The organism is Herbaspirillum rhizosphaerae, from assembly GCF_001189965.1.
GTDB lineage: Bacteria > Pseudomonadota > Gammaproteobacteria > Burkholderiales > Burkholderiaceae_D > Herbaspirillum > Herbaspirillum rhizosphaerae.
Genome location: NZ_LFLU01000006.1, coordinates 115,116 through 172,786, shown reverse-complemented (window position 1 = coordinate 172,786; position 57,671 = coordinate 115,116). Strand labels below are relative to the sequence as shown.

General features: G+C 60.2%; 49 protein-coding genes (2 of these 49 cut by a window edge). 35 read left to right on the top strand and 14 right to left on the bottom strand.

Going from position 1 to position 57,671, the window contains the following annotated elements; all coding sequences use genetic code 11:
* Positions 1-1,218, bottom strand: the 5' portion of a protein-coding gene (locus AKL25_RS11115) for a HAMP domain-containing methyl-accepting chemotaxis protein (RefSeq protein ID WP_240475711.1). Its footprint begins 342 nt before the window's first position; the window shows 1,218 of its 1,560 coding nt (coding positions 1-1,218); its start codon is at positions 1,216-1,218; its stop codon lies beyond the left edge, outside the window.
* Between AKL25_RS11115 and AKL25_RS24430 the strand changes: the two genes are divergently transcribed.
* A complete protein-coding gene (locus tag AKL25_RS24430) occupies positions 1,217-1,468 on the top strand; it encodes a hypothetical protein (protein WP_167541872.1) in 252 nt (83 codons plus the stop codon). The genes AKL25_RS11115 and AKL25_RS24430 overlap by 2 nt on opposite strands.
* On the opposite strand, the gene AKL25_RS11110 is transcribed toward AKL25_RS24430, so the two are convergent.
* From AKL25_RS11110 to leuC, 3 genes are all read right to left on the bottom strand, one after another.
* Entirely contained in the window at positions 1,461-2,795 is a 1,335-nt protein-coding gene (locus AKL25_RS11110) for a 2-hydroxycarboxylate transporter family protein (RefSeq protein ID WP_050477726.1), read from the bottom strand. The genes AKL25_RS24430 and AKL25_RS11110 overlap by 8 nt on opposite strands.
* 71 nt (positions 2,796-2,866) lie before the next feature.
* Positions 2,867-3,574, bottom strand: coding sequence for a 3-isopropylmalate dehydratase small subunit (gene leuD, locus AKL25_RS11105; RefSeq protein WP_050477802.1), 708 nt, complete (start codon positions 3,572-3,574; stop codon positions 2,867-2,869).
* Position 3,575: 1 nt separating this feature from the next.
* Entirely contained in the window at positions 3,576-4,991 is a 1,416-nt protein-coding gene (gene leuC / locus AKL25_RS11100) for a 3-isopropylmalate dehydratase large subunit (RefSeq protein ID WP_050477725.1), read from the bottom strand.
* Between the two features lie 143 nt (positions 4,992-5,134).
* Between leuC and AKL25_RS11095 the strand changes: the two genes are divergently transcribed.
* The gene (locus AKL25_RS11095; RefSeq protein ID WP_050477724.1) at positions 5,135-6,049 is read left to right on the top strand and encodes a LysR substrate-binding domain-containing protein; all 915 of its coding nucleotides are present in this window, start codon (positions 5,135-5,137) and stop codon (positions 6,047-6,049) included.
* Positions 6,050-6,118: 69 nt separating this feature from the next.
* Here AKL25_RS11095 and AKL25_RS11090 read toward each other — a convergent pair whose 3' ends face one another.
* Positions 6,119-6,676, bottom strand: a complete 558-nt coding sequence (locus tag AKL25_RS11090; RefSeq protein WP_157050590.1) for a hypothetical protein — start codon at positions 6,674-6,676, stop codon at positions 6,119-6,121.
* Positions 6,677-6,756: 80 nt separating this feature from the next.
* Positions 6,757-6,945 (bottom strand): hypothetical protein, encoded by a 189-nt coding sequence (locus AKL25_RS11085; protein WP_050477722.1) that lies wholly within the window; start codon positions 6,943-6,945, stop codon positions 6,757-6,759.
* 526 nt (positions 6,946-7,471) lie between these two features.
* Between AKL25_RS11085 and AKL25_RS24185 the strand changes: the two genes are divergently transcribed.
* The 4 genes from AKL25_RS24185 to AKL25_RS24180 all read left to right on the top strand — a co-directional run bounded on the left by AKL25_RS24185 (position 7,472) and on the right by AKL25_RS24180 (position 10,215).
* A complete protein-coding gene (locus AKL25_RS24185) occupies positions 7,472-7,861 on the top strand; it encodes a hypothetical protein (RefSeq protein WP_157050588.1) in 390 nt (129 codons plus the stop codon).
* A gap of 251 nt (positions 7,862-8,112) precedes the next feature.
* Positions 8,113-8,583, top strand: a complete 471-nt coding sequence (locus tag AKL25_RS11080; protein WP_050477721.1) for a DUF4844 domain-containing protein — start codon at positions 8,113-8,115, stop codon at positions 8,581-8,583.
* Between the two features lie 514 nt (positions 8,584-9,097).
* Positions 9,098-9,583 carry a hypothetical protein gene (locus tag AKL25_RS11075; protein ID WP_050477720.1) on the top strand — a complete coding sequence of 162 codons (486 nt, stop codon included), beginning with the start codon at positions 9,098-9,100 and terminating at the stop codon, positions 9,581-9,583.
* A 281-nt stretch (positions 9,584-9,864) separates the two neighbouring features.
* Complete coding sequence (locus AKL25_RS24180; RefSeq protein WP_157050586.1) at positions 9,865-10,215, top strand: hypothetical protein; 351 nt, start codon at positions 9,865-9,867, stop codon at positions 10,213-10,215.
* A gap of 224 nt (positions 10,216-10,439) precedes the next feature.
* Here the strand turns inward: AKL25_RS24180 and AKL25_RS11070 are convergent, their stop codons facing one another.
* Positions 10,440-10,784 carry a hypothetical protein gene (locus tag AKL25_RS11070; RefSeq protein WP_050477719.1) on the bottom strand — a complete coding sequence of 115 codons (345 nt, stop codon included), beginning with the start codon at positions 10,782-10,784 and terminating at the stop codon, positions 10,440-10,442.
* A 262-nt stretch (positions 10,785-11,046) separates the two neighbouring features.
* On the opposite strand from AKL25_RS11070, the gene AKL25_RS23715 reads away from it, so the two are divergent.
* From AKL25_RS23715 to AKL25_RS10995, 15 genes are all read left to right on the top strand, one after another.
* Positions 11,047-11,604, top strand: a complete 558-nt coding sequence (locus tag AKL25_RS23715; protein ID WP_083444652.1) for a hypothetical protein — start codon at positions 11,047-11,049, stop codon at positions 11,602-11,604.
* 171 nt (positions 11,605-11,775) lie between these two features.
* Positions 11,776-12,012, top strand: coding sequence for a hypothetical protein (locus AKL25_RS11065; RefSeq protein ID WP_050477718.1), 237 nt, complete (start codon positions 11,776-11,778; stop codon positions 12,010-12,012).
* 762 nt (positions 12,013-12,774) lie between these two features.
* On the top strand, positions 12,775-13,101 hold the full coding sequence (locus tag AKL25_RS11055) for a hypothetical protein (protein WP_050477716.1): 327 nt from the start codon (positions 12,775-12,777) through the stop codon (positions 13,099-13,101).
* A gap of 573 nt (positions 13,102-13,674) precedes the next feature.
* Positions 13,675-22,431: a GH36-type glycosyl hydrolase domain-containing protein gene (locus tag AKL25_RS11050; RefSeq protein ID WP_338034481.1), complete on the top strand. Its 8,757-nt coding sequence runs from the start codon at positions 13,675-13,677 to the stop codon at positions 22,429-22,431.
* Positions 22,432-22,585: 154 nt separating this feature from the next.
* Positions 22,586-23,827, top strand: a complete 1,242-nt coding sequence (locus tag AKL25_RS11045; protein ID WP_050477714.1) for an SfnB family sulfur acquisition oxidoreductase — start codon at positions 22,586-22,588, stop codon at positions 23,825-23,827.
* 30 nt (positions 23,828-23,857) lie between these two features.
* Entirely contained in the window at positions 23,858-25,099 is a 1,242-nt protein-coding gene (locus AKL25_RS11040; RefSeq protein ID WP_050477713.1) for an SfnB family sulfur acquisition oxidoreductase, read from the top strand.
* Positions 25,100-25,163: 64 nt separating this feature from the next.
* Positions 25,164-26,798 carry an ABC transporter substrate-binding protein gene (locus AKL25_RS11035; RefSeq protein ID WP_050477712.1) on the top strand — a complete coding sequence of 545 codons (1,635 nt, stop codon included), beginning with the start codon at positions 25,164-25,166 and terminating at the stop codon, positions 26,796-26,798.
* Positions 26,799-26,820: 22 nt separating this feature from the next.
* Positions 26,821-28,455, top strand: a complete 1,635-nt coding sequence (locus AKL25_RS11030) for an ABC transporter substrate-binding protein (protein ID WP_050477711.1) — start codon at positions 26,821-26,823, stop codon at positions 28,453-28,455.
* An 8-nt stretch (positions 28,456-28,463) separates the two neighbouring features.
* Positions 28,464-29,438, top strand: coding sequence for an ABC transporter permease (locus AKL25_RS11025; RefSeq protein WP_050477801.1), 975 nt, complete (start codon positions 28,464-28,466; stop codon positions 29,436-29,438).
* 13 nt (positions 29,439-29,451) lie between these two features.
* Positions 29,452-30,354: an ABC transporter permease gene (locus tag AKL25_RS11020; RefSeq protein WP_050477710.1), complete on the top strand. Its 903-nt coding sequence runs from the start codon at positions 29,452-29,454 to the stop codon at positions 30,352-30,354.
* A 10-nt stretch (positions 30,355-30,364) separates the two neighbouring features.
* Complete coding sequence (locus AKL25_RS11015; RefSeq protein WP_050477709.1) at positions 30,365-30,910, top strand: carboxymuconolactone decarboxylase family protein; 546 nt, start codon at positions 30,365-30,367, stop codon at positions 30,908-30,910.
* Positions 30,907-32,289, top strand: coding sequence for an LLM class flavin-dependent oxidoreductase (locus tag AKL25_RS11010; RefSeq protein ID WP_050477708.1), 1,383 nt, complete (start codon positions 30,907-30,909; stop codon positions 32,287-32,289). Before AKL25_RS11015 ends, AKL25_RS11010 begins: the two co-directional genes overlap by 4 nt.
* 23 nt (positions 32,290-32,312) lie before the next feature.
* Positions 32,313-34,019 carry an ABC transporter ATP-binding protein gene (locus AKL25_RS11005; RefSeq protein ID WP_050477707.1) on the top strand — a complete coding sequence of 569 codons (1,707 nt, stop codon included), beginning with the start codon at positions 32,313-32,315 and terminating at the stop codon, positions 34,017-34,019.
* Between the two features lie 128 nt (positions 34,020-34,147).
* Entirely contained in the window at positions 34,148-34,969 is an 822-nt protein-coding gene (locus AKL25_RS11000) for a MetQ/NlpA family ABC transporter substrate-binding protein (protein ID WP_050477706.1), read from the top strand.
* A gap of 172 nt (positions 34,970-35,141) precedes the next feature.
* Entirely contained in the window at positions 35,142-35,798 is a 657-nt protein-coding gene (locus AKL25_RS10995) for a DsbA family oxidoreductase (RefSeq protein WP_050477705.1), read from the top strand.
* 56 nt (positions 35,799-35,854) lie between these two features.
* Here AKL25_RS10995 and AKL25_RS10990 read toward each other — a convergent pair whose 3' ends face one another.
* Entirely contained in the window at positions 35,855-36,748 is an 894-nt protein-coding gene (locus AKL25_RS10990) for an SDR family oxidoreductase (protein ID WP_050477704.1), read from the bottom strand.
* Positions 36,749-36,870: 122 nt separating this feature from the next.
* On the opposite strand from AKL25_RS10990, the gene AKL25_RS10985 reads away from it, so the two are divergent.
* The 5 genes from AKL25_RS10985 (at position 36,871) to AKL25_RS10965 (ending at position 41,811) form a co-directional block, all read left to right on the top strand.
* Positions 36,871-37,854, top strand: coding sequence for an AraC family transcriptional regulator (locus AKL25_RS10985; RefSeq protein WP_050477703.1), 984 nt, complete (start codon positions 36,871-36,873; stop codon positions 37,852-37,854).
* Positions 37,855-37,937: 83 nt separating this feature from the next.
* Positions 37,938-38,381 carry a hypothetical protein gene (locus AKL25_RS10980; protein ID WP_050477702.1) on the top strand — a complete coding sequence of 148 codons (444 nt, stop codon included), beginning with the start codon at positions 37,938-37,940 and terminating at the stop codon, positions 38,379-38,381.
* Between the two features lie 350 nt (positions 38,382-38,731).
* Positions 38,732-39,253: a YcnI family copper-binding membrane protein gene (locus tag AKL25_RS10975; protein ID WP_050477701.1), complete on the top strand. Its 522-nt coding sequence runs from the start codon at positions 38,732-38,734 to the stop codon at positions 39,251-39,253.
* Positions 39,254-39,306: 53 nt separating this feature from the next.
* Positions 39,307-40,929 carry a copper resistance CopC/CopD family protein gene (locus AKL25_RS10970; RefSeq protein ID WP_083444649.1) on the top strand — a complete coding sequence of 541 codons (1,623 nt, stop codon included), beginning with the start codon at positions 39,307-39,309 and terminating at the stop codon, positions 40,927-40,929.
* A 234-nt stretch (positions 40,930-41,163) separates the two neighbouring features.
* The gene (locus AKL25_RS10965) at positions 41,164-41,811 is read left to right on the top strand and encodes a LysE family translocator (RefSeq protein ID WP_050477699.1); all 648 of its coding nucleotides are present in this window, start codon (positions 41,164-41,166) and stop codon (positions 41,809-41,811) included.
* Between the two features lie 131 nt (positions 41,812-41,942).
* Here the strand turns inward: AKL25_RS10965 and AKL25_RS10960 are convergent, their stop codons facing one another.
* Both AKL25_RS10960 and AKL25_RS10955 read right to left on the bottom strand, forming a co-directional pair.
* The gene (locus tag AKL25_RS10960; protein ID WP_050477698.1) at positions 41,943-43,163 is read right to left on the bottom strand and encodes an ABC transporter substrate-binding protein; all 1,221 of its coding nucleotides are present in this window, start codon (positions 43,161-43,163) and stop codon (positions 41,943-41,945) included.
* Between the two features lie 61 nt (positions 43,164-43,224).
* Positions 43,225-44,535, bottom strand: a complete 1,311-nt coding sequence (locus tag AKL25_RS10955; protein WP_276203011.1) for a hydroxymethylglutaryl-CoA reductase, degradative — start codon at positions 44,533-44,535, stop codon at positions 43,225-43,227.
* A gap of 136 nt (positions 44,536-44,671) precedes the next feature.
* Between AKL25_RS10955 and AKL25_RS10950 the strand changes: the two genes are divergently transcribed.
* From AKL25_RS10950 to AKL25_RS10910, 9 genes are all read left to right on the top strand, one after another.
* The gene (locus AKL25_RS10950; RefSeq protein ID WP_050477696.1) at positions 44,672-46,105 is read left to right on the top strand and encodes an aminotransferase-like domain-containing protein; all 1,434 of its coding nucleotides are present in this window, start codon (positions 44,672-44,674) and stop codon (positions 46,103-46,105) included.
* A 63-nt stretch (positions 46,106-46,168) separates the two neighbouring features.
* Complete coding sequence (locus AKL25_RS10945; protein WP_050477695.1) at positions 46,169-47,413, top strand: molybdopterin molybdotransferase MoeA; 1,245 nt, start codon at positions 46,169-46,171, stop codon at positions 47,411-47,413.
* A gap of 8 nt (positions 47,414-47,421) precedes the next feature.
* Entirely contained in the window at positions 47,422-48,264 is an 843-nt protein-coding gene (locus AKL25_RS10940; protein ID WP_050477694.1) for a DUF817 domain-containing protein, read from the top strand.
* 42 nt (positions 48,265-48,306) lie between these two features.
* Positions 48,307-48,564, top strand: a complete 258-nt coding sequence (gene moaD, locus AKL25_RS10935; protein ID WP_050477693.1) for a molybdopterin converting factor subunit 1 — start codon at positions 48,307-48,309, stop codon at positions 48,562-48,564.
* 23 nt (positions 48,565-48,587) lie between these two features.
* A complete protein-coding gene (locus AKL25_RS10930) occupies positions 48,588-49,229 on the top strand; it encodes a class I SAM-dependent methyltransferase (RefSeq protein ID WP_050477692.1) in 642 nt (213 codons plus the stop codon).
* 63 nt (positions 49,230-49,292) lie between these two features.
* On the top strand, positions 49,293-49,925 hold the full coding sequence (locus AKL25_RS10925) for a LysE family translocator (RefSeq protein WP_050477691.1): 633 nt from the start codon (positions 49,293-49,295) through the stop codon (positions 49,923-49,925).
* A gap of 101 nt (positions 49,926-50,026) precedes the next feature.
* Positions 50,027-51,403, top strand: coding sequence for a GntT/GntP/DsdX family permease (locus AKL25_RS10920; protein WP_050477690.1), 1,377 nt, complete (start codon positions 50,027-50,029; stop codon positions 51,401-51,403).
* A gap of 130 nt (positions 51,404-51,533) precedes the next feature.
* Positions 51,534-52,007, top strand: coding sequence for a molybdopterin synthase catalytic subunit MoaE (gene moaE / locus AKL25_RS10915; protein WP_050477689.1), 474 nt, complete (start codon positions 51,534-51,536; stop codon positions 52,005-52,007).
* A gap of 32 nt (positions 52,008-52,039) precedes the next feature.
* Positions 52,040-53,356: an Nramp family divalent metal transporter gene (locus AKL25_RS10910; protein WP_050477688.1), complete on the top strand. Its 1,317-nt coding sequence runs from the start codon at positions 52,040-52,042 to the stop codon at positions 53,354-53,356.
* Between the two features lie 9 nt (positions 53,357-53,365).
* Here AKL25_RS10910 and AKL25_RS10905 read toward each other — a convergent pair whose 3' ends face one another.
* The 4 genes in view from AKL25_RS10905 to AKL25_RS10890 are tightly spaced (at most 58 nt apart) and all read right to left on the bottom strand, a layout consistent with a single transcriptional unit that may run on beyond the window.
* A complete protein-coding gene (locus AKL25_RS10905) occupies positions 53,366-54,253 on the bottom strand; it encodes an efflux RND transporter periplasmic adaptor subunit (RefSeq protein ID WP_050477687.1) in 888 nt (295 codons plus the stop codon).
* Between the two features lie 58 nt (positions 54,254-54,311).
* The gene (locus AKL25_RS10900; protein ID WP_050477686.1) at positions 54,312-54,512 is read right to left on the bottom strand and encodes a DUF1656 domain-containing protein; all 201 of its coding nucleotides are present in this window, start codon (positions 54,510-54,512) and stop codon (positions 54,312-54,314) included.
* Positions 54,502-56,748 (bottom strand): FUSC family protein, encoded by a 2,247-nt coding sequence (locus AKL25_RS10895; RefSeq protein WP_050477685.1) that lies wholly within the window; start codon positions 56,746-56,748, stop codon positions 54,502-54,504. The genes AKL25_RS10900 and AKL25_RS10895 overlap by 11 nt, the downstream gene beginning before the upstream one ends.
* On the bottom strand, positions 56,745-57,671 hold the 3' portion of the coding sequence (locus AKL25_RS10890) for an efflux transporter outer membrane subunit (RefSeq protein WP_050477684.1). Its footprint extends 600 nt past the window's final position; the window shows 927 of its 1,527 coding nt (coding positions 601-1,527); the start codon falls outside the window, past its right edge; it ends in the stop codon at positions 56,745-56,747. The genes AKL25_RS10895 and AKL25_RS10890 overlap by 4 nt, the downstream gene beginning before the upstream one ends.

Genomic DNA, 57,671 nt, shown 5'->3' with positions numbered 1-57,671 from the left:
CTGGCTGGCGTCTTCGGCCAGGGTGACGCTGTTGCCGACCAGTTCGGTGACTTCATGCGCGGCGACCTGGCTATGCTCGGCAAGCTTGCGGATTTCCGAGGCCACGACAGAGAATCCTCTGCCATGCTCGCCGGCGCGGGCGGCTTCGATGGCGGCGTTCAGCGCCAGCAAATTGGTTTGATAGGCGATGTCGTCGATGATGGCGATACGCTTGGCGATCGAGTGCATTGCGGTCAGTGTCGAACACACCTTGCGATTGCCTTCGGCTGCGCTTTCGGCGGCAGCCAGCGCGACGGTGTCGGTCGCCTTTGCATTTTTTGCATTAGAGGCGATGGCGGCGCTGATCTGATCGAGAGAGGAACTGGTTTCTTCGATGCCGACCGCTTGTTCGCTGGCGGCCTGGGAGAGCGACTGAGCGGCAGCGCTGACCTGGCCGGAGGCGCTGGCCAGGCTCTCTGCGTGGGAGATGATCTCGTTGATCACGTGCGACAGTTTTTCCGTCATCTTTTTCACGTCGGCCAGCAGGCTGATTTCACCGGCTTTTCTCTCCGGGATGTCGACCGCCAGATTGCCGTCTGCCACCTGGCGCACTATCTCTGCCGCGTATGCCGGCTCTCCGCCCAGCTGCGACACCAGCCCGCGGACGATCAGGGCGGAACACAGCAGGCCGGACAGCACGCTTGCCACGATGGAAATCAGATTGGTGTCCATGACGCGCGCGCTTGTCGCGATGGCCTTTTCGTATTCTTCCCCGGCGATCTTGGCCTGGATGCTGTGCAGCTGGGTGAGCACGTCGTGGGGCTGTCTCAGTTGTTCGTCGGCGATGACCATCGCTTTGCCGGCATCCCACAGATTGCCTGCCTTGACCAGGTCGGCAATGCGGGACCGGCTCTCGGAATAGCTCTGCCACAGTTTTGCAAAGCGGTCACCCAGGCGGCGTTCGTCGTCGGTCAGATTGGTCAGGCGATAGGCCCGCCATTGCTCTTCAAATTTCTTGTCGAAGTCCGCCATGTCCTTGAGATGCTTCGCTGCCTCGACGGGACCGTTGGCGTTCAGGGCGTCGTTCAGGCTATTGCGGATGCGATAGCTGAGATCCATGACGGTAGATAATTGCACCAGGCAAATCGTCCGGTCTTCATACACCGATTTGAGCCGTTCGTTGCTGTAGTGCATTCCAAACATGCCCTGGGCCCCGACGAATACGAGTGCCGCAGACATGAGCGCGATCAGAATACTCAGACGCACGCCTACCGTCATTTTGCGAAGCATTTTTTCTCTCATCGTTAAAGATGCGGATATCTTTAGCGGCAGTTATCGGCGTCGTTTCGCCAATGACTGCGGCCTGATGAGCAAATGTTACGCCGCGACTGTGACCGGCGTATTAAAGACCGGGGAACACGAAATCCGGGAACATGCGGCCATGTTCCCGGAGATTGCACGGGCCGATAATCGATCTGAACCTAGTTGAAGAATTTCAGCAGGAGCGTGGCGCATACGATCATGACGGCGCCGCCGATGCGGGTGGAAATCTGCGCGAAGGGCATCAGGCCCATCCGGTTGGAGGCGGACAGGATCGCGACGTCGCCGGTTCCGCCCAGGCCGCTGTGGCATGCGGTGACGATGCCGGACTCCACCGGATACATGTTGAGCCATTTGCCGGCGAAGAAGCCGGACGCCACCAGCGAGACGACGGTGGCGGCGCAGACCGCGAAGTAACCCGGCGTGAAGGCGTGCACCAGATCCTTCCACGATACGAACAGCGCACCCAGGCCGACCAGGATGGCAAACGTCAGGTTACCGGAAACGAACTTGTACATCTGGTAGGCGCCCAGTTCGATTTTTGGGGGGATCAGCTTGAACACCTTCAGCAAGGCCGTGCTGATGATCATCAGGATAGGGCCGGGAATGCCGGTGTATTCCGCCAGCACCGCGCCGAGGATGAAGAAGGCGCAGCTGACCAGCAGGCCGGCGCCCATCAGGCCCAGGTCGATGGGCACGTTGGTGTGGTCGGTCCTGAGCAGTTCGGCATCTTCACCTGACTTGACGAGAAAGCCGTTGCCGTTCAGATGCGGTTTCTTGTCGCCGATCCAGCGCAACACGCCGCTCGACAGGATCGCAACCACATTGCCCAGCAATGCGGCCGGGACCAGCATGGCGATCAGCTCGGCCTGCGGCTTGCCGAGGATTTCCGAATAGCCGATGGAGAGCGGCAGAATCCCTTCGCCGATACCGCCGCCGAAGATCGGAATGATGATGAAGAAGAAGGTATGTTTCGGCGTGTAGCCAAACAGGCAGCCGACGGAAATCCCCACCGCGATGGCGACGATCGAGCCGATCAGCAGCGGCGGGAACATGCGCATGAAGCCCTGCACCAGCACCTTGTGGCTCATGCCCAGGATGCTGCCTGCCACCAGGCAGGCGATGTACAGATACTGCAGGTTCGCCGTCTTCATGGTGGTGGTGATGGCCTTGAGCATTTCCGGATCCATCAGCTTGAAGCCGATCAGCGCCGAGGGGGCGAACAGGCACAGAATCGCCGCACCGCCGATGTGCTTGAAGACCGGCAGCCGGTTGCCGATTTCGCCGAGCAGGAACCCGGCAAGCATGAGCACGGCAAAGCCGCCGATCATGTCGTTGGGCAGTTTCTTGTTAAGCGCGGCAATGACGGTGATCGCCGCAATCGCGACATAGACCGGTAGCGGCAGCGGTCCGATCTTATAGTTGTTGACGGACTGCCATGCGGATTGCCATATGCTTTGCCGGGTGTCCGGCGAGTCGATTGAAGTTGCTTCCATGTTTGTCTCCCATGTGGAACGGCGGCCTCTTTTTTTATATGGTCGGCTGCCGCTTGATTCAAGAAATGCTGCTAGCTGTTACCCAAGGGTTTGGCGGGCGAAGTTGCGTTGATCGCTGTGTTCATCGCTGCGTTGACCGTTGCATTGATGCGCGTCCTGGTGACGTGCGCGATGTCGTGCAGCCAGGGACGTCGTTGCCAGTGCTGTTGCTGGAATGTGCTGATCTCGTCTTGCAGCGACAGAGTCGCACCGATGATGTCGAGGCCTTCCAGGAACATGCGGTGATGCCGGGCCGACAGGGTGAACGAGGCTTCCACGCTGCGGCTCCTGACCGTCATGCTGTCGACGTCGATCAGCACCTTGCTGGTCAGCGGATCGGAAACGTCTTCCATGATGCGCTGCACGTCGGCTTCCGGCAGCATCACCAGCAGCAGGCGGTTGTTCATGGCATTGCTGTAGAAGATCTCGCCGAAGCTGGGCGCGATGACGGCGCGGATGCCGAATTGCAGCAATCCCCATACCGCGTGTTCGCGGCTGGAGCCGCAGCCGAAATTGCTGCCGGCGACGATGATCGAGGCGCCCTGGTATGCCGGCTGGTTGAGAACGAAGCCGGGGCGCAATTGATGCTCGGCGTCATAGCGCAGGTCATACAGCAAGCCTTTGTCCAGGCCCTTTTTATCGATGCCGCGCAAGAACTGCTTGGGCATGATCTGGTCGGTATCCAGATTCGGCGTGGGCAGGGAGGCGGCGATGCCCGCAATGCGTGCGGTGTCGGACAGATCAGACATGGACTTCTCCTAATTTTCGAACGTCGGTGATGCAGCCGGTAATTGCTGCCGCGGCAGCCATCGCCGGGCTCATCAGATGCGTGATGCCGCCGCGTCCTTGGCGTCCTTCGAAGTTTCGATTGGTGGTGGAAGCGCAGCGCTCGCCGGGCAGCAGGAAGTCGTCATTCATGGCCAGGCACATGGAGCAGCCCGGTTGCCGCCATTCAAAGCCGCTGTCGATCAGGATCTGGGCGATGCCTTCGCGCTCGGCCTGTCTGCGTACCGCGCCGGAGCCCGGCACCACCATGGCGCGCACCGACGGCGCCACTTTGCGTCCTTTGACGATGCCGGCCACGATGCGCAGGTCTTCGATACGGGCATTGGTGCATGAGCCGATGAACACGCGTTGCACGGCAATGCCTTCCATCGCCGTGCCGCTTTGCAGGCCGGTGTAGCGCAGCGCCTGTTCCGACGCGGCGCGCACCGTGGGGTCTTGCGCGGATGCCGGCGAGGGGATTTTTCCGGTCACCGGCACGGCCTGGTCGGGACTGGTGCCCCAGGTGACGTAGGGCGCGACTTCGCCGGCATCGAATATGTGTTCGGCGTCGAACGCGGCGTCGCCGTCGCTATGCAGCGTCGCCCAGTCTGCCAGCGCGGCTTCCTTGTACTGCGCGGCGATCTCCGGTGCGCGTTCCAGGACATATTGCGTGGCGGCGTCATCGGGGGCGATCAAGGCGCCGCGCGCGCCGGCTTCCACGGCCATGTTGCACAGGGTCATGCGCGCTTCCATCGACAACGCTGCGATGGCGCTGCCCTGAAACTCCACCACATAGCCGCGCGCGCCTTGCGCGCCGATGCAGCTGATGACGTACATGATCAGGTCCTTGGCGCTGGAGCCCAAGGGCAGCACGCCATCCACGCGGATGCGCATGTCCTTGGCCAGCCGGTACACCAGCGTCTGGGTCGCCAGCACGTGCTCGACTTCCGAGGTGCCGATGCCAAAACCGAGCGCGCCGAACGCGCCGTAGGTCGTGGTGTGGCTGTCGCCGCACAGCACCACCATGCCGGGGCGGATCATGCCCAGTTCCGGCGCGATGACGTGTTCGATGCCCTGCAAGGCATCGTTGGTGTCGAACAGCACGATGCCGTGCTCGCTGCAGTTTTTGGCGAGATTGCTGGCTTGCAGCGCGGAGGAGGGATCCTGAATGATGCGGAAGCTCACCGGATGCGTCGGAATGATATGGTCCACCACCGACAAATGCTGGCCGGGCACCGCCACCTTGCGTCCGGCCTCATGCAGCCCCGCGAATGCCTGCGGGCTGGTGTATTCGTTCATGATGTGCAGGTCTGCATAGAGCAGCACGTTCTGCTCGTCGAGCCGCGCCACCGTGTGCGACTCCACCAGTTTTTGATACAGCGTCCTGCCCATGTTTCCTCCTCCTTGTGCGGTCGTGCGCTTGCGGGATTGAAGCTGCGCAAAACTTTTGCGCACTTCATGAGGAGGAAGTGTAATAATTCTTTGGCTATTTATAATTCATATTCACTATATCTATTGTTTAGTTGGATTTAATAATGGACCGCATATCCGATCTGGAGTTTTTCATTCAGCTGGTGAAGCAGGGATCGCTGGCTTCGCTTGCCAGGGAGCTGGGCGTCACGCCGCCGGCGGTGACCTCGCGGCTGGCGCAGATCGAAAAGCGGCTCGGCGTCAGGCTGCTCAATCGCACCACGCGGCGCATCAGCGTCACGCATGAAGGCGAGTTGTACCTGGCCACCGGCGCCAGGCTGCTGGCGGAACTGCAGGAGCTGGAACAGACGGTGTCCAGCAGCCGCGGCGTCCCCAAGGGCGTGCTGCGGGTCAACGCCACCTTCGGCTTCGGCCGGCGGCACATCACGCCGGCGATCGCGGCATTCGTGCGGCGCTATCCGGAAGTGGAGGTGCAGCTCGAACTCACCGACCGCTCCATCAACCTGGCCGACAAGGCGTTCGACATCGGCATCTGGTTCGGCACCGTGCCGGACTCCAGAATGGTCGCCAGAAAAATCGTCTCGAACAAAAGATTGCTGTGCGCCTCGCCGGCCTACCTGAAAAGAGCCGGCACGCCGTTGGTCCCCAGGGATCTGCAAACGCATCAGTGCATCGTCTTGCGCGAAAGCGACGCCGCCTACGGCACCTGGCATCTCGCGCGCGGCAGCAAGCAGGAGACCGTCAAAGTCCGGGGCAGCCTGAGCACCAACGACGGTGAAGCCGGAGTCGTGTGGGCGCTGGAAGGCCATGGCATCCTGATGCGCTCCGAATGGGATGTCCACCCCTACGTCAAGGCAGGCAAGCTGGTGCAGGTGCTGGGCGAATGGGCGCTGCCGGGGGCGGACATCTTTGCGGTTTACCCGGAGCGCGCGCATCTTTCCGCCAAGGTCAGTGCGTTTATCGATTTCTTGACGGCGTGGTTTGCGAAGGAAGCGGCCTGGACAGGCAAGGGGCGCTAGGCGTTTTGTTTTTGTGCAGCCATCCCCGGACTATGCGAATAGCCGGAAAGTTGGTTTGCCAACATCCGTTCAGTCTCGTGCAGAACACTTTTCAGCCGGCGACAGTTCAACCGGCTGCAACCTGACGACAGCCTCTGCCGTTTCAATCTGCGCTACATCGATCTGGCAGGTGTCGTCGTCATAGTTGAACGAAACCTCATAATCTTTTCCGTTCCCGGGGATGAAAGATACCCCGATCCTGTCGCAGCTATAAGTGTGGCGGCCGGTGGTCTGCGCCATGGCCGCCGTAATCGTCAGCGGCTTGTCTGCATTGACCGAATATTCACGATAAAAAGCCTTGGATAAAACACCGTCGCGGTCTTGCAGATTGCGTACGTCGGGCGTCTCCGGTATGCCGATGGAAACATTCTTCTTGTTTCCGAAAAGACCGCCGAAGCCCGAACGCGATGTTTGCACGCCCTTGCCGCCGTAGCAGGCTTTCTCCGGATAGAAGCTTATGGAGATCGCTGCCTGTCCAAAAAAACGGACGCGTGCATGACCATCCTGCGGCACGGATTTTTCTTCCGCCTGCGCCAAATGGCCGCTGGTTGACAAGCACATCGCAATCAATAGGGAGAGCCTTTTCAAAATGAGTATTCCATCAATAGGTTTTCGGATTTATCAAACTGGGGCGCCGATAGTCCGGCGTATGCAGGCAGGCATTGCCGCTAACGTTTTGGCTGCGGACACATCGGCGCCACTTCATAGGTGCTTGCCAGTTTCCCGGTTTCCACATCGATGATTTTCATCTGACAGGTTGCGGAGGTGTACATCGGTACGAGTCCCTTGTCTTGAAATACAACGATGGCAGGATCGATGCGATAGGACTTGTTTGCTTCCGGGATAAAAGTAGCCATGCTTACGCAACTCGCATAATTCGTTCCGACACCGGAAATCACATAGGCCTGCTTGATGTAGATGCGTTGATCCGCAAGGAGGTTTGCCGGCTTGGGAACAGGTTGCGGAATTGCGCATTGCTTGACCAGCTAATTGCATTCGACTTGACCAATCGATTGCATTTAACTTGCGCAATTGGGTTGATCTTGGCCAGTCAATTGTGTTTTAACCTCACTGCGAAATAGCATTCCAATCGCGCCAATGCGTCTCAAAGTGCTGCTTGAGTTGTCACGCGAAGACTACTCGACAGCCACCTGACCGGACTTGCTCAAACTGCGGCAATACTGCGCCTCAGTGATTGGGGCAGTAAATAGCCGATTTGGCGCGACGCATCCCAGGTTAACGTCGGCGATCGGCCAGTAGCGGTCGTTAGCTCCTAGTCAAATACTAACAATATGATTTGCTACTCCATCTGATTTAGAATCAATTAGACCTGTGATCAATCAGCTTTTAATAGTCTCATGACCGTAGTGCTAAGGAATGTCGATGGAATGGAGTAGGATTTTTAATTTGCACACATGGACACCTCTTTCGGAAATTGACGGTGATGTAGAGCAGATTGCGGATGGTATCTATAGAGTTGCCACTAATACTTACGTGCAGACTCAGCCATACAATAAAAATTTTGAAGAAGACGATCCTCGTTCTCCCTTTGTTACAAAAGCTTATTGGTCATCATCTGTAGATTCCTTGAAAAGAGTGGTTTTGGGCGATCCATCGTTGGTGAGTAAACCGTTCGAAGTGAGCATCCCGGAAGAACTCAGCTTTGAAACCAAAGGCGAATATTCTGCATTGTTGAAGCCAATTCCCAAAGGCGAGGAAAAAGTGCAGAGCGGGCTATCTATTCGAACAAAGGTGAATTCCTTTTTAAGCTAATGAAGATTGGGCGCTTAAATTACTGCTTTTTAAGCAATAAACAGGTGGAAGATGAGCGAACCTTCTTAATTGAAGTGTCGTTATTAAAGTAGTGTTGTGAGGAGCGTCAACGTTAGATCATCTTCCGGCTGTGGCAGATTGTCTCATCCCGAATACACAGCGCAAAAGTCCGCAATCGGCCAGAAGCGGGCATCCCCATATACTGATTCAGCTATTATTCGGATATAACTATATCAACAGGGTGGGAATCGATGTTTCTCAAAATACTTGCCGGTATTGTCATTTTGGTCGTCGCGATTGTCGCTACGGGACTATCTGGTCTAGCCTTTTACATTTGGCCAACCAGCGTCAATGACCACAAATTGTCTTTAACGCCCGACGTCATTCAGCGTCTGCGCAGTCTGCAGTCAGAACATAAGTTTGATCCGGATGTCGCTTCGGCTTACCCCGGTGCGATGAATGAAGTCCAGAGGCTAGAAGCACAAGCGGCGGTGGATACGACCGTCCAAACGCTAATCAATGCATTGCCTGCACGACCGCAGCGTTCGACCGTCCTCAGAGTAATGAAACTTACACTCGCCAACTTTGATAGTTCGGAATCTGAAGAACGTGACCAACTTTTGGTTTATTTCGACAAAATAATGTCGATCTGTGGCGTGGAGAGTTCCGGCGAACTATTGAACATATGGCGCTACGGTTTTCCGTACGGCTGGTTCCGTTAGGAGCATGTGCTTCCTTGGATGAGAGGATGTGAAAATGGGTAGTTATGTAGGCTCACCAAGGACAGCAACCGGCCAATAACGGACTAACAACAAACAAAAAGAAGGGGTTTCTGAAGATGGAACATTTTGCTTATTCTTTATGGCGAATTGCGGGTTGGATTATTCCAGTGTTGTGGCTAGGAGCAGCTTGGCTGTCGTGGTCAAATAGTTTGAAGAGTGTTGCTGTTCTGTTTTTCTGCGCGTTCCTTTTTTCAACAATTTGGAATTTTCTATTCCTCCCAAATGGCGCATTGCCCGGCCAACCGTTAACTATCAATCCAGTTACCGTTTTTTATGACGATGCACCATTAGGATTTCTTCTCTCTTGCTACTTACCTGTGCTCGCGAATGTATCCCTTGTTAGTGCGATTGCTCTACTCATAATTCGCAAATCTAACTGACGTCCGCAACCGGCCAGAAGTGGACATCCAATATGCGGAGATAATCGGCAACATACGAGCAACGGGGACAATTTATGACAACTTATAGCTATCAAGTCTTTGCGGACTATTTTCAGGTTGTTGTGATGGATGAAGTATCTGAAGAAGATTTTGCTTCACTCTGGACAGGGGAAAACTCGGAAGAATGGATGATCGCTATCGGAAACTCAACCTTAGGCCTAGGTACCTTGCGCAATGCGGATGTGTTGCTCAATGTTCATGTTGAGCCACACGAGCCTGCATATTCAATTGATGAATTTGATCACGTGATAGAGGCAAGTATTCATCTACCCTCCGGCGATTTGGCAATTATGGGCGGCTCCGAATCGCTATCGGTGGCGCGACGCATCAAAGTTCCGCCTGGTTCCTACCGTTTGTTATATGCCGTAAGTGGTATTGAGACCATCCAATCGGAATATGAACCAGCGGAGGACGTATATTCACTCTTCATCTGGCCTGCCAAGCAAAAAAAGACAACGTTAGTCAAGCATTGGAAGGCATCTCGAATTCAGAAAAGCTGACGGCTGCTCTCGGCCAAAAACGGACAACATCGGGTAGACATCTCTGATCGTACGACGATGTTAATTTGCGGTGAGATTTAACCGCGGGCGCCATTTCCCATCCCTTCCTAGTCATGGGAAGTCCTAAGTGACGACGGATCAGATGAACTTGAAGATCAACAATCCGTGGATTTAGTAAGTCTTATCACTTGAGTCATGCAATGGTCATGCACATGAATCTATTCCAAGCTATTCTGAATTGCCGTTAATTGACGGCTTTCATAATTGAGAAAGGAATGACCATGTCTAGAGTTAAGGCAGGAAAGAATTATTTCCCAAGCATAGCCGTTAATACTGTTGTACAGGTAGTTGCACCAGCAGACAATAAACAGGGGGTGATCCTTAGAACAATCTCTTTAAGTAGTGGAGGTGCGGGAGGTACCGCTCAAATCTCTGTTTTCGCCGATCTTACTGCGCCCCCAACTCCTAGTGACACCACTCACAAGAGAGTTGCGGTCTATAGTGCGCCTATGGGCACGTTCATCTCTATGACTATCCCTTATGAAATTGAAGTGCCTGCTGGCTTGGGCATCTGGGTAGGCTTTAATGGTAGCGGCCAAGCGTATATTACATACGACTTCATCAACGTCTAAATTCAAATAGAAAAAATCGACATGCGGCTCTCGGGAAGATGACGAACCGCTTTTCTATGTCGACCGCAGCTCGGATGATCTATGATTTTTTCATGACGTTCGTACCTTTAAACGTACCCAAACCAATGCGGCAATCTTTCAGATGCGATCGGGTGCGCCTGCGAAAAAGACGTCCGTGTATTGCGGGCGTCTTTTCGTCCAGATGTCCTGATTACAAGCCAGAATTACTCGTCGATGAAGTCGTAGGTGAGCTGAGCTTGTGCGGAACCTGTAAATCCGAGCCAAATTCCGAGGCCTGCAGGTACTTGGATTTCGTAGGGGACTATCAAAGAAGTGAAGTTCGCCGAGTTATATACGGCAATCTGCCTGGTATTCCCATCTCCAGGTGATGCGGGGGCATGGGTATCGGCGTAAATAGCGACTTGGGCCTGACCAAGTCCACCATTGCCCAAGCTAATTGTCCTGAGAATAACGCCCTGTTTATTATCTGCCGGTGCAACAAGTTGCGCCACGGAATTCTGCCCGCCGCCCGCTGGGAACCAATGTTTGCCAATTGTAACCGTGCTCATGACAATCCTTTCTAGATTGATGGAACCGTGCTTATGCACGGGCAACAAATTTAACCCAAAGTGATGTCACAATGATGAATTGTGCGTAACAAAAATTTGGGGATAGAGAATTAATTGCTGGGCGCAGGAGCCAATTTTAAAATCGCGAAACAGCAGTTTTTACTGCTGAACGCAAACGCCAGTCTCATCCTAATATTGTCCTGAGATGTCCGCAATTGGCCAGAAGCGGACTCTCACATAACGAACAACGTATCAGTACATCATGAACGAATACGAAAAAAATAATCGTGCAAGACTCATTCAGCTGTTATCGAAGATTCCATCTCAACCTTGTCCGCCTGGCTGGAAAAAGACCGGAACTTTCGCTGTCGGAGGTTTAACCGAAGTTGGCTTCTCGCAACGATCCGAATTGCTTTTAGTTGTATCCAGCGCCGGCAGAGGAGTGATCGATTGCACTCAAGGGGAAAAAGTCGCGCGCGACGACGAGGTCGATGGCGATTGGTATTCTGCATCGTCCTTGATTTGTGAAGGTATCGGCCCCTTAAAAGACGAACAAATAAAACTAGCCGGCATAGTCGGTGGTGGTTTGCCTCGCTCCAATAAAAGTGGGGAGTCGCTAGAAAGCGCCGCTCCCAACTGGCCTAAGTTTGATCTGTTCTTCTGCAGCCCTTATAAGTCACCTTTTATTGAAGGTCATCAAACAGGCTGTCTACATATCGTGTCTGATTACTTCCGCACATTTGGATTTTCGTTTAGCGGAAACTCATTTATCTTTGCGACGAGTAGCGATGTCACAGTTTTTAGTAAGCTGCGGGAATGACCGCTTCCGGCCAGAAGCAGCCATCCACGAAAAAGCAAAAAGTCCGCATTTGCGGTTTTTTTTGATACAGTTCGCGATGTCCGCAAGTGGCTAAGAGTGTAAAGCCATGACGAACATAAGCCCCCGTCTCTCAATTCATAATGTTTATAACTAATCAGAAAAGGAAATATTATGGGCTCGACACTCATCAGTTTCTTACCAATGTTTATCATGCAGTTGATTTATGCAGTCTTTGTTGCGCAAATAGCGGCACGAACAAATAAGAACGTCCCTGTTTATGTCGTAGTCACTTTGATTCCCTTTGTTGGTATGTTCTTCTTGATTTATGTACTCTGGTCGACCATCTTGTCACTCCTTGACTCGGTAAATCAGTTAAAGCAGTCACTGATCGGCAAGATTGAAACATGAACGAAACGGACATCCGAAGAAGCGCAAAGCCCGCAAGATGCGGGCTTTTTGCTGTTTCGAGAAAATGGACGAATACACTTCGATAGCAAAGTCAGCAATCGGCTAGAAGCTGGCAATCTCTATAACTTACAAAAAATTGGGAAACCTATGAGCTGGCTATTCGCAGACCCACCTAATATGGCCGTGATCTCGCATCGACGAATCGTTGAAGGAGCAAGTCCAATCTCATTTGTTTCACATGATGAAGATGATGGCGGTTGGCAGTTTCTTCCAAATTCTGATGGAGCATTAGACGCCTCCGAAGCGGTGGTCGCTAGCTTCAAAAGCATCGTTGATATTGACTCTTCAATCGTTGAGCTTGCTGACCTTCCATTGGGATGGTGCGCTCGGCGCACGTCACCGACGGGGCAATGGACTCGAGAGAAAATATAGGGATACTACGGCTGCAATCGGCAAGTAACGCCCATTTGAAAACAACAAAAAAGCTCCTTGCGGGCTTTCTTTTTGAGCATTCGATATTCAGTCAGCGAACAATCTCAAACAGGATGACGGCGGCCACGTTCAGTATGAAGCGGAGCATCTGTTGCCCGGGGAATGCATGGGAACAGAGCGTTAATGTCGTGAAGCTGCAACGCATACTGATGAGACTTTACCGCCTGTCTCACTTTTCCAGATTCTTCTTTATTGCACGCTCATACAAGCAAACGAATCGATTAAAGTTGGCGGCGAACTATTCGCTCAACCACATTCAAAGAGGACGTTATGGATAACAACAACGAATCGCCAGAACTGATGTCAACCAACTCTGGTATTGCTGAAAGAGGCGCTCAGCCCATAGCGGATTTTTATGCCAATTGGGAGCCTGATCGCTCCGGCTCTGGTTACAAGGTTTGGTTTGGGAGATCCTACGGCGAGACCGGCCCAGAGATATACAATGTGCGAATTGGCGACGAACTTGAACACGTCAGGCTCCCCAATCGCAAAAGCGGCACTCTTCGTCATGAGGCCCTCCCTAACGAACCGAAGAAACTTGGAAAACTGTCGCTGACAATCGACAAAGAAAAAACGCGATTAAATTACCAGGACTAAATACAAAGAGAGCCGTGCTTGGCCCTCTCATCCGTAGATAAAGAAAGCCCTTTGCGGGGCTTTCTTTTTTTGCAGTTCATATTCAATGAAAATCCTGGTTGGCGTTGCTTCTCCGGCGGCTTATGTATCGATGCGGCTTCTTCCTGTGTTCTTTTTCCCTATCAGGGCACACCGCATATTGTTCCGTATGGACCATGTGAGCAGATGTCGCGCCCGTTCGGACGCAGTCATCCCCCGATTGGCAGAAAGAGCGCAACATGCTTCGAATTAACGTACACTCACAGAGATCCTCCCATCGAGAGATGTTCTGAAGAAATAAGGCCAACGCCCGTCTTCTGAATCGTTCCTGCGGTACCGTCGTACTTGCGTGATGATTCAACCTGCATCGAACCCAGCCATCCTGCGTGTGACCCGGAGCACACAAACCTGGATTCAGCTCTTTCCATCAGTTCCCCCTGACCGCTTCTGCGCATGACCGCGCAGACGAGCGGCGTTTATACGCTTGTACAAACAGCATCTTCGCCGTCGCCGGCAGGCGTTGCGTTTGTACCGGCCGGATGAAAGACGTGAATCGTGAACCCAGAACAACTATCCATCGAAGAAGAATTGCCGCTGCGCGCAGAATTGTTCAGCGCCTTGCAGATGGAGCAACATGGCCGCGTACTGGCCAATGCCCACAAACTCAGCTCGACCTATGGTCCCGACAAATTGCTGGCGCGGCTGGCCGACAATGAAGCCACCATCATCCAGGCTTGCACCCGGCTGACCGAAGCCATCAAGGCAGGGCGCCAGGTGACGCCGGCGGCCGAATGGCTGCTGGATAATTTTTACCTGATCGAAGAGCAGATCCGCACCGCCAAACGCCATCTTCCCAAAAACTACAGCAAGGAATTGCCGCGCCTGCTGCACGGCCATTCCGCCGGCAGTCCGCGTGTCTACGATATCGCGCTGGAGACGATCTCGCACGGCGACGGCCGTGTCGATCCCGAAAGCCTGAGCCGCTTTGTTGTGGCGTATCAGCAAACCACGACCCTCAATCTGGGGGAGTTGTGGGCCATCCCCATCATGCTGCGACTGGCGCTGATCGAGAATCTGCGGCGTGTCGCTGCGCATCTGTCGGCGACTCGGGTCAATCGCAATCTCGCGCATTTCTGGGCCGACGCCATGCTGGACGTCGCAGAGAAAAATCCCAGCAACCTGATCCTGCAGGTTGCCGACATGGCGCGCTCGGCGCCGCCGATGGAAAGTTCGTTCGTGGCCGAACTGGTGCGCCGCTTGCAGGGGCACAGCCCTACGCTGACCTTGCCGCTGACCTGGCTGGCGCAGCGGCTGGCTGCTTCCGGCACCAGCATCGAGCACCTGGTGCAGCAGGAAAGCCAGCGCCAGGCGGCCGATCAAGTTTCCATCAGCAACAGCATCGGCTCGTTGCGGTTCCTGAGCAGCATGGACTGGCGCGAGTTCGTCGAAACCATGAGCGCGGTCGATCATATCCTGCGCGAAGATCCCAACGACACCTATGCGCGCATGGACTTCGCCACCCGCGACCGTTATCGCCACGTGGTGGAAAAAACGTCGCGCGAAGGTTCGCTGTCCGAAACCGAAGTGGCGCGCCAGGCGATTGCCATGGCAAGTTCCGCCGCGACGCGGACAAGCATCAGCGACCGGCAGGCACATGTGGGTTATTACCTGATCGGTCCAGGCCTGGCCCAGTTGCAGGCAGCCGCCACCATCCATGTGCCGGTGCGTGCAAAACTGGTCCGGCTGGCAAAGGCGTCGCCGTTGGCGATGTATCTCGGCGCCATCCTGCTGATCACTGCGCTGTCGACATGGTGGGTGCTGGCCGAGGCGCATCGCAACGGCGCCCATCAATGGCATCCGTTGTGGCTGGCCGTGCTGGGATTGCTGGCGGCCTTGCCTGCCAGCCAGCTGGCGCAATCCGTCGTCAACTGGCTGGTGCCTCTGCTGGTGCCGCCAAGGCTGCTGCCGAGAATGGATCTTTCCGGCGGTATTCCTCCTGAATGCCATACCCTGGTCGTGGTGCCGACCCTGCTGACCAGCTCCGCCGGGGCGGAAGGGTTGGTCGAGGCGCTGGAGGTGCGCTTTCTGGCCAATCAGGATATCAACCTGCGCTTTTGCCTGCTGACCGATTTCGCCGACGCCGCCGGCGAGCACATGCCGGGCGACGGGCCGCTGCTGGAGTTCGTGTCGACGCTGATCGCGGACCTCAACACTTGCTATCCGCGTGCAGGCGGCGACAATTTCTTGCTGCTGCACAGGCCGCGCCGCTGGAATCCGGCACAGGACGTGTGGATGGGCCATGAGCGCAAGCGCGGCAAACTGGGCGACCTCAACGCCTTCCTGCGCGGCGGCGGCCTGGATGCTTTCTGCGCCGTGGTCGGCGACACTGCCGGCCTCATCAATACGCGCTACGTCATCACGCTGGACACCGATACCGAGCTGCCGCGCGATGCTGCACGCCAGTTCGTGGCGACGATGGCGCATCCCTTGAATCGCCCGCATTACGATGCCGCGCAAAAGAAGATCAGCGACGGCTACGGCATTCTGCAGCCGCGCATCGCCGTCAGTTCACCCAGCGCACACGCTTCGCGCTATGAATTGCTGTACGGCGGCGAGACCGGCATCGATCCGTATACCCGCACCGTTTCCGACGTCTATCAGGATTTGTTCGGCGAGGGCTCGTTCACCGGCAAGGGCATCTATGACGTCGATGCCTTCGAACAGGTCTTGCAGGCGCGCATGCCAGACAATCGCATCCTCAGCCACGATCTGCTGGAAGGTTGCTATGCGCGCGCCGGCCTGATCAGCGACGTGCAGTTATACGAACAGTATCCCTCGCGCTATAGCGCCGATGTCAGCCGCCGCCATCGCTGGATTCGCGGCGACTGGCAGATCGCCGCATGGCTGTGGCCGCGCGTGCCGGTAAGTCGCGACGCCGCCGGAAAACTGCGCTACGAGAAAACGCCGCTGTCGGCTTTGTCGCGCTGGAAGCTGTTCGACAATCTGCGCCGCAGCCTGGTTGCGCCGGCATTGACGCTGACCGCCCTGAGCGGCTGGATTCTGCTGCCGCAGCCCTGGTTCTGGACCTGGTCCGTGCTGGCGGTGGTGCTGGTTCCCGCGTTCTGTTCATTGCTGCTCAATCTGCTGCACAAGCCCGCCGACATCCGGCTGCGACAGCATGTATCGGCCTCGCTTTCCACGCTTGGGGCGCAGCTGGTGCATGCGGGGCTTGCCGTCAGCCTGTTGCCGTACGAGAGCTGGTATCACCTGGACGCCGTCGTCCGCACTCAATGGCGCCTACATGTCTCCGGCAAGCATCTGCTGGAGTGGAACAGCTCCGGCGAAGTGAACCTGCGCGCCGGCAACCGTCTTCGTTCCTGCTACGCCGCGATGTGGCAATCGCCGCTGCTGGCATTGCTTGTCGCCGTCTACCTCGACCTGCGCCATCCTGTTGCACTGGCCGCCGCCGCGCCTGTGCTGCTGTTGTGGTGGCTGGCGCCGGTCATCGTGTTCCGCATCAGCCAGCCGATCACGCGACGCATTCCGCATCTGAGCGATACGCAACAGACTTACCTGAATTCGCTGGCGCGCAAAACCTGGCTGTTCTTTGAAACCTATGTCGGTCCGGCTGACAACTGGCTGCCGCCCGACAACATGCAGGAGCATCCGGTGGAAGTATTGGCGCGGCGTACCTCGCCAACCAATATCGGGCTGTCGTTGCTGGCCAACCTGACGGCCTACGATTTCGGCTATATTCCCGGCGGCCAGCTGCTGGAACGCACTCGCAATACCTTCCAGACCATGGCGGCGCTGGAACGCTATCAGGGCCATTTCTACAACTGGTACGACACGCAGTATCTCCATCCGTTGCCGCCGGCTTACGTGTCGACGGTAGACAGCGGCAATCTGGCCGGCCACCTGCTGACTTTGCTGCCCGGATTGCAAGGCCTGGCGGACGCACCGGTGCTGCATCCGAATCTGTTTCCCGGCATCTGTACCGCCTATCTCATCCTCAATGAGCTGTCGGCATCGTTGCCGCTCGACGACGAGCAAAAAATCTCCCAGCTGTTTGCGTACGAACTGGAAGCCGCCTGCAACACACCGCCTTTGTCGCTCGGCGAGGCCTGCGATGTTCTCGACAGTCTGCATCGCCACGTAGGAGATTTTTCGCGCAAGCTGAACCAGGTTGCCGTTTCTCACACCGCCCACGCATCCGGCATGCTCTCCGAAAAATATCAGCAGCGCCTGAGCGAGCTGCGCAGGTGGGAGAGGGCGCTTGCCAGCCAGTGCCGCGAGGCGCTGGCCGAATTGCATGCACTGGCGCCGTGGCTGCGCAGCGCTCACTTCGAGCAATACAGCGACGACATGCCATTGCTGGCAACCGCGCTGAACGGCGCGTTCACCTTGCGCCAGATTGCCCAGCTGCCCGCCCTGATGCACCTGGCGCAAGCGCCGCGAGACGACACGGACGAAAAAAACGCTGCACGGGCCGCCTTGCATGCCTTGCTCAAGGAAGCCAGCGACCTGGCCGCCTCGCGTCTGGTCGCGATCGACATGCTGGCCATGCAAGCGGCGGAATTCGCGCGCATGGAATACCGCTTCTTGTACGACCCCGCCACGCATCTGCTGGCGATCGGCTACAACGTCGCCGAACGCCGCCGCGATACCGGCTTTTACGATTTGCTGGCGTCGGAAGCTCGGCTGGCGGCGTTTGTCGGCATCGCGCAGGGGCAATTGCCGCAGGACAGCTGGTTTGCGCTGGGCCGGCAACTCACGCTTGCCGGCGGTGAACCCATCCTGCTGTCATGGAGCGGTTCGATGTTCGAATATCTGATGCCTTTGCTGGTGATGCCGACCTTCACCGGCACGCTGCTCGATCAGACCTACCGGTCGGTGGTGGCGCGGCAGATCGGCTACGGAGCGCAACGCGGCGTGTATTGGGGCATGTCGGAATCCGGCTATCACAGCTTCGACGCCAGCCTGAATTATCAATACCGGACCTTCGGTGTGCCTGGGCTCGGCTTCAAGCGCGGTCTGGGCGACGATCTGGTGATTGCGCCGTATGCATCGATGATGGCGCTGATGGTGGCGCCGGAGCAGGCTTGCGACAATCTGCAGGCCATGAGCGCCGCCGGCTTCGAAGGTGTTTTCGGCATGTACGAGGCAATCGACTACACGCCTTCGCGCCTGCCGCGCGGCCAGAGCAGCGCCGTCATCCGCTCGTTCATGGCGCATCATCAGGGCATGGGATTGCTGTCGCTGTCCTATCTGCTGCTGGATCGTCCGATGCAGCGGCGCTTCCAGTCTTATCCGCTGTTCCAGGCCGCCATGTCGCTGCTGCATGAGCGCGTTCCCAAGGCCGGCGCCAATTATTCGAGCGCCTCCGAGCTGGCCGACGTGCGCATCGCCGCCACCGATCAGGATCAGCAGATCCGCGTTGTGCGTCGCCCCGATCCACGCACGCCGGAAGTGCAACTGCTGTCCAACGGCCGCTATCACGTCATGGTCACCAGCGCCGGCGGCGGTTACAGCCGCTGGAACGACGTCGCGGTCACCCGCTGGCGCGAAGACACCACGCGCGATCACTGGGGCAGCTTTTGCTACGTGCGCGACATCCGGGACGAGGCCTTCTGGTCGACGGCGTATCAGCCGACGCTGACGCCGCCCGCGCATTACGAGGTGATCTTCTCCGAGGGGCGCGCCGAATTCCGCCGCAGCGACCGCGATATCGACATGCACACGGAAATCGTGGTTTCGCCTGAAGACGACATCGAACTACGCCGCACCAAGATCACCAATCGTTCGCGCTCGACGCGTACGCTGGAAATCACCAGCTACGGCGAAGTCGTGCTGGCGCCGCCGGCGGCAGACGCCATGCATCCGGCATTCAGCAATCTGTTCGTGCAAACGGAAATCGACGTTCAGCGCGGCGCCATCCTGTGCACCCGGCGGCCGCGTTCGGTCAGCGAAAGCGTGCCGTGGATGTTCCACCTGATGGCCGTGCACGGAGCAGATGCCGATATGGCGTCTTACGAAACCGATCGCATGGCGTTCCTCGGCCGCGGCCGGACCTCTTCCGCGCCGCAGGCCATGCAGCAAACCGGACCGCTGTCGAACAACGCCGGTTCGGTGCTCGATCCGATCGTGTCGATCCGCCGCCGCATCACCCTCGAGGCGGAACAATCCGTGACCATCGACATGGTGACCGGTGTGGCGTCCAGCCGCGCCGTCTGTGAAGAACTGATCGGCAAATACCAGGACCGCCATCTGGCCGATCGCGTGATGGAACTGGCCTGGACGCACAATCAGGTGGTCTTGCGCCAGCTCAACGCCAGCGAAGCCGACGCGCAGTTGTACGGCCGCCTGGCCAACTCCGTGATCTACGCCAATCCGCTGCTGCGGGCGGACGCCAGCATCCTGGCGCGCAACCGGCGCGGCCAGTCGGCGCTGTGGAGTTATGCAATCTCGGGCGATCTGCCGATCGTGCTGTTGCAGATTCGCGATATGAGCAATATCGAGTTGGTGCGCCAGCTGGTGCAGGCGCACGCCTATTGGCGCTCCAAGGGGCTGGCGGTTGATCTGGTGATCTGGAACGAAGACCACGCCGGTTATCGGCAAGTGCTGCAGGAGCAGATCCTGAATCTGATTTCCTCGGTGACCGGTGCGCATACCATCGACCGGCCCGGCGGGATTTTTGTGCGCTTGCTGGATCAGATTTCCGACGAAGACCGCATCCTGTTCCAATCGGTGGCGCGCGTCATTCTGAATGACAGCAGCGGCACGCTGGCCGAACAGGTCGCACGCCGCGAAACGCCTGAAGTGAAAATGCCGTTCCTGTCGCTCAAAGCAGTCCCGGCGCCGGTCTCCGAGGTTGCGGCGGAGCCGGACTGCAATCCGCCGGCGCCGTTGCTGGACAACGGCATGGGCGGCTTCAGCGCCGACGGTCGCGAATATTTGATTACCACCGGCGACGCCCGCTATACGCCGGCGCCGTGGAGCAACGTTATCGCCAACGCGCACTTCGGCAGCGTGGTGTCGGAAAGCGGCCAGGCCTATACCTGGGCTGAAAATGCGCATGAATTCCGTCTCACGCCGTGGGCCAACGACCCCGTCAGCGACGGCGGCGGCGAAGCATTTTATCTGCGCGACGAACAGAGCGGCATCAGCTGGTCGCCGACACCGTTGCCGCGACGCGGCAGCGGCGAGTATCTGACCCGCCATGGTTTCGGCTACAGCGTATTCGAGCATCGCGAAGGCGGGATTTTTTCTGCGCTGACCACGTTCGTTGCACTGGATGCGCCGGTGAAATACATGGTGCTTCGCGTACGCAACGATTCGCCGCTACAGCGCCAGCTCTCGGCGACCGGCTATGTCGAGTGGGTGCTGGGCGACCTGCGCGCCAAGACGGCGATGCACGTAAACAGCGAAACCGATATTGCCACCGGCGCGCTGCTGGCGAGCAATCACTACAACACCGAGTTTCCGCAGCGCGTCGCCTTCTTCGACCTGGACGCCGCCGGCAAGACAATGACCTGTGATCGCCAGGAGTTCATCGGACGCAATCGTTCGCTGCAAGATCCGGCGGCGTTGGAACGGCAACGCCTGTCCGGCAAGGTCGGCGCCGGCCTGGATCCGTGCGCGGCGATGCAGACCGTATTCGAACTGGCGCCGGGACAAGAGCGCGAACTGGTGTTCTTGCTCGGTCTCTGCGACACACGCCAGGACGACGCCGGCGCGCTGATCCTGCGTCATCGCGGCGCGGTCACGGCGCGTGCGGCATTGCAGGCGGTCAAGGATTACTGGCAGCAAACGCTGGGAACGATTCAGGTCCACACGCCCGAACCGGCGCTGGACGTGCTGGCCAACGGCTGGCTGCTGTACCAGACGCTGGCGTGCCGGATGTGGGCGCGCAGCGGCTACTATCAATCGGGCGGCGCGTTCGGCTTCCGCGATCAGCTGCAGGACAGCATGGCGCTAGTGCACAGCGAGCCGGCACTGGTGCGCAATCATCTGCTGCTGTGCGCGGCACACCAGTTTGTCGAAGGCGACGTCCAGCATTGGTGGCATCCGCCGACCGATCGCGGTGTGCGCACCCATTGCTCCGACGATTATCTGTGGCTGCCGCTGGCGGTGCATCGCTACGTCGTCGCCACCGGCGACACGAGCGTGCTGGATGAAACCGTCCACTTCCTCGAAGGCCGGCCGGTCGGCGCCGATGAGGATTCGTATTACGACCTGCCGCAACGTTCCGGCGACAGCGCCAGTCTCTATCAGCATTGCGTACGCGCCATCCGCCATGGCTTGGCCTTCGGTCAGCACGGCCTGTCGCTGATCGGTTCCTGCGACTGGAACGACGGCATGGACAAGGTCGGCGAGCAAGGGAAGGGCGAGAGCGTGTGGCTCAGCTTCTTCTTCTACGAAGTGATGATGCGTTTTGCCGAGGTGGCGATCCTTCACGAGGACCGGGAATTCGCCCTCAGCTGCCGCGACCATGCGCAGACGCTGCAGCAGCACATCGAGCAAAACGGCTGGGACGGCGACTGGTATCTGCGCGCCTATTTCGATGACGGCAGTCCGCTCGGCTCATCCGGCAACGTCGAATGCCAGATCGATTCGATCTCGCAAAGCTGGGCGGTGCTCTCCGGCGCCGGCGATCCGCAGCGCGTGCAGCAGGCCATGCAGGCGGTGCGGCAACGCCTGGTGCGCGACGACGACAAGCTGATCCAGCTGCTGGATCCGCCGTTCGACCGCTCCGACCAGAATCCCGGTTACATCCGCGGCTATGTGCCGGGCGTGCGCGAAAACGGCGGGCAATATACGCATGCGGCGATCTGGACCATCATGGCGTTCGCCCGCATGGGCGATCATGCGTCCGCATGGGATTTGATGCGCATGATCAATCCGCTCAACCATGCGCGCAACGCCGAAGAAATCGCCGTCTATAAAGTCGAGCCTTACGTGGTCGCCGCGGATGTCTATGCCGTGACGCCGCATACCGGCCGCGGCGGCTGGACCTGGTATACCGGATCGGCAGGCTGGATGTACCGGCTGCTGGTCGAATCGCTGCTGGGATTGCACGTTGAGGGCGACAAGCTGACCATCGACGCCTGCGTTCCCCCTGATTGGGAAAACTACGGGATCGACTATCGCCACGGCGCCACGCTTTATCGGATAGCGATCACGCAGACGACCGGGACGCTGCCGGCGGGAACTTGCCGCTTCAGGCTGGACGGCATCGATTTGTCCGAAACGGCAGTGGCCTTGGTGGACGATCGCCAGGAGCATCTGATCGATGTCGTCCTGTCTCGCTGAGGGCTGCCATCGAACCATGCAATTTTCAAACTAAGAAATGCGAAATACTTCGTTTTGCTAAAACGCGGATTTTGATTTAATGACCCATCGTTAATCTTGCCTGTGCTTGCTGCCTTCTGCAGCAATGCGGTCAATCTCACGGAGTCATTCCATCATGTCAGCGGTCATCGAAAAGTCGATCGTGGGCGCAGCCGTCTCTACGTCCCGGGCGCCGGCGCACCGCATCCTCAGTGAACAGGAGGCGCTCGATACTGCGCGCCGGCTGGCGCAGGATTTCGCGCAGGAAGCCGTCGCGCGGGACCAGCAGCGGCGCCTGCCGCATGCCGAGACAGAGCGTTTCTCGGCCAGCGGCCTGTGGGCGATTACGGTGCCCAGGGCATACGGCGGCATCGGCGCTTCCTGGGCGACACTGGCGGAAGTCGTCAAGCTGATCTCCGCCGCCGATCCTTCCATCGGCCAGATCCCGCAAAACCATTTCGGCATCCTGAACGTGCTGGCGCAGACCGCCAGCGAAAGCCAGAAACACTATTTCTACGGCGAAGTGTTGAAAGGCGCTCGCTTCGGTAATGCCGGCCCCGAGCGCACCAGCAAGAACGTCCTCGATATCCGTACGCGCATCACCAAAGACCCGGGCAGCGCCGACTACCTGCTCAACGGCACGCGCTTCTATTCCACCGGCGCCTTGTATGCCGACTGGGTGCCGACGCGCGCGCTGGACGACGAGGGGAAGGGCGTGTTCGTCTTCGCCGAGCGCCATGCACCCGGACTGAGCGTAGTCGACGACTGGTCCGGATTCGGCCAGCGCACCACCGCCAGCGGCACCGTCGTCTTCGACAATGTGCGCGTCCCGGCGGCGCATATCGTGCCGTTGCATCAGCTGGCGACCCAGGCCAACAACATCGGTCCTGTCGCCCAGTTGATCCAGGCCGCGATCGACGCCGGCATTGCACACGCCGCCGTCGACGATGCCATCGCATTCATCCGCCAGCGCTCGCGTCCGTGGGCCGACAGCGGCGTCGAGCGCGCCGGCGACGATCCGCTCACGATCAACCAGATCGGCGATCTCAAGATTCGCCTGCACGCCGCCGACGCCTTGCTGGAACGCGCCGCGCGCACGCTCGACAAACTGGCGTTGCCCATCAGCTACGAGCAGATGGCGCAAGCGTCCGTCGCTGTGGCGGAGGCCAAGGTGTTGACCACCGAGATCGCCTTGCACGCCAGCGAAAAACTGTTCGAACTGGCAGGCACGCAATCGACGCTGGCGGCGCACGATCTCGACCGTCACTGGCGCAATGCCCGCGTGCACACGCTGCACGACCCGGTGCGCTGGAAGTACCACGCGGTGGGCAACTACTACCTCAACGACACGCCGCCTCCGCGTCATAACTGGTCCTGAGCGGCCGGCCATTTCATCGAAAGCACAATCATGAGTCACTCCGCCATTGCCGTCGCCTCTCCGGATGCGCCAACACGTTCCGCCGAGCCGCGCATCGTCGCCAGGATCCGCAGCGACGCCGAAGCCATCGAAGTCGCGCACAAACTGGCTGCCGAACTGGCGCGCGAAGCCTCCGAACGCGATCGCGAACGCCGCCTGCCGTGGGCGGAGCTGGAACGTTATGTCCGTTCCGGCCTGTGGGGCATCACCGTGCCGAAGGAATACGGCGGCGCCGGCGTTTCCAACGTCACTCTGGCGCAAGTCACGGCCATCATCGCCGAGGCCGACGGCTCGCTCGGCCAGATTCCGCAGAACCACTTTTATGCGGTGGAGATCATCCGCGTCAACGGCAGCGAGGCGCAAAAACGCTTCTACTTCGAGCGCGTGTTGCAGGGTGACCGCTTCGGCAATGCGCTGGCCGAGATCGGCACCAAGAATTCCGCCGAGCGCAAAACGCGTTTGACCAAGGACGGCGACGACTATCGCATCAACGGCCGCAAGTTCTACGCCACCGGCGCGCTGTATGCCGACTGGGTGCCGACCTCGGCCATCGGCGACGACGGCGTGCAGCAGCTGGCGCTGGTGCCGCGCGACGCGGCAGGACTCAGCATCGTCGACGACTGGTCGGGATTCGGCCAGCGCACCACCGGCAGCGGTTCGGCGATCTTCGACAACGTGCGCGTGCCTGCCGATGCGGTGCTGGGCTTCCAGGCCTCATTCGATCGCCCGACGACCGTGGGGCCGCTTGCGCAACTGCTGCATGCCGCCATCGATCTGGGTATTGCGCGCGCAGCGTATGCCGACCTGATCCGCTTCGTGTCCACGCGCTCGCGCCCCTGGATCGACAGCGGCGTCGAGCGCGCCGGCGACGATCCGCTGACGATACGCGAAGTCGGCGATCTGACCGTGCAACTGCATGCTGCGGAAGCCCTGGTCGATCGCGCCGGACTGAAGGTCGACCTGGCCGCCGCCGATCCCACCGCGGACACCGTCGCCGCAGCGTCGATCGCGGTCGCCGAGTCGCGCGTGTTGACCAACAACGTGGCATTGGCCGCAGGCAGCAAGCTGTTCGAGCTGGCAGGAACGCAATCCACGCTGGCCGAAAACAATCTCGACCGCCACTGGCGCAACGCCCGCACGCACACGCTGCACGATCCGGTGCGCTGGAAATATCACGCCATCGGCAACTACTACCTCAACGACAAGAAGCCGCCGCGCCATGGCGCGATCTGAGTGTTCGTCCACGCCCGACTATCTGACTATCCGACTTAGCGTCCGCACAACAAGAAAAGACACCATGCACAATCGCTTCACGCTTTCTTTGCTTTCCGGTTTATTGCTTGCATCCTTGCCGTTTATCGCCGCAGCGCAGACGCAGTCGCAAGCGCAGCTTCCCAAAGCAGGCGGCACGCTGGTCGCCATCGTCCAGCCCGAACCGGTCACGCTGACCGGCGCCGTCAACACCGCGCAGCCGACCTCGCTGATCGCCACCAACGTCTACGACGGCCTGCTGTCCTACGACAACGATCTCAAGCCGCACGGCCAGCTGGCCGAACGCTGGGAAGTGTCGAAGGACGGTCTCGCCATCACTTTCCATTTGCGCAAGGGCGTCAAATGGCACGACGGCAAACCGTTCAGCTCGGCCGACGTCAAATGGTCGGTGGAAAACGTCTGGAAGACCGTTCACCCGCGCAACAAGGCCATCCTGGTCAACCTGACTCAGGTCGACACGCCGGACGCGAATACCGCCATCTTCCGTTTTACCAAGCCGTCGCTGGCCCTGCTGTCGACGCTTAACTCCTGGGGCGCGCCCGTATTGCCTAAGCATTTGTATGAAGGCACCGACGTCCTCAACAATCCGAACAACAACAAGCCCGTCGGCACCGGCCCGTTCGTATTCAAGGAGTGGAGCCGCGGCAACTACATCACGCTGGAACGCAATCCGAATTACTGGGAGAAGGGGAAACCTTATCTCGACAAGATCATCTTCAAAGTCGTGCCTGACGCCGGCGCGCGCGCCGCCACGCTGGAGAACGGCGACGCCCAGTACGCCGTGTTCAGCCCGGTGCCGCCGAAAGAAGCGCAACGCTTGGCCGAGTCCGGCAAGGTCAAGGTCGAAACCAGCGGTTATCAGTGGTCGTCGCCCGTGCTTTACCTCGACTACAACCTCAACAACAAGTACCTGAAAGACGTGCGCGTGCGCCGCGCCATCGCCCACGCGGCCAACCTGGAAGGCCTGAACAAGGTGGTCTGGTACGGCTACGGCAAGCCGTCGGTCAGCATCGTGCCGACGACCTTGTCGCAGTTCTTCGACAACACCGTGCCGCGTTATCCCTACGACACCAAGAAGGCGGAAGCGCTGCTGGATGAAGCCGGCTTCCCGCGCGGCGCCGACGGCGTGCGCTTCACCATCAGCAACGACTATCTGCCGTACGGCGACGACTACCGCCGCACCGCCGAATACCTCAAGCAATCGCTCAAGCGCGTCGGCATCGAAGTCAACATCCGCAGCCAGGACACGGCGGCCTTCACCAAGCGCGTCTACGGCGACCGCGACTTCGATACCGCGATTACCTGGAACGCTTCCTTCCCCGATCCGCAGATCGGCCTCACGCGCATGTACTGGTCGGGCTGGATCGGCAAGAACATTCCCTGGACCAACAGCTCCGGCTACAGCAATCCGGAAGTCGATCGCGTGATCGAGCAGTCGCAGGGCGCCGCCACGCAGGCCGAACGCATCGCGTTGTTCAAGAAATTCCAGCAGATCACCCAGACCGAGCTGCCGACCTTGCCGCTGATCGAATTGCATTTCTTCACGGTGCATTCGCCGCGCCTCAAGGGCATCACGCAAGACGGCGACCAGTCGCAGGGCTCGCTGAAAAACGCGTGGCTGGAACCGGCCAACGCGAACCTGGCGAAAGCCGGGCAATAAAAATACCGAGGGAAAACACAACATGAACAAGACTGTATTCAAGCTGCTGGCAGCCACCGCTGCCACTGCTCTCACGCTGGCCTTTAATGCGTTCGCGCAGACCCGCGGCGGCACGCTGACCGCGATCATCCAGCCCGAGCCGGTGATCCTGACGTCCGCGTTGAACACGGCGGCGCCGACCGGTTTCTTCAGCGCCAACGTGTTCGACGGCCTGGTGGAATACGACAACGATTTCAAGCTGCGTCCGGCGCTGGCGGAGAGCTGGGACGTCTCTAAGGACAGCAAGACGCTGACCTTCCACCTGCGCCATGGCGTGAAGTGGCATGACGGCAAGCCGTTCACTTCGGCCGACGTCAAATGGACGCTGGAAAACGTCTGGAAGAAAATCCACCCGCGTAACCAGATCATCTTCGGCACCGTCACCGGCGTCGACACGCCGGACGACTACACCGTCATCATCCGTTTCAGCGAACCGTCGCTGGCTGTCCTGAGCTCGCTCAACAGCAACGGCGCGCAAGTGCTGCCCAAGCATTTGTACGAAGGCACCGACATCCTCAACAATCCGTACAACAACAAGCCGGTCGGCACCGGCCCGTTCGTGTTCAAGGAATGGAGCAAGGGCAACTACATCACGCTGGAACGCAATCCGAATTATTGGGATAAGAGTAACGTCGGGAGCAAAGGCGTTAGCAAGCCTTACCTCGACAAGATCATCTTCAAGGTCGTGCCTGACGCCGGCGCGCGCGCCGCTGCGCTGGAAAAGGGCGAAGCGCAATATGCGCCGTTCTCGCCGGTGCCGCTGAAGGATGCCGAGCGCCTCGCCAAACTGCCCGGCCTCAAACTGGAAACGCGCGGATACGACTGGATTTCGCCATGGCTGTTCCTTGACGTCAACGTCGACCGACCTTATTTCAAGGACGTGCGCGTGCGCCAGGCGCTGGCCTATGCGATCGACCTGAACGCCTTCAACAAGGTGGTCTGGTATGGTTTCGGCAAACCGGCGGTCAGCCCGGTGGTGTCGACGCTCAAGCAGTTCCACACCGACGACGTGCCGAAGTACGGCTACGATCCGAAGAAGGCGGAAGCGCTGCTTGATGAAGCCGGCCTGAAGCGCGGCGCCGACGGCACCCGCCTGCGCATCAATCTCGATTACCTGCCTTACGGCGACGACTACAAGCGCAGCGGCGAATACATCAAGCAAGCATTGAAACGTATCGGCATCGACGTCAATGTGCGCGCACAGGACACGCCGACTTACACCAAGCGCGTCTACGGCGATCGCGACTATGACTTGTCGGTGGTGTGGTTCGCCGGTTTCGCCGATCCGCTGGTGGGCGTTACGCGCGCTTACTGGAGCGATTCGGTCGGCAAGAACATCCCGTGGAGCAACGGCTCGGGCTACCGCAGCGCCGAGGCCGACAAGCTGATCGAGCAAGCCCAGTCCTCGGCCAGCCAGAGCGAACGCGTCGCGCTGTTCAAGAAACTGCAGCAACGCGTGCAGACCGACCTGCCGTCGATCCCGCTGCTGGAGTTGCATTTCTTCACCGTACAGGCCGCCAACCTGAAAGACACCGTCACTGGCGTCGACCAGATCTACAGCTCGCTCAAGAACGCCTGGTTCGACAACACGGCCAAAGTCGCCAAAGCGGCTCCCTGAGGATGGCGATGAAAATCAATAACGTCGTCGTTCGCCGCCTGCTGCAACTGGTCAGCGTGGCGCTCGGCGTGGCCGTCATCAATTTCTTCCTGCTGCGGCTGGCGCCGGGCGACGCCGCCCAGGTGCTGGCAGGGGAGGCCGGGGCGGCGACGCCGGAATACATGGCGGCGCTGCGCGCCCAGTTCGGGCTGGACCAGCCGCTGCTGGTGCAGTTCGGCAAGTACCTGCTCAATCTCGCGCATTTCAATCTCGGCTATTCCTTTCGCCATGGCATGCCGGTGGCGCAACTGATAGCCGAACGCGTGCCGGCGACCTTGTTGCTGATGGGCGCAAGCATTGTGTTCGCGGTCGTGGCCGGCGCCACGCTGGGAGCCATCGCCGCCTATCGCGCGGGCAAGATCGCCGACGTGCTGATCTCGACGCTGGCGCTGCTGTTCTTCGCCACGCCGCTGTTCTGGATCGGCCTGATGCTGGTGGTGGTGTTTTCGGTGTGGCTAGACTGGTTGCCGGTGGGCGGCATGTTCACGATTGAAGCCGGCTTTACCGGCTGGGCGCACGTCGTCGACGTGGCGCGCCATCTGGTGTTGCCGGCGGTGACGCTGGGTTTGTTCTACATGGCGGTCTACACGCGCCTGATGCGCGCCACCATGGTCGAAGTGCGGCGCCAGGATTTCGTCCGCACCGCCGTCGCCAAGGGCGCGCGGCCGCCGCGCGTGCTGTTCGCGCATGTGCTGCGTAATGCTTTGCTGCCGCTGGTCACCATGCTGGGCGTGCAGGTCAGCTCCATCATCGGCGGCGCGGTGCTGGTGGAGACCGTGTTCTCCTGGCCGGGCTTGGGGCGGCTGGCGTTCGAAGCGCTGTTCCAGCGCGATTTCAATCTGCTGCTCGGCATCTTGCTGTGCAGTTCCATCGTCGTGATCGTGGTGAACTGGGTGGTGGACTTCGTCTATACCCGTCTCGATCCGCGTATCCGTCTCGCCTGAAAGCGGCTTCTCAATGAGCGAACTTGTTTCCACTTTGGCGCTGAGCAAAACTGATGCGCCCGCCAGCCTGATCGCCGCGCCGACCGCGCGCGGCTGGTTCGGCCGTCTGTTGCGTTCGCCGTCGGCGCTGGTCGGCGGCGTGCTGTTGCTGGTGGTCGTGCTGATGGCGGCGTCCTCGCCGTGGCTGTTTCCCGGCGATCCGCTGGACATGGTGGCAGAGCCTTTCCTGCATCCCGGCGTCGATGCGACGCATTTGCTGGGCAGCGACATGCTGGGCCGTGATTTGTTGAGCGGTATTTTCCACGGCGCGCGCGTGTCGCTGCTGATCGCCGTGGTCTCGACTTTGCTGGCGCTGCTGCTGGGCGTGAGCGGCGGTTTGCTGGCCGGCTATTACGGCGGCCTTGCCGACGCCGTGCTGATGCGCGTGACGGAATTCTTCCAGACCATCCCGTCCTTCCTGTTTGCGCTGGCGATCGTCGCCGTGGTGCAGCCGAGCTTGCTGACGATTGCATTGGCCATCGGCGTGACCGCCTGGCCGAGCCTGGCGCGGCTGGTGCGCGCCGAGGTGCTCAAGCTGCGCTACAGTGAAATGGTGCAGGCCAGCGCCGCGCTCGGCGCGACCGATCTGCGCATCATGTTGCGCGACATCTTGCCCAATACGCTGACGCCGATCCTGGTGTCGACCTCGCTGATGGTGGCGACTGCCATCCTCACGGAATCCAGCCTGGCCTTCCTCGGCCTGGGCGATCCCAATGCGGTGAGCTGGGGCAACATGGTCGGCTCGGGCCGCGAGGTGATCCGCACCGACTGGTACATCACGACGATTCCCGGCATCGCCATCGTGGTGACGGTGCTGGCATTGAATTTATTAGGCGACGGACTGGCCGACGTGCTCGATCCGCGCGACAGAAAATAGGAGAAACACCATGGCACGCGTATCAACCCTGTTATCGAATCAGTTGCCGGAAGGCCACGCACGTACGATCTTCGAGAAAGTCGAGAACGAGTACGGCGCCTTCGGCAACATGCTGGGCGTGCTGGCGCACCGGCCGGCCTCGATCGAACACATCTACGGCTTGCTGCTGCAGTTCGCGGCGGAAGGCAATATCTCCAAGCTGCATCTGGAGATCGTGCTGGTCACGGCGTCCAAGGCCAATGAATGCAGCTACTGCGTCTCGCACCATGCGCCCAAGCTGGCGGCGCAGCATGTGTCGGCGGAGACCGTGGAGCGCATCCTCGATGCCGACGTGCCGGGTCTGGGCCCGGTGGAAAAGCTGGTGCGCGATTATGCGCTGGCAGTTACGCGCCAACGTGTCGGCGACAGTCTGGTGGAGCGATTGCGCGAACATTTCTCCGAATCGCAGATCGTGGAGCTGACGCTGCGCGCCGCGCTGTGCGCTTTCTTCGCGCGCTTCAACGAAGCGCTCGACGTGCAGCTTGAGCCTGAATACGCTACGGCGGACGCAGCATGAGTACGGACGCCGGCAAGAAGGAGATCCGCCTCAACGCGTTCAACATGAATTGCGTGAATCACATCAACCACGGCCTGTGGACGCATCCGCGCGACCGTTCGCAGGATTACACCGACATCGAATACTGGACCGGGCTGGCAAAACTGCTGGAGCGCGGCAAGTTCGACGGCCTGTTCCTGGCGGACATCGTCGGAGTCTACGACGTGTACCAGAACTCGGTCGACATCACGCTGCGCGAGTCGATCCAGCTGCCGGTCAACGACCCCATGCTGCTGATCTCGGCAATGGGGCTGGTGACGCAACATCTCGGTTTCGGCATCACCGCCAACCTGACCTACGAAGCGCCGTTCCTGTTTGCGCGCCGCATGTCGACGCTCGATCACCTGACCAAGGGGCGCGTCGGCTGGAACATCGTCACCGGCTATCTCGACAGCGCGGCGCGCGCGATGGGCTTGTCGGAACAGCTGGAACACGACCAGCGCTACGACCGCGCCGACGAATTCATGGAAGTCGTCTACAAGTTATGGGAAGGCAGCTGGGAAGACGATGCCGTCATCCGCGACCGCCAGAACCGTATCTATGCGCAGCCGGACAAGGTGCACAAGATCCGGCATAGCGGCGACTACTACAAGGTCGAGGGCATCCACCTGAGCGAGCCGTCGCGCCAGCGCACGCCTGTGCTGTATCAGGCCGGTTCGTCCGGCCGCGGCCAGGCGTTCGGCGCACGGCACGCGGAGTGCGTGTTCGTCTCCGGCCAGAGCAAGGACGCCGTGCGCAAGCTGGTGACCGGCATCCGCGAGGGCGCGGTGCGCGAAGGCCGCCGGCCGGACGACGTCAAGGTCTTCATGGGCCTGACCGTAGTCGTCGCGCCGACCGAAAAGGAAGCGCGTGAAAAATATGCCGAATATGCACGCTACGCCAGCCCGGAAGCCGGCCTTGCGCATTTCTCCAGCGGCACCGGCATCGATTTTTCGCAGTACGAACTGGACGAGCCGATCCGCCAGGTCAAGACCAACTCCATCGAATCGCTGGTCAAGACCGTGACCAATCCGGAACTCAACTGGACCAAGCGCAAGCTGTTGCAGCAACTGGAGCTGGGCGGGCGTTACGCCACCATCGTCGGTTCGCCGCAGCAAGTGGCCGACGAACTGGAAGCGTGGATACGCGAGACCGACATCGACGGTTTCAACCTGACCCGCACCGTGACGCCGGAGAGTTTTGAGGCCTTCGTCGATCTGGTCATCCCTGAGTTGCAGACGCGCGGTTCCTACAAGCACGACTATGCTCCCGGCACCTTGCGCGAGAAGCTGTTTTCCGGCGGCGCCCGCCTGCCGGAGCAGCATGCCGGCGCCGGCTATCGCAACGGCGTTCCCGCCTGAGCACTGACCACAGAAAGATCACCATGAGCCAGATCCTCGACATCCGCAACCTCAGCGTGTCCTTTCCCGGTCACGATGCCGTCAAGAGTCTCAGCCTCGGCATTGACGCCGGCGAGACGCTGGCGCTGGTCGGCGAATCCGGTTGCGGCAAGTCGACCACGGCGTTGTCGCTGTTGCGCCTGTTGCCCGACAGCGCGCGCGTATCGGGCAGCATCGTGTTTGAAGGCCGCGATCTGCAGACGCTGCCGGAAGAAGAAATCTGCGCGCTGCGCGGCAACGCGATCTCGATGATCTTCCAGGAGCCGATGACATCATTGAACCCGGTGCTGACCATCGGCCGGCAGGTGGTCGAAGCCATCCGCCTGCACCAGCCGCTGTCGGCGCAGGCCGCCAGGGTGCGCGCCATCGAGCTGCTGGAACTGGTGCGTATTCCCGAGCCGCAGCGCCGCTTCAACGATTATCCGCACAACCTGTCCGGCGGCCAGCGCCAGCGCGTCATGATCGCCATGGCGGTGGCTTGTCGGCCGCGTCTGCTGGTGGCGGACGAACCGACCACGGCGCTGGACGTGACGATCCAGGCGCAGATTCTGGAGCTGCTCGATCAGTTGCGCCGCGAGCTGTCGATGGCCGTGCTGCTGATCACGCACGATCTGGCGGTGGTCGAACAATGGGCTGACCGCGTCGTCGTCATGTACGGCGGCAAGAAAATCGAGGAAGCGCGCAGCGAGATCCTGTTCGATCGTCCGCGCCATCCATATACGCAAGGCTTGCTGGGTGCCTCCTTGCAGATGGCGCAGAACTATCACTATCGCGACGGCCGCCTGCCCGAGATTCGTACGGAGAAAAAGGGCGACGAGCGCATCTTCACGCTGTCCGGCCGCGAGCATGCGCTGCCTTTGCCGCCGGTTTCCACCGCCGCGAAACCCTTGCTGTCCTTGCAGGACGTGCACACACATTACCGTTCGCGCAACGGCGTCGTGCATGCCGTGAAGGGTGTTTCCTTCGACGTGGCGCCGGGCGAGTCGGTCGGCCTGGTGGGGGAGTCCGGTTGCGGCAAGTCGACGCTGTCGAAGACCATCGTGCGCCTGGTTGAATCCAGCGCCGGGAAAATCCTGCTGGACGGCGACGACATCGCGCAGCTCAATGGCGCGCGGCTGCGTCCTTACCGTCGCCGTGTGCAGATGATTTTCCAGGATCCGTATGCCTCGCTCAATCCGCGCCACACGGTGGCCGAGATTCTCGATGCAGCGCTGGTGATCCACGACGTCAAGGACAAGGCGGAACGCCGCCGCCGCATCGAGCAGATCGTCGATCTGGTCGGCTTGCCGCAGCGCGCCTTGCGCAGCTATCCACATCAGTTTTCCGGAGGTCAGCGGCAGCGCATCGGCATCGCGCGGGCATTGGTGCTCAAGCCGGCGCTGGTGATCTGCGACGAACCGGTGTCGGCGCTCGACGTCTCGGTGCAGGCGCAGATACTGAATTTGCTGGTGGACCTCAAGCGCGAGTTCGGTTTGTCCTATCTTTTCATATCGCACGATCTGTCGGTGGTGCGCTACATCGCCGACAAGGTGCTGGTGATGAACGGCGGACGCATTGTCGAGTCCGGCGACCACAACAGCATCTGGCAGAGGCCGCAGCACGACTACACGCGTTCGCTGATTGCGGCGGTGCCTTCCGCAGCCGCGCGCCGCCAGGTTGCGGGGGAACCGCGCGAATTGCTGATCGCCTGATTTCTGCCGGATCACCGTCTGATCTCTGCCCGATATTGCGGTCACCAAAAAGCAAATATTCAAGCAACAAAAGATTCGTTTTGTTCGCCGCCGACGGCAGATAAATTAGCGCTATTTGAGGATGATTCATGGCGCGATTTTTTACCCGTCTGCTGGCGGGCTTGTTGTTGACGAGTGTTGCAGCCGGTGTTGCCGCGACGGCCGCGGCGCAGGATAAGACATTGAAGGTCGGCGTCACCAGCGGCCCGCATGCGCAGATTTTTGAAGTGGTCAAACGGGTCTTCGAGTGCAGCAATCCCGGCTACAAGATCCAGATCGTCGAGTTCAACGATTACATCCAGCCCGATGCCGCGCTGGATGCCGGCGAACTGGATGCCAACAGCTTCCAGCATCGTCCCTTCCTGAACGCGCAGATCAAGACGCGGGGTTACAAGCTGTACGGGACCGGGCGCACGTTCATCGGACCGATGGCGATTTACTCGAAGAAGTATCGCAGCCTGAACGACATCCCGGCCGGCGCCAGGATCGGCATCCCGAATGACCCCGCCAATGAAAGCCGCGTCCTGCTGCTATTGCAGAAGCAGGGTGTGGTCAAGCTGCGTGCAGGGATTGATCCGTTGACGGGAGTGAACGCGACGCCTATCGATATCGTTGAAAATCCGAAGAAGTGGAAGTTCATCGAGATCGACGCGGCGCAGCTGCCGCGCACGCTGGACGATCTGGATGCGTCGGCGGTGAATGCCGACTATGCGGCGAAGGCAGGCCTGCATCCGGTGCGCGACAGCTTGGCGGTGGAGGGTGGCGAGAGTCCTTACGCATGCCTGATCGCCGTACGCGAAAAAGACCGTGACCAGGTCTGGTTGCCCAAGCTGGTGAAGGCTTACCAGTCGGATGAAGTGAAGAAATTTATCGAGGGGGAATTCAAGGGCGGAATTGTGGCGGCCTGGTGATCGCATCAGCGCAAGCTGGTCATTCGGGGCGGGGATGCGTATCTCGTCCCAGCCTCCGGCAGACCGGCAGAGAAAGTCTTATCATGTGCAGGCCCGGGATTCCGGTTCCGATGGAATCCCACTCATCTGTTCACACCACCTGACCACAGGTGCCACGTCATGAGGTATTGACATGAATAAGGCTTTGAAAATCGATTTCGTCTCCGACATCGTGTGCCCCTGGTGCGCGATCGGGCTGGCGGGTCTGAATACCGCGCTGGAACGCATCGGCCCGGACACGCAGGTCGATCTCACCATGCATCCCTTCGAGCTCAATCCCGGCTTGAACGCAGCCGGTGAGGTTCAGCTTGAATACATCACCGCGAAATACAACATCAGCGCCGACCAGGCGCGCGCCAACCGCGAGCAGATCCGTGCCCGGGCTGCTGCCGTCGGCTTCACCATGAATCGTGACGACGCCAGTCGCGTCTACAACAGTTTCGACGCGCATCGCCTGCTTGCGTGGGCGAAAGAAAAGAATGTCCAGCCGGCGCTCAAGCTGATCCTGCTCGAAGCGTATTTCACCGACGGCAAGAACATCGCGGACAGGGACGTACTGGCGGCGCTCGCCGTTAAGGCCGGCCTGGACGGCGCCGAAGCAGGCGCAGTGCTGGCATCGGATCGTTTCGCGCAGGAAGTGAAGGAAGAAGAGGTGCTGTGGGCGCAACGCGGCATCAGCAGCGTGCCGGCTGTCGTTGTGAATGATCGCTACCTGATCTCGGGAGGCCAGCCGCCGGAAGTGTTTGAAGAGCAGCTGCGGGCGATCATGGCGGGTGAGGATAGCGAGTAACTGTGACGAATGACGCCTGAGCAGTAAGCCCATGGCGTCATCATGTTCCGTAACGATCAGTTTTCGAAGTATTTCATCTGTTCGAGATCCGCAATCAATCCCGGCCCGGTCGGATGCCAGTCCAGCCATTCCCTTGTTTGCGCGCCTGAGGCGGGCAGGTCGCGTCCGACAAAATCGCCGAGCCAGCCGAAATGCGCGAGCGCTTCCTCGGACGAGAGGCTGACCGCCGGGATATTCAATCCTTTGCCGATGATTTCGGCGATGGTCCGAAGCGCAATTCCTTCTTCGGCGACGGCATGGTATCGGCTGCCTGCTTGCCGCCGCTCCAACGCCAACCGATAAAGCCGGGCGACGTCGCTGACATGCGCCGCCGGCCAGCGGTTCTGGCCGTCGCCGACATAGGCCGAGACGCCTTTCGCGCGCGCCATCTCGATGAGCGGGCTGATCAGGCCTTGCTTGCGCGTATCGTGGACCTGCGGCAAGCGCACGACCGATACATTGACGCCGCGCTCTGCGACGGTGACGCCTGCCAGCTCCGATGCCTTGCGCGGATTCGGATGGTTGGCATTGAAATTTTCTTCGGTCGCGGGGCGGCCCGGGGCGATAGCGCCTATGCCGGTGCCGGAGGTGATGAGCAGCGGACGATCCGAGCCGGCGAGCGCCGATCCCAGTGCTTCAATGGCTTGCCGGTCGGCTTCGCAATTCGCGACGAACTGCGAGAAATCGTGATTGAAGGCGGTGTGAATGACGCCGTCCGACATGGCCGCGCCGCGGCGCAGACTGTCCAGGTCTTGCAGGTCGCCGCGAAAGACTTCGGCCCCGGCCGCGAGCAGCGATTGCGCGCCGGTTTCCGAACGTGTCAGGCCAAGCACCTGATGGCCTGCCTTGATGACTTCCGCCACGATGGCCGAGCCGATGAAACCGGTCGCGCCGGTGATAAAAATACGCATGATGAACGCCTTTGCTTTAGTTGAGGACGCTGAGACAGTCCGATGAGGCTCAATATAAGCGCTTGAATCGATACCATCAATGCGATAAAGTCCGCATTATTGGCTCAATCGTCCGGAGGCTTATGGATCCGCTCTCAGAGGTGTTGTCGCTGTTCAAGGCGCGAAGTTATGTGGCAGGCGGGTTTCAGATCCCCGGCAACATGGCGATTCAGTGGCCCGAACATGAAGGCATCAAGTGCTACGCCGTGGTTTCCGGGCAATGCTGCTTGTCCGTGGAGGGGATTGCCGGGGAAATACTGTTGACTGCGGGCGACTGCTATCTGTTGCCGCCCGGGCCGCCGTTCCGGCTGGCGACCGACCTGTCGGCGACGCCGGTCGATTTTTTCGCGCTGCGCGAGCGGATCAAAACGGACGGGCAAGTTGCCGTCAGGACGGAAGGCGGCTGTTATCTGGTCGGCGGCCACTTCATCCTGACGGGCAGCCACGCGGATTTTTTGCTGAGCTCGCTGGCGCCCGTCGTGCATATCCGAAAAGAGTCCGACAAGGCCGCCATGCGCTGGTCGCTGGAGCGCATGGCGCAAGAAGTGCGCGACCCGCAGCCGGGCGGCTCGCTCATCACGCAGCAACTCGCCTACATGATGCTGGTGCAGGCCTTGCGGCTGCACCTCGCGGATGAGGCGACGGAAGGCGTCGGCTGGCTGTTTGCGCTCGCCGACAAGCAGATGGGCGCGGCCATCCGATGCATGCATGACGACCCCGGGCACGGCTGGACCTTGCAAAAACTTGCAGGACATGTCGGCATGTCGAGGTCGGTCTTTGCGCTGCGTTTCAAGCAGACGGTCGGCGCCACGCCCATGGAATACCTGACGCGCTGGCGCATGTTGCTGGCCGGCGACCGGCTGAAGAATTCGCGCGAATCGACTGCGGCCATCGCTTCGTCGCTTGGCTATGAGTCCGAAAGCGCTTTCGGCAAGGCGTTCAAAAGAGTCATGGCGTGTTCGCCGCGAGAGTATGGCCGCGGAGCGTCTGTCCCGAACATGGCGCCGGCCATCAATGACGCCGGCGGCAATCCTCAGCCGATTGCAAGCGCTATCGGTGGCCACTAGGGGGCCCTTGTCCGGCAATTTTTTCGTGGGTTTCCTGCGCTTGTCGGCTACCATCCTCTCTTCGATGAAATGAAAGACGAACCATGGGAATACTTGACGAGGCGATACGCGAGATCGCGTTGGAGAGGCAAGCGGCAGAGGATGACGCCAGGCAGGCGCTGGAGGATTTCGACATCATCACTTCCAGAGCGGTGGATGCGGTGAAGAACACGGTCGCCGCGTTGCGGGCCGAATTGCAGGCTGCGGGCTGGTGGTCTGAAGAATTGAGCGAAGACAGCCGCAAGCCGGAGTACCTGAGCCTGAGCTTCCGTGTCCGGCGCCATGCGAACAATCCCGATCTCGCAACGAATCCCGATTATGTCTATTCCATCAAATTCGACGCATTGGGCGGCGCCGTCCGGACCGCAGGCGCAAGCGAGCCGTTGCTGGAGCCGCTGGTAATCCGCGGTGTGGCCAGGCAAGACTTCGGCGTGGATCTGGAAAAGGATCTCAAGCTTTTCCTGAAAGCGATTCTGCGCGGGCATTGAGCGGGTAAGGATATTTCCCCTTGAAATATTCTGTCCGATCGGTGAGAGGACAAAAAAGCCCGGTATGAACGGGTAATGCCGTTCGGTTAAGCCCATTTTCCTAAAACTGTCGTCCCAGCGAACGCTGGGGCCACTGTCATGAAGACGGTCAATACGCAATTGTCGGCATAGGTGCGACAATGTGTCGCACCCCTGAAACCCGATATGTCAGTCTGTTGCAAGTTTGAGAAAGCGATAAGCTGATAACATCTTTCGATGCCTGATTTGATACCTGATTGACGCGCAATGCGTCATGTCTCCCCATTCCAGAACGCTGTTCCGACTGCTTGTTTTCATCGAGGTTCTTTGTGATGCGCTTCCCACGTTTGAATGTCTTCCTGCTCGCCGCTATTGGTGCCGCTGTTGGTGCGTCTATTGTTGCGCCGTCCGCATTCGCGCACGTCACGTTGGAAACGAAGCAAGCCGTTGCCGGCAGCTACTACAAAGCGGTCTTCAAGGTGCCTCACGGATGCAAAGGCTCGCCCACCACCAGGATTCGCATTCAGATTCCGGCCGGCGTGATTTCCGTCAAGCCGCAACCGAAGGCCGGCTGGAAGCTGGAACTCGTCGAAGGCAATTATGCCAAGTCCTATTCCTTGCATGGTGCGCAAGTGACATCGGGAGTTCGCGAGATATCCTGGACCGGCAATTTGCCGGATGCTTACTACGATGAATTTATCTTTCAGGCGAATCTGACGACAGATTTGCCGGCAGGAACTGTCGTCTCCTTCCCGGTGGTGCAGGAGTGTGAAAAGGGCGTATCCCGCTGGATAGAAACCAAAGAACCATCCGAGAATCCTGCTCCCAAACTGACGATCGTCGCCAAGCCTTGATCCGGTTGTGACCATGCACGAACGCGGTTTTCCTTGACCGTCGCGCCAAGACGATGAATGCTCTTTCCAGTCGCCAGCCCTGGCGGATAGCCGCTCAGGAACATATGCGCCGCGTGAAATACCTGTTCATGGTTCTTGTTGCCTGCCTTCTGCAGATTTTTTCAGTCGCGGCATTCGCGCATGCATCGCTCATCGACTCTCAGCCGTCTGACGCCAGCGTTCTCAGCGCGGGGCCCGCAGATGTCGTGTTGCGGTTCAACGAGCCGGTGGCGCCGTTGGTGTTCAAGCTGGTGTTTCCGGACGGCTCCATCAAACCATTAAGCCAGATCGCCGTCATTCCTGACGGACTGAAAATCGCTCTCCCCAAAACAGAAGTCGTCGGCACCTATCTGTTGAGCTGGCGGGTTATTTCGGCAGATGGCCATCCGGTGGGGGGAGCATTAAGCTACTCGCTCGGGTCTCCGTCTTCCGAGGTGAAACCGGTCTTGTCGGCTTCGTCTCCCATGCTCGTTGCCATCATCTGGTTGTCTCGATTTGCTTTGTATGTGTGCTTGTTTCTCGGTATCGGCGGCGTTGCCTTTCGCGCTTTTTTCTCTGTCGAGACAGATGCGCCGCCGAGATGGATCAATGCACTTATCTTCTCCAGTTGGCTATTGCTGCCGGTAGCCGTCGGCACGCACGGTCTCGATGCGCTCTCGGCATCGTGGGATCAGTTGCTCTCCTGGGCGCCGTGGAAAACCAGTTTGGGTACGACTTACGGGACGACGGCTGCTCTGATGCTGGCGGCGTCGCTCGTCGGCTGTGCCGGGAACATCAAAAAGCAGATCGGGCCAGGAGCGAGCGTTGCCGCATTGCTGCTGCTGGGTGCCGCGCTGGCCTCCAGCGGACACGCCGCCTCGGCGCCGCCGACCTGGCTGGCGCGTCCAACGGTATTTTTGCATGCCGTTGCGATTTGCCTGTGGATCGGTTCGTTGCTGCCTTTGATGTCGGCGCTTGGAAAAACGCAGGGGCCGCAGATCTTGCGAAAGTTTTCGCGCGCCATTCCCCGGGTACTGGCGGCGTTGCTGGTGAGCGGCATCGTGCTGACGACGCTTCAGTTGCGACACCTGAATGAATTGTGGCTGAGCGATTACGGAAGAATCCTGTGCGTCAAACTTGCTCTGCTGTCGGGCCTTCTTGCGGTTGCCGCCTTCAACAGATACGGTTTGACGGTGCGTGTGGAACAGGGGGATCATCGTGCTGCCCGTGCGATGAGAAAGCTTATTGCAGTCGAGATCATGTTGGTGCTTCTGATTCTCGCAGCCGCTACTACATGGCGTTTCACGCCGCCGCCACGTGCGCTGGCGCCATCCCGCGCGACCGCCTCGCACATTCATATTCACACGGCGGAAGCGATGGCGGATGTGACGCTGGTTGCGCGAGGCAGCAATCAGGTCGAAGCTCAGGTATTTCTCGCTGACGGCGAAGGAGCCCCGCTGAAAGCCAAAGAAGTCGTACTGAAATTTTCTTCGCCTCAACAGGGCTTGGAAGCGTTGGAAGAAGAAACGCAGCTCGGAGAAAACGAGACCTGGAAAACCAAGGCCTTTGCACTGCCGGCAACAGGGCGCCGGCATGTTCGCCTTGACGTGCTGATTTCGGATTTTGAAAGTATCAGTCTTGAGGGGGAAATCGATTAGCGGAATGAATGAGTTGCTAATGTTGTTGAAAGAAGGCCGGCAAGAAGCGGCATGCCCATGGTACAAACTCAGACAATGAACAACGGCAATGAATAACGAAAAACGCCAGGCGACATTTAACCAGCAAGCCGCATAGACGTATGACAAGCAGTGGCTCAGGCCAAAGGCCGAATAAGCGGGCTCGCTTTTTGCGGATAAACGCAGCACAATTGATAACAATTTTCGGACGACACCATGCTTGCACACACACTGAATTTCACCACCCTGGCGCTGTTCGCGCTGGTGGCATTGGTAACGATCGCCACGCCCGGCCCGACGGTGTTGCTGGCGTTGGCCAATGGCGCGCGCTATGGCGTGCGCCGCTCGCTGGCGGGGATGCTCGGCGCGGTGTCGTCGGATTTTGTGCTGGTTGGCTCGGTGGCGCTGGGGTTGGGCGCGGTGCTGGCGGCGTCCGAGTTCTGGTTTTCGGTGGTGAAGTGGATCGGCGTGGCCTACCTGACGTGGCTGGGGATACGCATGCTGCGTTCCAATGGCGGGCTGGATTTGTCGCGCGCGGTGGCGGAGCCGGGCGATGTGGCGCCGTCGCGGATTTTTGCGAAGTCTTTCCTGGTTGCGGTGACCAATCCCAAGGGATATCTGTTCTGCTCGGCGCTGCTGCCGCAATTCATCAACGCCGCCGAGCCGCAATGGCCGCAGTATGCGGCGATCAGCGTCGTGTTTGCGGCGCTGGATTTCAGTGTGATGCTGGGCTATGCGGTCATCGGTGCGCGCGCCGTCAGTCTGCTGCGCCAGCGCGCAGTGCTGTGGCTGGACCGGTCTTGCGGCGCGATCTTGCTGGCGCTGGCGGGGACGATGGCGTTTTATCGTCGCAGCGGCAACTAGTGGCAACTAGCGGTAACTGAGCCGATTTCCGTTTGGACATAAAAAAGAACCGGCGGCATGGTTCACATGCCGGCCGGTTCACACCACAACAGCTTCAGGTACTGCAGGAGACTTTTCGCTTGTTTTTCTGCTTACTGCGGTTTCAGCAAGCTGCACTTCGATTCGGCGACGGTAGTGAATGCCTGCTCGCCGGGGATGGTTTCCACCAGCTTCAGGTAATCCCATGGCTTCTTCGATTCGGCCGGCGACTTGACCTGGTACAGGTACATGTCGTGGATGTTGCGGCCGTCGGCGCGGATGTAGCCCTTGTTGTAGAAGTCGTCGATCTTCATTTTCTTCAGCTCGGCCATGACCTTGGTCGAATCGTCGGTCTTGATCGCGGCGACTGCCTTCAGATAGGTCGTGGTCGCGGAGTAGGCCGCGGCCTGATGCGTGCTCGGCATCTTTTTCATCTTCAGGAAGAAGCGGTTGGCGAACTGGCGCGAAGCTTCGTCCTTGTCCCAGTACCAGCTGTCGGTCATCATCAGGCCTTCGGCATTGTTCAGGCCGAGGGCGTGGATGTCGTTGATCACCATCAGCAGGCCCACCAGCTTCATGGTCTTGGTGACGCCGAATTCCTTGGCCGCCTTGATCGCATTGACGGTGTCGTCGCCGGCGTTGGCCAGGCCGAGGATTTGCGCCTTGGAACCCTGCGCCTGCAGCAGGAAGGACGACATGTCGGAGGCGAACAGCGGATGCTTCACGGAGCCCACCACGGTGCCGCCGTTGGCCTTGACCACGGCGCCGGTGTCGCTGGCCAGCGCGTGGCCGAAGGCGTAATCGGCCTCCAGGAAGAACCATGATTTGCCGCCTTGTTTGAGGACCGCTTTGCCGGTGCCCTTGGCCAGGGCCACGGTGTCGTATTCGTAGTGCACGGTATAGGGCGTGCATTCTTCATTGGTCAGGCGCGCGCTGCCGGCGCCGATGTTGATGTAGACGCGCTTCTTTTCCGCCATGACCTTGTTCGTCGCCAGCGCGGTGGCAGAGTTGACGCCGCCGATCAGCATGTCGAGGCCGCGCTGGTCGGCCCATTCGCGCGCCTTGGTGGCGGCGATGTCGGCCTTGTTCAGGTGGTCGGCGGACATTACTTCGATCGGCTTGCCCAACACCTTGCCGCCGAAGTCGGCCACGGCCATGCGGATCGCTTCGAGGCCGCCGGCGCCGTCGGTGTCGGCGTAGGGGCCGGACATGTCGGTGATGAAGCCGATGCGGACGGCATCGTCCGACACTTGCGCCTGCGCGGCGCCGGCGCAGACCAGCGCGGAAGCTGCGATCAGGCGGGCGAGGGTGTTCAGTTTGAATTGTGCTTGCATGTTGTCTCCTGGTTATCGATGCTTTCTGATGAAGCGATCTTTTTTGTGCTGCTGGTGCGTCTTATTTTCCACGTCGCTGGCTTAGCAGCTTAACCGCAAAATCCACGCGCACGTCTTTGGCGGCGACCATTTGCTGCACCACCCAATCCATTTCGTCTGCGGCGGCGCCGGCAGCGAGTGCAATGTTGCGTGCGTGCAGCGCCATGTGGCCGCGCTGGATGCCTTCGGTGGCAAGCGCGCGCAGGGCGGCCATGTTTTGGGCGAGGCCGACGGCGACGGCGATTTCGGCCAGCTCCTGTGCTGATTTGACGTCCATGATCTTGAGCGCTAGGCGCGCCAGCGGATGCGTCTTGGTGGCGCCGCCGACCAGGCCGACCGGCATCGGGATTTCCAGCGTGCCGACCAGATGGCCGTCGTTGCCGATTTCCCAGGTGGAGAGCGAGGTGTAGTGGCCGTTGCGGGCGGCATAGGCGTGCGCGCCGGCTTCCACCGCGCGCCAGTCGTTGCCGGTGGCGACGATGACCGGATCGATGCCGTTCATGATGCCCTTGTTGTGCGTGGCGGCGCGGTAAGGATCGACTGCGGCGAAGGTGTACGCATCGACGATGCGGTTGATGACGTCGGCGCCGTCGTAGTCGGCGGTGGTCAATGCTGCCGGCGAGACGCGCACGTGGGCGCGCGCCAGGCGCAGGTCGGCCAGGTTGGACAGGATGCGCAGGCGCACTTTGCCGCCGGTGATCTGTTCGATATGGCCGGCAACCGCTTCGGCCATGGTGTTGACCGTGTTGGCGCCCATCGCGTCGCGCACGTCGACGATCAGGTGCACGATCACCATCGCGCCGCGCGGCGTGTCGGGGAAGACGTGCACTTCGATATCTTTGCAGCCGCCGCCCAGGCTGATCAGCAACTGGTCGCGGCTGTTGGCGATGTCGATGATGGCCTGGCGATCCTTGAGAATCGCCAGCCGCGCACCGTAGGGATCGCTCACGCCGATGACCTGCACCTGGGCGCGCATCAGCGGTGCGCTGCTGGAGGTGTGGAAGCCGCCGCAATCGCGGATCAGCTTGGCCATGAAGGAAGCCGCCGCCACCACGGAGGGCTCTTCGACCGCCATCGGCACCAGCACATCCTTGCCATTCAGCTGGAAATAACCGGCCACGCCCATCGGCAGCTGGAAAGTGCCGACCACGTTCTCAATCATGCCGTTGGCGACGTCCAGCGAGAGTGCGGCCGGATTACCGAGCAGGGCGGCTTCGTCGGCGCTCAGGTTGGCGCGCTCGGCGATTTGCGCCAGGCGTTGTTGCGGTGTCAGGGAACGGAATTGCGGGAGTCGGGAATCGACGCTCATGGCTTGCCTTTGTCTCGATGTTATGTCCGGCCGTGGCCGGGATGGAATGAAGGCAAGAATAACAGGCTGTACCCAATATATTTGGTACACTTTTCACCAACAGTTGATTAACTGTACCCAAGACACTTGTCCTGCGATGCAGCATCCATCCGGAGTCGCCATGCCGACCAGATCCACAGAAGCAGCCGTGCCGCTGACCCTCACACGCCAGCTGGTGCAACTGATCCAGCGCCAGATCCGCGACGGCGTGTACGCGCCCGGCAGCCGCCTGCCGTCCATCCGCGACATGGCCAAGACCCATGATTGCGCCAAGAATACCGTGGTCAACGCCTTCGACTATTTGACCTCGCTCGGTGTGCTCGAGCCGCGGCGCGGGTCCGGGTTTTTCGTCTGCGTGGCGCCGCCCGCCATCAAGGAAGACGACGAGGCCTCGTCGCTCAGTCGCGCCATGGACGTGGTCTGGCTCATGCGCGAACAATCGAAAAGCGATCCCGAACATCTGCGTCTGGGCGACGGCTTTCCGCCGGTGGACTGGCTGAGCGAGGTGCGGCTCGACAAATTCCATCAAAAGGTGGTGCGCACCGGGCTCGGCGCCTTGTTCGGCTACGGCAGCCGTTTCGGCTACCAGCCGCTGCGCCAGCATCTGGTGCACCGGCTCGCCAATCACGGCATCGAGGCCTCGGCCGGCCAGATCGTGCTCACGCATGGCGCCAATCAGGCGCTGGATATCGTGATCCGCAATTTCGTCAAGCCGGGCGACCGCGTGCTGGTGGATGAGCCGGGTTACTACATGCTGTTCGGCAAGCTCAAACTGAGCGGCGCGCGCATCGTCGGCATCCCGCGCCTGGCCGACGGACCGGATCTGGAAGCGCTGGAGCGCGAGCTGAAAACCGGCAAGCCCTGCCTGTTCTTCACCCAGACGCTGGCGCACAATCCGACCGGATCCGACACCTCGCCGCACAAGGCTCACAAGATCCTGCAGCTGGCAGACCGCTACAACGCCATCATCGTCGAGAACGACACCTTCGCCGATTTCAAGCCCAACGCCGCGCCGCGCATCGCCACGCTGGATCAGCTGCGGCGCACGATCTATGTCGGCAGCTTTTCGAAGTCGGTGTCGGCGGCCCTGCGCGTGGGCTTCCTGGCCTGCCACCGCGATCTGGCCAGCGACCTGGCCGACATCAAGATGCTGATCCACGTCAGCAGTTCCGAATACTGCGAACGCACGCTCGATGTCATCCTCAGCGAAGGCCATTACAACCGTCATGCCGCACGTTTGCGTGACCGCCTGACGCAGGCGACCGAGAGTGCGCGCCGCCTGCTCGATCAGCTCGGGGCGGAACTCTTCTGCGCCCCGGCGCAGTCCCTGTATGTCTGGGCGGCAATGCCCGGCTATCCGGATTCCAAGACGCTGGCGCAGGCACTGATGCGGCAAAATATCGTCACCGCGCCGGGCAGCATCTTCCATATCGATACCGAAGTCCAATCGCGCTGGTCGCGCTACAACGTGGGCCTGCTCGGCGATCCGCGTTTTGCTGCGGCGATGCAGGGATTGCTGCGCCAGAACCAGACCGGAGCGGGGTTGGCCGGATAGTCAGCTCCACGCCCCGGTTTGCACTAGAATGGAGGCCTTTCCGAGGCAATCCATTCCCTTTCCATGCTAGTCAAGCCACCTCTGCTCAGCGTCGCCGAAGCGACCAAGTTTCTTTCCAAGTCCGCCGTGCCGCTGACGGATGTCGAGATCGTCCCCACGCTGGAAGCCAATGGCCGCGTACTGGCGGCGGCGCAGGTGTCGCAGATCAACGTGCCGGGCATGGACAATTCGCAGATGGATGGTTATGCGGTTCGTGCGGCCGAGTGCGCCGGCGGCGAGAGGCGGTTGCGCGTGTCGCAGCGGATTCCTGCCGGTCACGTCGGCACGGCGCTGGAGCCGGGTACGGCGGCGCGCATTTTCACCGGCGCCATGGTGCCGCAAGGCGCTGACGCCATCGTCATGCAGGAAGCCTGCGAGTTCAGCAAAGATGCCGACGGCGATCACGTCATCGTTCGCCATGTGCCGGAGGCGGGCGACTGGATCCGCACCATCGGCGAAGACATCAAGGCTGCCAGCACCATCTTGCCGTCCGGCGTGCGTCTGCGTCCGCAAGAGCTGGGCCTGGCTGCTTCGGTCGGACTGGCGACCTTGCCGGTGGTGCGCAGGCTGCGCGTGGCCGTGTTCTTTACCGGCGACGAACTGACGATGCCGGGCGAAGCCCTGAAGCCCGGCGCGATTTACAATTCCAATCGTTTCCTGCTGCGCGGCCTGCTGGAAAACCTCGGTTGCGAGGTCAGGGATTTCGGCATCGTGCCGGATCAATTGCAAGCCACGCGCGACACCTTGCGCGCCGCTGCCGCCAGCCACGACCTGATCATCACCAGCGGCGGCGTATCGGTCGGCGAAGAAGACCACGTCAAGCCGGCGGTCGAAGCCGAAGGCCGCCTCAACATGTGGCAGATCGCCATGAAACCGGGCAAGCCGTTGGCTTTCGGCGAGATCAATCGCGGCACCGACAACGCCGGCAAAGCCTTCTTCATCGGCTTGCCCGGCAATCCCGTATCGACCTTCGTCACCTTCCTGATCTTCGTGCGTCCTTTCCTGCTGCGCCTGCAAGGCGTGGAAAACGTTGCGCCGCGCGCGCTGAGCATGCGCGCCGATTTCAACTGGCCCAAGGCGGACCGCCGCCAAGAATTCCTGCGCGCCCGTTTCAACGACCAGGGCGGACTCGACCTGTTCCCGCATCAGGGCTCGGGCGTACTAACCTCGACCGTCTGGGGCGACGGCCTGATCGACAATGCGCCGGGCAAGACCATCGCCGAAGGCGACCTGGTGCGTTTTATTCCGTTTGATCATTTGCTGAACTGACGCCGGCCATGCTCGCCAATCTCGATCGTCATCTGATGGCCCCTGCGGAGCGTCTGGCGCTTGCCGGGCCGCGGCGCTTTGTTGTCGAGTTCTGGTACTTCGGCATCAAGGAAGCGCGCTCCTGTCTGTTCGCGGGGCTGTTCTTCGCGGCGATTTTTCTGATGCCGCGTCAGGGCTTGTTCGGGATCGCACGTTATGACGCCTTGTTGCTGTTCGCCCTGGCGGTACAGTTCTGGATGGTCAGGACCGGCATCGAAACCATGGACGAGCTCAAGGCGATCAGCGTGTTCCACGTTGTCGGTTTTGCGTTGGAAGTGTTCAAGACTTCAGGGCAGATCCAGTCGTGGAGCTATCCGGATTTTGCGTATTCCAAGCTGTTCGGCGTGCCGCTGTTTTCCGGCTTCATGTACGCCGCCGTCGGCAGCTATATCATCCAGGCCTGGCGCCTGTTTCACTTGCGCATCCTGCACCATCCGCCATACTGGATGGCGACGCTGATTGCGGTGCTGATCTATCTGAATTTTTTCACGCATCACTATATCGGCGACTACCGCTGGTATCTGGGCGCCTGTGCGCTGGGCTTGTATGCGCGCACGACGGTGGTGTTCCGTCCCTATGACCGCGACCGCAAGATGCCTTTGCTGCTGGCGTTTTTGCTGATCGGTTTCTTCATCTGGCTGGCGGAAAACATCAGCACCTTTTTCGGCATCTGGCGCTATCCGAATCAGATCGGCGCCTGGTCCACGGTGCATATCGGCAAGTGGAGCGCCTGGGCCTTGCTGGTGGTGATGACCTTTACCATCGTTGCGCAGCTCAAGCACATTCGCCCCAAAATCCATGTTGCGCCTTGAAAGGCGTGATTGATGTACTGCAATTTTTAGGATTTGAAACACATGAAAATAGAACTCCGTTTTTTTGCCAGCGTGCGTGAAGCGCTCGGCGTGACGCAAGAGATTGTCGATCTGCCGGATCACGTCAAGACCGTCGGCGACGTGCGCGCTTTCCTGATGGGCCGCGGCGGCCTGTGGATGGAAGTGCTGTCGCCGGAGAAGGCCTTGCGCATGGCCTACGATCACAACATGGTCGAGCCCGGCACCCTGATCGAAGAGGGCGGCGAAGTGGCCTTCTTCCCGCCGGTCACGGGCGGTTGAGGCGATTGAGTGTGAGGAAAATCATGCCGCTGCCGAAAGAACAACTCGATGTCATCGCCGGCGGTACGCTGGCGCACTACGAAGGACGCGCCGTCGACTTCCGCGAAGGCACGCGCGACCATGACGTCAGCCAGAACATCAATGCCTTGCTCGACGCCATTGCAGAATCTTCATCGCCTTCGGCGCCGCTGACCATTCTGGATTTCGGCTGCGGGCCGGGGCGTGATTTGCAGACATTCACCAGGCTGGGGCATCGCGCCATCGGCCTCGATGGCACCGCCAGTTTTGTCGAGATGGCGCGTGCGGATTCGGGTTGCGAAGTCTGGCATCAGAACTTCTTCGAGCTGGATTTGCCGGAAGCATTTTTCGACGGCGTGTTTGCCAATGCCTCGCTGTTCCACGTGCCGGTTGCGGAGCTGCCGCGCGTGCTGGGCCAGTTGTACAACACGCTCAGGCCGGACGGCGTGCTGTTCTGTTCCAACCCGCGCGGCAGCAACAGCGAAGGGTGGAGCAGCGGGCGCTACGGCTCCTATCACGATCTGGAAGCGTGGCGCGTTTTCATGACGGCAGCAGGTTTTGTCGAGATACGGCATTATTACCGTCCCGATGGCTTGCTGCGCGCCGAGCAGGCGTGGCTGGCGACGGTGTGGCGCAAGCCTGCATGAGTTCGCGATCCTCGACTTGCTTTCAACTTACTTTCAACGCCTTTATCAACAAGAACAACGAGCATGACGCTGCAAACCTTCTTCCTCTATCTCGCCGCCGTATTCGTGCTGACCGTCACGCCCGGTCCCAGTGTGCTGATGTGCATCACCAACGGCATCCATCACGGCGTGCGGCGCGCGTTTGCGGGAGCGCTGGGCAGCGTGACGGCGGTATGCCTGATCATGATCGTGTCGGCCTCCGGGCTGGGGGTGATTCTTGCAGTTTCGGAGAAGGTCTTTCTCATTTTGAAATGGTGTGGCGTCGCCTATCTCGCGTATATTGGCGTGCGAACTTTTTTCTCGACCCAAAGCACGATAGGCGTGGATGACGGGCAAGCGCCGGCAACAGCAAAGTCGCGCGCCAGCTTGTACTGGCAAGGATTCCTGGTCGGAGGAAGCAATCCCAAGGCGCTGTTGTTCTTCACCGCGTTCTTCCCGCAGTTCATCAATCCGCAGGCCGCACAGTTGCCGCAGTTTCTTATTCTCGGTGCGACCTTCGTCTGTTTCGAATTGTTCTGGCTGACGTTCTATGCGCACTTTGCGGCGCGTGTGGCGCCGTGGCTGCGCACGCCGGGGCGGGCGAAGATGTTCAATCGCTTGTCCGGCGCGACCTTCATCGGCGCCGGCGCCTTGCTGGCGACGGTCAAGCGCAGTTGAAGAAAAAGTAGCTGAAGAAAAAATGCCGAGCGCCGGAGTAGTGCAAGGCAAGGAGAAAACCAGGTGAGGAGACGCTCATACATTGAAGACAAGGAGATATCTTGCACCTGACCACTGAAATTGCCGCCTGGGCGGCCCAGGATACGCGCCTGCTGCTATCCGTTCTCATCGCCTTGATCGGCATCGTTGTGCTGATCAGCGTTCTTAAGATCGCTCCCTTCCTGTCCATCCTGCTCGGCACCTTCATCGCCGGCATGGGCGCCGGCTTGCCGCTGGAAAAGATCGCTTCGGCGTTCAGCAAAGGCGCCGGCAGCATCCTCGGCGAAGCCGGCATCATCATCGCGCTGGGCGCCATGCTCGGGGCCTTGATGGCGGACTCCGGGGCGGCCGACAAGATCGTCACGACCTTGCTGAAATACGCCAAAGGCCAGGCGATCCCGTGGATGATGGCGCTGGTGGCGCTGGTCGTCGGCTTGCCGCTGTTCTTCGAAGTCGGCCTGGTGATGATGGCGCCGATCATCTTCGTGATGGCGCGCCGTTCGCAGCAACCGATTTTGCGCGTGGCGATTCCTGCGCTGGCCGGCATGACCACCTTGCACGCCTTGCTGCCGCCGCATCCGGGCCCGCTGATTGCGGTCAGCGCCTTGCATGCGGATCTCGGCACCACCATGCTGCTCGGCTTTATCGTGGCGATTCCGGCGGTGATCCTGGCGGGGCCGCTGTATGGCATGTGGCTTGCGCCGCGCATGCCGATCGGCGAGCCGGAACAGATCGGCGCCTTGTTCAAGGGCCAGCAGGCGGCCGAGCTGCAACCGGGCTTCCTGCCTTCGCTGGTGACCATCCTGCTGCCGGTGGTGCTGATGCTGGGCCGCACCGTTGCCAAGATTTGGGTCACGCCTGAAACCACCTTGTTTGAAATGCTCAACTTCTTCGGCGAGCCGATTATCGCGCTGACGGTGACGGTGCTGTTTGCCGTGATCGTGCTGGGCTGGGCGCAGGGCACCGACCGCACCAAAGTCGGCGCCATCCTGCGCAAGGCCTTGCCGCCGATCGCCGGTCTGCTGTTGACCATCGGTGCGGGCGGCGGCCTGAAGCAGGCGCTGCTGACGGCGGGCATCAGCGACACCATCACCAAGGTCGCCACCGGCACCCACGTGCCGCTGATCCTGCTGGCATGGCTGATCGCCGTGGCGCTGCGTCAGGCGACCGGCTCGGCAACGGTGGCGACGACCGCCACCGCCGGCATCGTCGCGCCGCTGGTGGCGAGCCTGTCCGGCACGCACAATGCCTTGATGGCGCTGGCCATCGGCGCAGGCTCGGTGTTCTTCTGCCACGTCAACGACGCCGGCTTCTGGATGGTGAAGGAATACTTCGGCCTCGATCTCAAGCAGACCTTTGCCACCTGGTCGGTGATCCAGACCATTGTCTCGGTGGTCGGATTGGGCATGACGCTGCTGCTGTGGGGAATTCTCGTCTGATAGCGTTCCCGCATACCTGAACAAGTCCCGGCCGGTCCGGGACTTGTCGTTTCTGCGGTCGCTGACTTGGCCGATGCTTGCAAGACATTGGGTACAATGAGGGCGATTCCATTTACGTCCTGACTTTCCCATGCCTATCCGCGTCCAGACTGCCGACTTTGACCTCAGCGCCGAAATCGCTGCATTGCGCCTGACCAATCCCAAGGTGGGCGCGGTGGTCAGCTTTGTCGGCACCGTGCGCGATCTCAACGACGGCGCCAGCGTGCAGGAGATGGAGCTGGAACACTATCCCGGCATGACCGAAAAGGCGCTGGAACAGATCGTGGCCGACGCCAAGGCGCGCTGGGAGATTTTCGACGCGCTGGTGATCCATCGCGTCGGGCCCTTGCAGCCGCTGGACCAGATCGTGCTGGTTGCCGTGACGTCGAAGCATCGCGGCGTAGCCTTTGCCGCCTGCGAGTTCATCATGGATTACCTCAAGACGCAGGCGCCGTTCTGGAAGAAAGAACAGACGCCCGACGGCGCACGCTGGGTGGATGCGCGCGAGAGCGACGACCAGGCGGTGTCAAAATGGCAGCCGAAATGGCAGCTGAAAGCGGATTGATCTTTTCTCTACCTCCTCAACAACAATAAAACATGTTCCGCCTGCCAACGACTGCCACTGCGCCTTTTTGTCCTTCTGAAGTTTCCGGCAGCGTCTCGGTGCCGCCACATGCCACTGTCTGGCAAAAGCTCAAAGTCTACGTCGGCCCCGGCCTGCTGATTTCCATCGGCTACATGGACCCGGGCAACTGGGCGACCTCGGTCCAGGCCGGCTCGCAATTCGGCTATCAGTTGCTGTTCGTGGTGATGCTGTCGAGCCTGGCGGCGATCATGCTGCAATGCCTGTGCGCAAGACTGGGCATCGTCACCGGCAAGGATCTCGCCATTCATTCGCGTGAAAATTATCCGCCGGCGGTGGGCAAGGGCATGTGGGTATTCGCCGAACTGTCCATCATCGCCTGCGATCTGGCCGAGGTGCTGGGCTGCGCGCTGGCGTTCAAATTGTTGCTGGGCGTGTCGCTGCCGGTCGGCGTGCTGCTGACGGCGCTGGATACGGTGATCGTGCTGGGCTTGCAGGGACGCGGATTCCGCCAGGTCGAGGCGATCATCCTCGGATTGGTGGTAACGATCGCAGTTTGCCTCTTCACGCAACTGGCTTTCGTCAAGGCCGACTGGCATGCGGTGGTGCAGGGCTTCGTGCCGTCGCTGGCGACGCTGTCGAGCCGTGAGCCGCTGTATCTGGCCATCGGCGTGCTGGGGGCGACGGTGATGCCGCATAACCTGTATCTGCATTCTTCCATCGTGCAGACGCGCGCCGTCAGGCGCGATCGCAGCAGCTTGCTGGAGGCGATTCGCTACACGCGTATCGATACCACGGTGTCGTTGCTGATTGCGATGGCGATCAATGCCGCGATCCTGATCCTTGCGGCGTCGGCGTTTCATAGCAGCGGCCGCACCGATGTGGTGGATCTGGATGTGGCGTATCACTTGCTCGATCCGATTACCGGGTCATCGCTGGCGGCGATTTTGTTCGGTATCGGTTTGTTTGCCGCGGGACAGAGTTCGACCTTCACCGGCACGATTGCCGGCCAGGTGATCATGGAAGGTTTCCTGAAACTGAAAATTCCATGCTGGCAGCGCCGCATGGTGACGCGCGGACTGGCGCTGATTCCCGCATTGATCGGCGTGCTGACGCTGGGGGAGCATTCGGTCGGACGCCTGCTGGTGCTCAGTCAGGTGGTGCTGAGCCTGCAATTGCCGTTTGCGATGTATCCGCTGATCCGGCTGACCAGCCGGCGCGATCTGATGGGCGACTTCGTCAATCCGATGTGGCTGGCCGCGCTGGCATGGATGTTGTTCCTCGGCATCAGCGCGGCGAATGTGTGGCTGGTGGTGCAGCTGTTTACCTGAGCGCCTGGTTTATTTGGCCGAAGCAGTCTTGCTCTGGCTACCCGGTTCCAGCGTCACGGTGCAGGTCAGGCCTGCCGCCAGCAAGACATCCTTGGGCACCTCATCGATATGGATCCGCACCGGAATCCGTTGCGCCAGGCGCACCCAGTTGAAGGTCGGGTTGACGTCGGCCAGCAGCTCGCGGCTTTGCGGATTGTCCCGGTCATAGATCCCGCGTGAAATGCTGTCGACGTGGCCACGCAGTGTAGCGCCGTTGATCAGCTGGATCTTGGCCTTGTCGCCGACGGCGACGTAGGGCAGCTTGGTTTCTTCAAAATACCCGTATACCCAGAACGAATGGCTGTCGATGATGGCGATCTTGGCTGCGCCCACGCTGGCGTAATCGCCGCGGCGCACGTTCAGGTTGGTGATGTAGCCGTCGACCGGCGCATACACCTTGGTGCGGTCGAGGTTGAGTTTGGCGGCGTCGCGCTGGGCGACGGCGACCTGGTATTGCGCATCGGCGGCGGTGACCTGGCTGCCTGCGTCTTCACGGTTTTCACGAGAGACCACCAAGCTGTCCATGTCGGCACGGCGGCGTGCCTGGGCGCGGCGCATGTCGAGATCGGCCTTGCGCGCCAATACGGCGGCTTCGGCCTGCTGCAGCGCCAGCTGGTAATGCGACGGGTCGATCTGCATCAGCAGGTCGCCCTTGTGCACCAGCTGGTTGTCGCGCACCGGCAGATCGACCACCTGGCCGGCGACATCCGGCGCGATGTTGACGACATCGGCGCGCACGCGGCCGTCGCGGGTCCATGGCGAGACCATGTAGTGCTGCCATAGCGTCCACGCCAGGAAGATGGCGGCAAGGAAAATCAGCGCCGTGATGATGAATCTGAAAATGGTTTTGACCGACATGATGGATTACTCCTGATTGATTCCGTATCTGTTTTTCTGAAGCTGCCGTTTTTTCAGGCTAACTGTAAATGGCCAGGCCGAGCAGCGCCGCGATGCAGGTGAACAGGCTGACCCGGAACAGCGCCGGATGCCACACCAGGTTGTACAAGCCGATGCGCACCAGGATGCGGTCGGCCAGCAGCGCAATGGCGCCGGCCACGATCACGGCCAGCAGCAGCGTCGGCACGTAGGCGTCGAAGAAAGAAATTTCACGCGGCATGGTTTGCTCCTGAATGGGTTGCCGGGGGAGTGTTGGCGCCCCCGTCCTGATGCATGGGTTGCAGCGGCGATTGCGGATCCAGCAGCGCCGTGCGGATGAAGTGCAGGTAGCTCAGCGTGCGCTGCAAGCGATGGCGCTCGCTGCGTTCGCGATAGTGCGGGCCGATGGCGCGCTGCACTTCGGCGATGGCGTTGTTGTTGGCGCCCAGCACCGCCGCCAGCGTGGCAGGCGTGGGTTGTTCGAACAGCGCCGGCAAGGTTTCGCGCAGGCGATTGAGCGCGGTGTAGGCAGAATCCGGCAGCAGCTCCGGATTGCCGCTGCGGATGCCGTGCAGTTCGGTGCGCAGCTCGATCACGGCATGGCCGATTTCCAGCGTGGAGAACATCCAGCCGAAGGCGTTCTTGCGCAGCGCCGGGCGGCTGCCGGTGACCATGGTGATCTGGTGCATCAGGTCGCGCGTGCCGCTTTCAAATTGCAGCGCCAGATGCGCCAGCTTGCCGAAACAAGCCTGGACGACTTGCTTGCGCAATTGCTTTTCCAGATGGCGCACGGTCCAGTTGGTGGTGGGCGGCAACAGCAGCATGAAGGAGACCGTGGTCACGATCAGCGACACCATCAGCGCGATGCATTCGTTGAGATAGCCGGCGGCGTTGAAGTGGGCGAGGTTGTCGGGCACCGCCACAAACGGGAAGAAGATGCAGATGCCCAGTCCGTAACCGGCCAGCGACGGCCTGGTTGTCAGCAGCACCGCCAGCATCAGCACCGGCGTCAGCGCGGCGGCCAGCATCCAGAAGCCGTCAAGCTGCGGCACGATATGGAAGGTATAGAAATAACCGAGCACGACCGCCAGCGCCACACCCATGGTGACGGTGCGCGTGGCCTTGGCCGGATCCGGCGCGGCCGAGGTGATGGCGCAGAAGGCGGCGGCATTGAGCGCTGCCACGTCGCCGCTGGGCCAGCCGCTGAAGATCCAGAACGCCGACAGGCCGATCAGCGTGATGGCGGCGCGGGCGCCTGCGATGCTGGCGATGGCCAGGCTGGTTTTTGGAGCGTAGGCATGCTCCCATTGTTCGCGTTCGTGGCGACGCTGCACCAGCGAGGCGTAGGTCAGCGTGTAGGCATGCAGCTCGTCGATCACGCGATACAGCAATTCGGAGGCGGTATCGAAATCGAGGATGGCGTCGTCGCCGAATGCCTCGGCATGCATGGCACGCGTGGTGCGCACACGGCGCGGCAGCTCCTGTTTATAGGCTTCCAGCTTGAGTGCGGCATCGGCGGCGTCGCTTGCCGTCATTACCGGTTCGCCGCCGCTGCGGGTAAGCAAAGGCTGCACTTCGCTGTAGTAGGGCGTGATCGCGTTGATTACCAGTTGTGCGGAGGGGTTGTTGCTGTCGTGCAGGCGGTTCATCAACTGATGCAGGGCGTGCACGCGGGTCGACAGCGCCATGAACTCGCTGTTCATGCGGGTCAGGCGGCCGCTGCGCAGGCGGATTTCCGGGTCTTCGAAAATGGCGGAGCTGCGCAGCGCTTCCAGGCCGATGATGTCGCCGACGAAGCGGGCGTTGGTGGCTTCCAGCGCCTTGCGGTCGGCGGTGCCGCCCAGCGTGGCGCCGATCAGGTCGACGAAGGCGGTGAAGCGGCCGCGGATGATGCGCACTAGTCCGGGCGCGCTGGCTTGCGGAAACACCAGCGCGCTGACCACGCCGGCGCAGACGATGCCGACGGTGATTTCCGTCACGCGGGTCATGACCGAGTCAAACGTCAGCGCCGGATTGAGCGCCGCCGGCAGGCCGATCAGCGCCACCGTGTAGCCGGACAGCACGAAGCCGTAGGAACGGAAGTTGCGATTGTGCGCCGAGCCCAGCGTGCACAGGCCGATCCACAAAGCGGTCGCCAGCAGGAACAGCTCCGGCGTCTGCGCGAACAGGCCGACGAAGACGAAGATGGCGACCGAGCCGACCAGCGTGCCGATGACGCGATAAAAACTCTTGGCCAGGATCATGCCGCTTTGCGGCTGCATCACGATGAAGACCGTGATCAGGCCGGAGCGCGGCGACTCCAGATCCAGCCCGTAGCCGATGCCCAGCGCCAGCAAACCGGCAAAGACCATCTTGAAGACGTAGATCCAGTTGGGGAATTCGGTCTGCCACCAGTCGGCGGCGGCTTCGCGCAGCTGTTGTCCGAAAGGAGGCCGGACCGCAGCAGGCGCCGGCGCCGGAACGGAAGGACTGCTCACGGCGCGACTCCTGCTGTGGTCGCGGCTGCGACAGTCTTGTCAGCGTCTGCAGATGCCGCAGCGTCTTCAGGAACGGATACTTCCAGTCCGCCGCCCAGAGCGACCGTCAGGCTGGCGTAGGCGTTGAGCTTTTGCGCCAGCAGTTGTTGCACGACCTGCTGCTGATGCAGCCATTGCGTTTGCGCGGTGAGCACGTTCACATAGTTGGTCAGGCCGCGCTGATAGGCGCGGGTGGCGATGTCAATGTTCTTTTGCGCGGCGGCGACCGACAGGTCGGCTTGCACTTGCTGGCGCTTGATGGCCTGCAGCGTCACGATCTGGTCGGCGATGCTCTTGAGCGCCTGGCTCAGCAGCATGTTGTAGTGCTCCACTTCCTGGTCGTAGCCGGCGGTGGTGGCGCCGAGCTGGCCGCGCAGGCGGCCGCCTTCGAAGATCGGCAGCGAAATCGCGGGGCCGTAGCTGGTCGTGATGTTCGGTCCGCTGAGGAAGCTGAACAGACTGCCGCCGGCTGCTGCCGGGCCGATGCTGGCCATCAGGTTGATATTCGGATAGAAGGCGGCCTTGGCGACGGCGATCCCTTTGGACGCTGCCTCGACGCGCCAGCGCGCGGCGCTGATGTCGGGACGGCGGCCGATCAGTTCGGCCGGCAAGGCGCTCGGCAGACCGATGCCGGCTTGCAGGTTCATGACCGGACGGGTGATGCTGTCGCCAGCGCCCGGACCCTGGCCGAGCAGGGCCGCCAGCTGGTTGCGGATGAGCGCGATGCTTTCTTCCAGGGCTTCGATCTGGCGGCGGGTTTCCGGCAGCGGAACTTCCGCCTGCGTGATTTCCATCTGGGTGCCGATGCCGCCCTTGAAGCGGCGGTTGGCGAGATCGAGGATGCGCTGTTCCTGCTTCAGGGTTTCTTGCGTGTTGTCCAGCAA

Excerpts from the sequence above, each read along its gene's own strand:
- AKL25_RS24430 (WP_167541872.1), top strand. The coding sequence starts at position 1,217 with ATGAGCGCGATCAGAATACTCAGACGCACGCCTACCGTCATTTTGCGA.
- AKL25_RS11110 (WP_050477726.1), bottom strand. The coding sequence starts at position 2,795 with ATGGAAGCAACTTCAATCGACTCGCCGGACACCCGGCAAAGCATATGG.
- leuC (WP_050477725.1), bottom strand. The coding sequence starts at position 4,991 with ATGGGCAGGACGCTGTATCAAAAACTGGTGGAGTCGCACACGGTGGCG.
- AKL25_RS11095 (WP_050477724.1), top strand. The coding sequence starts at position 5,135 with ATGGACCGCATATCCGATCTGGAGTTTTTCATTCAGCTGGTGAAGCAG.
- AKL25_RS11085 (WP_050477722.1), bottom strand. The coding sequence starts at position 6,945 with ATGGCTACTTTTATCCCGGAAGCAAACAAGTCCTATCGCATCGATCCT.
- AKL25_RS24185 (WP_157050588.1), top strand. The coding sequence starts at position 7,472 with ATGGAATGGAGTAGGATTTTTAATTTGCACACATGGACACCTCTTTCG.
- AKL25_RS11080 (WP_050477721.1), top strand. The coding sequence starts at position 8,113 with ATGTTTCTCAAAATACTTGCCGGTATTGTCATTTTGGTCGTCGCGATT.
- AKL25_RS11075 (WP_050477720.1), top strand. The coding sequence starts at position 9,098 with ATGACAACTTATAGCTATCAAGTCTTTGCGGACTATTTTCAGGTTGTT.
- AKL25_RS24180 (WP_157050586.1), top strand. The coding sequence starts at position 9,865 with ATGTCTAGAGTTAAGGCAGGAAAGAATTATTTCCCAAGCATAGCCGTT.
- AKL25_RS11070 (WP_050477719.1), bottom strand. The coding sequence starts at position 10,784 with ATGAGCACGGTTACAATTGGCAAACATTGGTTCCCAGCGGGCGGCGGG.
- AKL25_RS23715 (WP_083444652.1), top strand. The coding sequence starts at position 11,047 with ATGAACGAATACGAAAAAAATAATCGTGCAAGACTCATTCAGCTGTTA.
- AKL25_RS11065 (WP_050477718.1), top strand. The coding sequence starts at position 11,776 with ATGGGCTCGACACTCATCAGTTTCTTACCAATGTTTATCATGCAGTTG.
- AKL25_RS11055 (WP_050477716.1), top strand. The coding sequence starts at position 12,775 with ATGGATAACAACAACGAATCGCCAGAACTGATGTCAACCAACTCTGGT.
- AKL25_RS11045 (WP_050477714.1), top strand. The coding sequence starts at position 22,586 with ATGTCAGCGGTCATCGAAAAGTCGATCGTGGGCGCAGCCGTCTCTACG.
- AKL25_RS11040 (WP_050477713.1), top strand. The coding sequence starts at position 23,858 with ATGAGTCACTCCGCCATTGCCGTCGCCTCTCCGGATGCGCCAACACGT.
- AKL25_RS11035 (WP_050477712.1), top strand. The coding sequence starts at position 25,164 with ATGCACAATCGCTTCACGCTTTCTTTGCTTTCCGGTTTATTGCTTGCA.
- AKL25_RS11030 (WP_050477711.1), top strand. The coding sequence starts at position 26,821 with ATGAACAAGACTGTATTCAAGCTGCTGGCAGCCACCGCTGCCACTGCT.
- AKL25_RS11025 (WP_050477801.1), top strand. The coding sequence starts at position 28,464 with ATGAAAATCAATAACGTCGTCGTTCGCCGCCTGCTGCAACTGGTCAGC.
- AKL25_RS11020 (WP_050477710.1), top strand. The coding sequence starts at position 29,452 with ATGAGCGAACTTGTTTCCACTTTGGCGCTGAGCAAAACTGATGCGCCC.
- AKL25_RS11015 (WP_050477709.1), top strand. The coding sequence starts at position 30,365 with ATGGCACGCGTATCAACCCTGTTATCGAATCAGTTGCCGGAAGGCCAC.
- AKL25_RS11010 (WP_050477708.1), top strand. The coding sequence starts at position 30,907 with ATGAGTACGGACGCCGGCAAGAAGGAGATCCGCCTCAACGCGTTCAAC.
- AKL25_RS11005 (WP_050477707.1), top strand. The coding sequence starts at position 32,313 with ATGAGCCAGATCCTCGACATCCGCAACCTCAGCGTGTCCTTTCCCGGT.
- AKL25_RS11000 (WP_050477706.1), top strand. The coding sequence starts at position 34,148 with ATGGCGCGATTTTTTACCCGTCTGCTGGCGGGCTTGTTGTTGACGAGT.
- AKL25_RS10995 (WP_050477705.1), top strand. The coding sequence starts at position 35,142 with ATGAATAAGGCTTTGAAAATCGATTTCGTCTCCGACATCGTGTGCCCC.
- AKL25_RS10990 (WP_050477704.1), bottom strand. The coding sequence starts at position 36,748 with ATGCGTATTTTTATCACCGGCGCGACCGGTTTCATCGGCTCGGCCATC.
- AKL25_RS10985 (WP_050477703.1), top strand. The coding sequence starts at position 36,871 with ATGGATCCGCTCTCAGAGGTGTTGTCGCTGTTCAAGGCGCGAAGTTAT.
- AKL25_RS10980 (WP_050477702.1), top strand. The coding sequence starts at position 37,938 with ATGGGAATACTTGACGAGGCGATACGCGAGATCGCGTTGGAGAGGCAA.
- AKL25_RS10975 (WP_050477701.1), top strand. The coding sequence starts at position 38,732 with ATGCGCTTCCCACGTTTGAATGTCTTCCTGCTCGCCGCTATTGGTGCC.
- AKL25_RS10970 (WP_083444649.1), top strand. The coding sequence starts at position 39,307 with ATGAATGCTCTTTCCAGTCGCCAGCCCTGGCGGATAGCCGCTCAGGAA.
- AKL25_RS10965 (WP_050477699.1), top strand. The coding sequence starts at position 41,164 with ATGCTTGCACACACACTGAATTTCACCACCCTGGCGCTGTTCGCGCTG.
- AKL25_RS10960 (WP_050477698.1), bottom strand. The coding sequence starts at position 43,163 with ATGCAAGCACAATTCAAACTGAACACCCTCGCCCGCCTGATCGCAGCT.
- AKL25_RS10950 (WP_050477696.1), top strand. The coding sequence starts at position 44,672 with ATGCCGACCAGATCCACAGAAGCAGCCGTGCCGCTGACCCTCACACGC.
- AKL25_RS10945 (WP_050477695.1), top strand. The coding sequence starts at position 46,169 with ATGCTAGTCAAGCCACCTCTGCTCAGCGTCGCCGAAGCGACCAAGTTT.
- AKL25_RS10940 (WP_050477694.1), top strand. The coding sequence starts at position 47,422 with ATGCTCGCCAATCTCGATCGTCATCTGATGGCCCCTGCGGAGCGTCTG.
- moaD (WP_050477693.1), top strand. The coding sequence starts at position 48,307 with ATGAAAATAGAACTCCGTTTTTTTGCCAGCGTGCGTGAAGCGCTCGGC.
- AKL25_RS10930 (WP_050477692.1), top strand. The coding sequence starts at position 48,588 with ATGCCGCTGCCGAAAGAACAACTCGATGTCATCGCCGGCGGTACGCTG.
- AKL25_RS10925 (WP_050477691.1), top strand. The coding sequence starts at position 49,293 with ATGACGCTGCAAACCTTCTTCCTCTATCTCGCCGCCGTATTCGTGCTG.
- moaE (WP_050477689.1), top strand. The coding sequence starts at position 51,534 with ATGCCTATCCGCGTCCAGACTGCCGACTTTGACCTCAGCGCCGAAATC.
- AKL25_RS10910 (WP_050477688.1), top strand. The coding sequence starts at position 52,040 with ATGTTCCGCCTGCCAACGACTGCCACTGCGCCTTTTTGTCCTTCTGAA.
- AKL25_RS10905 (WP_050477687.1), bottom strand. The coding sequence starts at position 54,253 with ATGTCGGTCAAAACCATTTTCAGATTCATCATCACGGCGCTGATTTTC.
- AKL25_RS10900 (WP_050477686.1), bottom strand. The coding sequence starts at position 54,512 with ATGCCGCGTGAAATTTCTTTCTTCGACGCCTACGTGCCGACGCTGCTG.